This window comes from Helicobacter pylori, assembly GCF_011175115.1.
GTDB classification, from domain to species: domain Bacteria; phylum Campylobacterota; class Campylobacteria; order Campylobacterales; family Helicobacteraceae; genus Helicobacter; species Helicobacter pylori_DF.
Genome location: NZ_SHOW01000002.1, coordinates 27418 through 85088, shown reverse-complemented (window position 1 = coordinate 85088; position 57671 = coordinate 27418). Strand labels below are relative to the sequence as shown.

Genomic DNA, 57671 nt, shown 5'->3' with positions numbered 1-57671 from the left:
ATCTGTAATTCGCCCCTTCAACCAGCCATTCTTTAGTGTTTTTGCTCACTTGCGTTAAAATCTCGCCCAAAGAAACGCCCGCATTCCTATTAGGCTCAGCAAGCACCGTAACGCTGCGTTGGCGGTTATAGCGAGAAATACTGGACGGGCTTTTAGTTTCTGTGATTTCCACTAAAGCGTCTAAAAACATCAATTTATCGTATTTGTTACGCACTTGCAAGCGTTTGATGTCTTCTACAGAAACGCGCTTGTCATCAGGCACTCTAATGATCATGTCGTATTCTTTGCCATCTTCTTTGAACACGCTCGCTTGAGAAGTCCCAGAAAAAGCAGAGCTCACCACCGAGCCAATGGTTTGAGCGCTCACGCCGTATTTGTTAGCGTTTTGTCTTAAAATTTTGAGTTGCAGTTGCGGTTGCGATTCGCTCGTGCTTGTATGGTAGCTTTCAACCTTGCCTTTTAATTCAGGGCTTTCTAATAAGAATTTTCTCAAATTCTCCACGCTTTTATCCACCGCTTCTTGAGAATGGGAAAACACAAAGGTTTGGAAGGGCGAACTATCCCCACCGCCCCCTATAAGAGCAACTTCAGAAAGATTAATAGTATCTAAACCTTTAGCTTCAGGCATGCTTCTCAACTCTTTCCTTAAAGCGCTCATCAACTCAAATTGCCCCAATTCACCCTCTTTTTTGCGCTCTTTTAAAGGCTTGAGCTGCACAAAAATCTTAGCCTTAAAAGGGTTTTGCGATGTGCCATAACCCACTTGCAAGGTGGTAAATTCCACTTCAGCATGTTTTTCAATCGCTTTTTGAAAGATCTTACTCTTTTGTGTCATGTAATCTATGCTCACGCCCGGTTTAGCCTTAAGCCACACTAAAAACCTCCCCCTATCTTCTTTCAGCATGAACTCCATACCCAATTTAGAAGCCACAAAAAGCGAACCCACAAACACCAAAACCACCGCTATAAAGATAATGAGCTTGTGGTTTAATACCCATTGGAGCAATCTGGTATAACGAGACTCTAAAGCCTTAAAAAAAGGCTCACTCCACACGTAAAAACGAGAATGCCTGGGATTGACCACCACTGAGCTTACCATGGGTATAATCGTAACGACCACCACATACGATAGAGCGATCGCTAAAGCCACCGTGATCCCAAAGCTTTGGAAAAAGCGCCCGATAATGCCTTTCATGTTCCCTATAGGCACAAACACAGAGAGCAGCATCGCTGAAATCGCCACTAGAGCAAAGCCAATTTCCCTCACCCCCTCATAGCTCGCTTTGCGTTTGCTCATGCCCATTTCTAGCTTTTTATGGATGTTTTCAATCACCACGATCGCATCGTCAATGATAATCCCTATCGCTAGCGTTAAAGCCACCATGGTGAGCATGTTTAACGAAAAGCCCATCCATTGAATGAGCGCAAAAGTCCCCATGATAGAAATAGGGATAGAGATCGCTGAAACGAGGGTGATCGTGCCGCTACGCAAGAACGCAAACACCACTAAAACCGCTAAAATTGCCCCTAAGATTAGGTCAAATTTCACGTCTTCAATGGAGGTGCGGATATAGCTCGTGGTGTCTAAAAAGGGTCTGATTTCATAGCTGGGGCTAATGGCTTGAATGCGCTTTAAAGCTTCATACACCCTATCCACGATTTCAATTTCATTCGCTCCGGCAATCTTTTGGATTTCTAAAATCACACCGGGTTTGTCTTTAAAGCTCGCAAAAGTGTTGTCTTCTTCCAAACCGATTTCAATCTTTGCAATATCGCCAAGACGCACATGATTACCCACTTGAATCTTTTCCACATCCGCCACGCTATAACTATTCGCATTCACTAAGATAGACAATTCCCTTTGGCTATTGACAATGCGCCCCCCATCAATTTCCACATTCTCCGCTTTAAGCGTGCTGAAAAGATCCGCATAAGTCAGGTTGTATTTATTCATCAAAGTGGGATCGGCATAAATCCTAATCTGACGCTCCCTAAAGCCGTTGAGCTGCACGCCCCCTACCCCATTGATTTTTTGGAGCATGGGCTTAATGGTGTTTTTAGCGTAATCATTAAGGGTTGTAGCCGGCACGCTTGAACTGCTCACAAACAATGAAATAATGGCTTGACTATCGGTATCAAATTTATTGATAGAGGGTTTTTTAATGTTGGAGTCATCAAAACGCACCGAAGAAATTTTATTCACCACATCGTTTAAGGCTTCTTCATTAGGTTTTTCTAACTCAAATTCAATGACGACGATACTCACATTTTTAGAACTCGTAGAAGTAACCTTTTTGATCCCATCAATCCCCATAACCGCTTCTTCAATCTTATCGGTTACCTTACTCTCTATGATTTCAGCGCTAGCCCCAGGATAAGTCGTAGTAACCACCACCGTAGGCAGATCAATTTTAGGGAAAAGCGCCACGCTCAATTTTTTGAAACCCATAGTCCCAAAAAAGACGATCGCCAAAGCGAACATCAAGGTCGTAATAGGACGATTAATCGCTGTTTTATACATCAAAATACCCTATCACTTCGTTTGGATAAACCCATCGCCAAAAAGCCCCACTGCCATAGGCTTAGACAAAAGGGCTTCAGCGCTCACTTTTCGTGTGTTTTCATCAACCGTGGGATAAATCTTAGTGATTTTAACTTCATGTTGATTGGAATCCCCGTCTATAGAATAAGTGTAAGTATCCCCCACTTTGACCGCATTAATGTATTTAGAATCAAATTCAATGACTAATTTCCTGGCATGGCTGACTAATCTTAGTAACACCGTGCTATTCGCGCTCACCCCTTCGCCCACTTGAATGTTTTTGCTCGCTACTACGCCATCAAAAGGGGCTCTTAAAATGGTCTTATTCAATACCGCAATAGAATAAGCGTAATCAGACTCCAAGCGCCTGTAAGTGAACTCATAACCCTCTAGAGTGTTTTTATCCACAGCTCCCCCAATTTTGCTGTATCGTTGGTATTGCTTTTTAGCGAAAATGAGTTGTTGCTCGGTGGAATCGCTTTGAGCCTGTTTGTCTTGATTATACAAAAGCAACAAAACATCGCCCTTTTTGACCACGCTCCCCTCAGTAACCTTAATGCTATCCACAATCCCTGTGCTATCCAAGGTGAGTTTGGAATCTTGCATCGCTTTCACATTGAAAATCGCATACACTTTTTCGCCAGCTTCCATGCTCAAAAAACTCAAAAAAAACCCTATTAAAATTTTTCGTATCATTTCTACTCCCTTAATGCACATAGTCGTCTATTTTATGCCCGCTGTTAAAAATGTAATTGGCTTTTTGCACTTCATAGTTGTTGAGCGCTAAATTGTAAGCCACTTCTGCATCAAAGCGCGTGGTTAAGCCCCTTAAATAAGTGGTGAAATCCACTAAATTAGCGTCGTATTTCCTTTTAATATTGGCAAAAGAAAGATTGGCCGCATCCAAACTAGCCTTTGAAGATTCAATCTTAGCTCTGGCAATATCAAGCGACTTCCTGTAAAGCTGTTCGTCTTTTTCTTGCTCTAATTTTTTATACGCTAAATTCTTTTCATTCGCTAATTGGCCTAGCATGATGGATTGTTTTTGCAAACTCAACCCTATATCATCAAAAATATTCAAAGTCGCAGTAACCCCAGCCGTATTTTGCTGACCGGGGTAGAAATTCCCAAAACGCCCTGTGGCATAAGCGGGTTTTTGGATCCAAAAAAGCCATGAGTCAAACACATCTATCTTGGGGTAATAGTTGAGTTGCTTGTTTTGGTATCTGAGTGCAGAAATCTGCTCCCTTAAAGAAACCAAATCCTGCCTTTCTCTCAATTGCAAATTAGGCGCATCAATCGTAGTCTTTTTCAAATTTTTCACACTGAGGTTAGTGAGGTATTCTAAAGTCAAGCGGTTTTGCTCCAAAGCAAATTGCATGTCTAAAATATCGTATTCGCTCAAATTCCCTTGCGCTTTTAGGCTTTGCAAATCATCAATCGTGGTCAGCCCTTTATCATAGAGTTTGGTAACCCTTTTAATGTCTGTTTGGATTTGCTCTAATTTTTTTTGCAAAGCGATCATGCGAGCGAGATTGTTAAAATACTCGTAGTATTGTTGCACCACTTGCAAATACACGCTTTGGCGGCTATACTCTAAATTAGCCACAGTGGATCGGTAAGTCGCAGACTTTTCTTTGACATTATTCACATTGCTAAAGCCATTAAACACATTCAATGTGACTTGAGCTTGGAGTTGTTGGGTGTTATAATGCTTATATTCTGGAGTATCCCTAGCTTCATTTTTAAAATTATAACTCGCGTTCAAAGTGGGCAAAAACATCGCTTTGGCGATGGTGTGGTTCTTCATCGCTTGCTTGACACTGAGTTCTTGCGCTTGCAAACTAAGATTAGTGGTAGCCCCTTTTAGCAATTCATAAAGCCCCAAAGCGGCTTTATCGCTTTTTTCATGGTATTTAGCAATCTCTTGATTGATCGTGGTCGCTGTTTCTTTAGGCGAGGATAAAAAACTCGGTGTTGCTTCTAAAGAACTTGTCGGCGGATCAATGAGCTTTAAATTCTTGTGGCTGTAATTGTTAAGGATTTGCTTGATTTCATCTGGGGTTTTAGAGGGGGTTTGGGCTAGAGTTAAAGCCGCACACAAGCCCCATAAACTAACATATCTTATAATAGTTTTCATCAATCCCCCCTACCGCCTGGTTTTAGCATGCACTAATTGCACTAAATATTTTGCGTTTTCTCTGGGTAAATCCGGTAGCATCCCATGCCCTAAATTAAAAATATGCCCTTGATTGCCCATGACTTTTAGAATCCTTTCAACCCCTTCTTCTAAAGCGTTTTTATCATAAAGGCGGGTGGGTTCTAAATTCCCTTGCAAAACATACTTATCGCCTAAAATCTTTTTTGCCACCTCTAAAGGCGTGCCCCAATCCACGCCAAACACATCAAATTCCCCATCTATGCTATCCAAATAAGCACCAATCCCTTTAGGGAAAAGGATAACCGGGATATGTGCATAGCGTTTTTTAAGCTCTTTAGAGATTTTTTTCAAATAATCCCAACTGAATTTCAAATACGCTTCTTTTTCTAAAGCGCTAGCCCATGAGTCAAAGATCATCACCGCATTGACCCCTGCTTGGATTTGAAGGCTCAAATACTCTATCAATTCAAGGCTTAATTTTTCTAAAAGCGCTTTTAAAACTTCAGGCTCGCTATAGAGCATTTTCTTGCTTTTAGCATACGATTTGCTCCCTTCGCCTTCTATCATGTAAATCGCTAAAGTCCAAGGCGATCCGCAAAAACCGATTAACGCTTTCTCTTTAGAAAGCTTTTGGCGCGTTTGAGAAATCGTATCATAGACATAGTTTAGTTGTTTGTAAGCCCCTATTTTTAGGCTTTCCACGCTTTTTAAATCCGTAATAGTCTCTAAAAAATACGGCCCCTTTTTAGGGATAAACTCCAAATTCAAGCCCATTTCCAAAGGCACTACTAAAATATCGCTAAACAAAATAGCCGCATCCACGCCTAAAATCTCTACCGGCTGTAAGGTAACTTCTGTGGCTAGATCGCTATTTTGACACAATTCCAAGAAACTCCCCGCTTTTTGGCGACTCTCTTGGTATTCGCTAAGGTAACGCCCCGCTTGCCTCATCATCCAAATGGGCGTGTAAGGCGTTTCTTTTCTAAAACATGCGTCAATGAAAATCATCATAAATCCTTAAAGGTTTGTCTAATTATGGTTTTTATACTCTATAGTTGCTTTTTAAAATGAATATTTTACCCTAAAAATCTCGTAAAGTCATAAAAAGTGAAAGTGATACCAACAGAATAGATGTTCAATCGTGGCGTGCCAAAGGCTTTAGAAAATTTGCTTTGGATAAAATAAAAAGGGATACCACCCCTTGCTTCTATGCTCAAGCCAAAATTTTTAGCCGCATTGAAAAACAAGCCCACACTCCCCACTGCTGATTGGATATTGAATTGATACTTATCAATCTTAGCCCCTAAAATTTGGAGCTGATAGCCTAAGGCGATTTTAGGGATAACCCACCCCTTAAAAAGCCTCACCCCAGCCATAAACCCAGCGCTCATGAAATACGAATCGCCCATTCCTGCATCCAAATACCCCCCTAATAAAGCGTTCTTTTTTAAAACGAACCCTGCCTGAAAGCCTAAAGAAGCGTCATGGTAAATTTTATCCATTAAAATAGGCGGGCGGTTTTTAGGGCGGATGGGGGATCTTTTAGTCGTTTCTGCATGCTGATACAGATAGCCGATCTTAAAAGAGCCAAAATATTTTTTAGTAGGCTCTAAAGGTTTGAAAAAATTTAAATCCTTTTTGGCTAACAAGACCCCTTTAAAAAGGCTTAAGATTAAGAAAAATCTAAAAATCAAAGCTTCAATTCCAATTTTTGTTTGGAAAATTCCACGATCTTTCCATGGAATCTCGCATAAAGTTGCGCTAAAGGAATGGTGTTTTCATAAAGCGCTAAAGCGGCATTTAAATTCTCTTGAACGCCTTTTTCAAAAAAATGTTGCAATTCGTCATAATCTTCTATCTCTATGCCTAATTTTTTTAAAAAAAGATAGCTGTATTTATCCACCACCATCACTTCTTTAGCGCACGCGTAGCATAAAATCGCATCCGCGCTTTCTTTGCCAATACCCTTTTGATCTAAAAGCCACTCTCTGGTTACTTCTTGTTTAAAATTTTCAAAACTTTGAAAGTCTTTTAAAATATTCTTGCTCAAATCAATCAGTCGTTTGGCTTTTTGGTTATAAAACCCGCTAGGGCGGACACACTCTGCAAGCTTTGAAAACTCCGTATCAGCGATTTTTTTAAGATTGATCTCATCATCATTTTCTAAAATGAAAGCATTTTTTAGATTTTCTAAAGATTTCACAACGGCTTCAAATTTAGTGTTTTGCGTTAAAACCGCCCCTAATAAAGCTTCAAATTTCAAAGCGTTAGGCCACCACCAAGCAGGGGCGTTTTTCAATAAATCCAAACTCTTTAAAGCCTTTAAAATCTCAAAACTATCCAACACAATAACCGCCTGTAATAAAAAGAAATAAAAAAGAGTATTTTATTGAAAAAGAAGTAAAAATTAAAACAAAAAGCCAACGCTTAAAGCGTTAGCCCCATACAAACACCTTTCTTAAAACTAAGTTAAAAGCCTTAAGATATTTTGTTGAACGGTATTGGCTTGACTCATCGCATAGCTGCCTGATTGCGCCAAAATGTTGTTTTTATTGAAATTCGCGCTCTCTTCAGCAAAATCCACATCCCTGATTTGAGATTCAGCCGCTTTAACATTCACTTGAGTGATGCTGATGTTATTCACGGTGCTAATCATTTGATTTTGCACAGAACCTAAATCAGAGCGGACTTTATCCAACATTTTCATCGCAGACTCGGCAATATCAATCACCACCATCGCACCCCTTAAGGTTGTAACCCCAGATCCCAAGCTTTGATTACCACTAGCGATGACAGCATTATAGTTCGCACCACTAGCTGATTTGACATTAGCGTTAAAATTCCCAGTAACATCGCGCAAATTCACCGTGGTTTCTGCCACTTGAGATTCCCCAAAACCAATCGCTGTGAAACCTAAATGCTGTGAGTCAGAAGCCGAAACCACATTGATGCTCTTAGCGTCTAAGCGTGTGAGAGAAAGTCTCCCATAGTTAGTAGAGCCTTTTGTTAAATCCTGACCGCCATTGACCATCGTTAAAGCACTAGGCCCATTACTGACGCTATCGGTTTTAATTTCAATCCCACGACCATCTATACTGCGCAAATTCAAGCGCCCTTTTTGATCCGTATAAGCTTCCACACCGGTTTCTGAAGTAACCGCATTGATCGCTGCGACTAACCTTCCGTCTGAGTCATTTTTCTTAATATCTGCGATATTACCCAAATGGATCCCATTTAAGGTTAAATTACTCAAACTTCCTGACTGGACCGCCACATCGCTTGTGGTGATAACGCTCGCATAAGCTTTAACCCCTGTTCGGTTAGAGTTTTTGTTGATCACTTCTGCTAACACGCCAATCCCTGTGCCTGCTGAACTAGAGACTTTCACGCTCTCTAAAGTTACATCATTCACGCCATCCACTTGTTTAAAAGTCAAGCTAATATCCCCAGAAGCCGTGATTAACGCGCCTGTAGCGATACGAACCTGACCGATTTTATCGGAAGTGGTAGAGCCGATAGAAGCCTTAATGCTTTGGTTAGAATAAGCCCCTACTTGGAATTCTTTGTTAGTGAATTGACCAGACAATAACGCTTGCCCGTTATAAGTAGTCGTGTTACCGATATTGTCTAAACCTTGAATCAAACGAACGATGTCAGATTGAATCGCTTTACGAGATTCCGTAGTTTGCCCGTCTTGAGCCGCTTGAGTCGCTTTAACCTTAACGGTGTCTAAGATTTTCAACTGCTCATCCATAGCCTTATCCGCAACCTGGATAATCCCCATGCCGTCATTCGTGTTGGCAATCGCTTGACCCAAACTGCTCGCTTGTGAACGCAAAGAATCCGCCACCGTCATGCCTGATGCGTCATCAGCCGCTTTATTAATCCTTAAACCTGAACTCAATCGCTCCAATGAAGTTTTAAGCGCATTTTGAGTGAGTGCGGATTGCACATGCGCATTCATCGCATTGATATTTGTATTGACCTGAAAAGCCATTGTTGTAACTCCTTGTTATAAAAAACCCAAAGGCATCCTTGCTTTTGGTTGGAACTATAATCGGTTAAAGTTTGAAATTTTAAAGGGCTTTATTTTAAAAAGCGAAATTTAAAGAGGTGCAAAATTGAGATATAATAGAGAAAATTTACACCCAATCTTATTGAATGCAGACACCAATGGATACCATAAAAAACATTCCGTTAAGGACTTTTGTTTTACTCTATAAAAGCTCACCAAAAAGGTATTGAAGTGAAAAAAGCGTTATCTATAACTAGCAAAATAACTCTTTGGTTATTAGCGCTTTTAGGTGTTTATGCTTTAGTGATCTTTGTTGTGCTTAAAGCCTATCGTCAAGATAAAGGCTATAGGATTTTAACATTTGGAGTAACTATAATGACAGAAGAAACCTATGAAGCCTATCTTGATACTGATATTGCAAATAGCTCTAAACAATTGGAAGAGATAAGAAATCAAAAGCTTAAAAAAGCATTAGAATTATGCAAACAATCAGGTCTTGTTCTCAGAAAGTTTGACGGAAAAAATTTTTCGTTTGAATGCGATGAACCAAATCGCTCTAAACCCTAACGAAAAGATAGATCCTTAGAGTTTAATTTTTATGCATTAGTCGGTAGGAATGCTAGCGGAAAAAGCACGCTGATTAATTTATTGTTAGGTTTTTATACCCCAAATTCAGGTCAAATTATCATTAATAATAAATACCCACTACAAGACTTGGAACTAAACAGCTACCACCGACAAATGAGTGCCATATTCCAAGATTTTTCTCTTTATGCTGGGTATAGCATTGATGATAATCTTTTCATGCAAAACAACCCCACAAGAGAGCAATTAAAGCAAAAGAGAGAAATGCTAAAATCTTTTGATGAAAATTTTCAAAATTGTCTTAATGATTATAGCAACGCATTATTTGGAACACAGTATAATGGGATAGATTTTTCTCTGGGTCAAAAGCAACGCATAGCCACTATAAGAGCCTTTTTAAAACCAAGTCATTGTGTTGTTTTAGATGAACCAAGTAGTGCTATTGACCCCATTATGGAAAAAGAGTTTTTAGATTTTATTTTTAAAAAATCGCAATCTAAGATGGCTTTAATTATTACACACCGCATGAATAGTGTCAAGCAAGCTGATGAAATTATCGTGTTAGATCAAGGCAAACTAATAGAACAGGGCAACTTTGAAACCCTTATAAAGAAACAGGGCTTATTTTACGAATTGTTTTTGAAGCAACAATACTAGCGAGCGCTTAAATTGTTTGGTAATTTTGGGTATAATCTCAAAAGATTCAAATTTAAATAAGGAATGCCATAATGTTTGGGAATAAGCAGTTGCAACTTCAAATCAGTCAGAAAGATTCTGAGATTGCGGAGTTAAAAAAAGAAGTCAATCTCTATCAAAGCCTTTTAAATTTGTGCTTGCATGAAGGTTTTGTAGGCATTAAAAACAATAAAGTCGTTTTTAAGAGCGGGAATCTTGCAAGCTTAAACAATTTAGAAGAACAAAGCGTTCATTTTAAAGAAAATGCAGAGAGCGTTGATTTGCAAGGGGTTTCCTATTCTTTAAAAAGCCAAAATATTGATGGCGTGCAGTATTTTTCACTAGCCAAAAAAACAGGGGGTGTGGGGGAATACCATAAAAGCGATTTGTTTAAGACTTTTTGCGCGAGCTTAAAAGAAGGCTTAGAGAACGCACAAGAAAGCATGCAGTATTTCCATCAAGAGACAGGCTTGCTCTTAAATGCGGCTAAAAATGGCGAAGCGCATTCTGCTGAAGGATTAGGGACCGTTAATAAAACGGGTCAAGACATTGAATCGCTTTATGAAAAGATGCAAAACGCCACTTCGTTAGCGGACTCTCTAAACCAACGGAGCAATGAAATCACTCAAGTCATTTCTTTGATTGATGATATTGCAGAACAAACCAATCTCTTAGCCCTAAATGCCGCTATTGAGGCCGCACGAGCGGGCGAGCATGGGAGAGGGTTTGCGGTGGTGGCTGATGAGGTGAGAAAACTCGCTGAAAAAACCCAAAAAGCCACTAAAGAAATCGCTGTCGTGGTTAAAAGCATGCAACAAGAAGCGAACGACATTCAAACCAATACCCACGATATTAATTCTATTGTAAGCTCTATTAAGGGCGATGTGGAAGAGCTTAAATCCACCGTGAAAAACAACATGATTGTCGCGCAAGCGGCAAAATACACCATCTACAATGTCAATAACCGGGTGTTTTGTGGTCTAGCCAAACTCGATCATGTGGTCTTTAAAAACAATCTTTATGGCATGGTTTTTGGTCTCAATTCCTTTGATATTACTAGCCATAAGAGTTGCCGTTTAGGCAAATGGTATTATGAGGGCGCGGGTAAAGAGAATTTTTCCAACACTTCAGGCTATAGAGCTTTAGAAAGCCACCATGCGAGCGTGCATGCTGAAGCTAATGATTTGGTTAAGGCCGTTCAAGAAGATCACATTACCGATTCAAAATACCTAGAACATAAAGTGCATTTAATGGAAGATAGCGCTAAACATGTTAAAGAAAATATTGATAAGATGTTTTACGAAAAACAAGACGAACTCAATAAAATCATTGAAAAAATTCAAAAAGGCGAATGATTTTATTCAATGAAGTGTTTTGATGTTTTCTAAATCTTTAGAAGCCCTACACCATGCCAAACGATACCGCAAAAGAGAATTGTTTGACCCTTTATTAAAGGATTACGCTTCTAATGATTATTTGGGTTTGAGCGTTAAAAAAGACTTGCTTGAAAACGCTTTTAATAAGCTCCAATCCTTTAACGCTCATTCCCCCAAGGCTTCCATGCTAGTGAATGGCTACCACTCTTTGCATGCAGAGTTAGAAGAACGATTAGCGGATTTGTTAGAATTTGAAAGCGCTCTTTTAGTGGGGAGTGGTTTTTTGGGCAATCTGGCTTTAATAGATACCCTTTTAGTCAAAAACGCCCTCTTATTCATGGACGCACACTACCATGCAAGCGGGATTTTTAGCACCAAAACGAAGCCTGATCAAGTGGTTTTTTTCTCGCACAATGACGCTAAAGATTTACAACAAAAACTCTTTAACGCTCCTAAAAATAAACTCAAATTCATAGCCATTGAGGGGGTTTATTCTATGGATGCGAGCATCGCTCCTTATGATTTTTATGCAATCACTCAAGAGATTCCTAACGCTTTTTTAATCGTAGATGAAGCCCATAGTTTTGGAACTATCGGCGAGAATTTATTGGGTTTTTTAGAATATTATCGCATCAAAGAAAAAGACAAAATCATTAAGCTCAGCACTTTTTCTAAAGCGCTTGCGAGCTATGGGGCGTGTATTTTAGCCCCTTTACAAACCATAGAGTTTTTAACCAATCGCGCTAAAAGCGTGATTTACACCACCGCTTTAAGCCTGTTAGACACCGCTTTAACTTTAGCCCATTTAGAATACTTTATCGCGCAAAAACAAGAATTAAAAAATGAGCTTAGCAAACACCAACAGATTATTTTTGAAACCTTAGGTATTAGAACGCTCGCAGGATTTTTTACTTTAGAATTTGAAAGCAATCCCGCTCTTTTAAACGCCCATCATTTTTTGAAAGAAAAGGGGTTTTTAGTGGGAGCTATCCGCCCCCCAACGGTTTCTAAACCCCTTTTACGCATCTCTTTATCCCTCAAAAACAGCTTACAAGACACTAAAGAGCTTGCGAACACCCTTTTAAATTATTCTAAAATACAATCTTCTTTTAAGAGTGATTAAATGCTAAAAAAGATTTTTTATGGTTTTATCGTTTTATTTTTAATTATCGTAGGGTTGTTAGCCATTCTTATCGCTCAAGTTTGGGTAACTACAGATAAGGATATTGCTAAAATTAAAGATTATCGCCCAGGCGTCGCTTCACAGATTTTAGACCGAAAAGGGCGTTTGATTGCTAATATTTATGATAAGGAATTTCGTTTTTATGCGCGTTTTGAAGAAATCCCCCCACGATTTATTGAAAGCCTTTTAGCGGTAGAAGACACCCTCTTTTTTGAACATGGGGGGATCAATTTAGACGCTATCATGCGCGCTATGATTAAAAACGCTAAAAGCGGTCGTTACACTGAAGGGGGTAGCACTCTAACCCAACAACTCGTTAAAAACATGGTGCTCACACGAGAAAAAACCCTGACCAGAAAGCTCAAAGAAGCTATCATCTCCATACGCATTGAAAAAGTCTTAAGCAAAGAAGAAATTTTAGAGCGTTATTTGAACCAAACTTTTTTTGGGCATGGGTATTATGGCGTGAAAACCGCAAGTTTAGGGTATTTTAAAAAACCTCTTGACAAACTCACGCTTAAAGAAATCACCATGTTAGTCGCCTTGCCAAGAGCTCCAAGTTTTTATGACCCTACCAAAAATTTAGAATTTTCACTCTCTAGGGCTAATGATATTTTAAGGCGGTTGTATTCTTTAGGCTGGATTTCTTCTAACGAGCTCAAAGGCGCTCTCAATGAAGTGCCAATCGTTTATAACCAAACTTCCACACAAAATATCGCTCCCTATGTCGTGGATGAAGTGTTGAAACAATTGGATCAATTAGACGGGCTAAAAACTCAAGGCTATACCATAAAGCTCACGATAGATTTGGATTACCAACGCTTAGCGTTAGAGTCTTTGCGTTTTGGGCATCAAAAAATCTTAGAAAAAATCGCTAAAGAGAAGCCAAAAACTAACGCCTCTAATGATGAAGATGAAGACAACTTGAACGCTAGCATGATAGTTACAGAAACGAGTACCGGTAAGATTTTAGCTTTAGTGGGGGGGATTGATTATAAAAAAAGCGCTTTCAATCGCGCCACGCAAGCCAAACGGCAATTTGGGAGCGCGATCAAGCCCTTTGTGTATCAAATCGCCTTTGATAATGGCTATTCCACGACTTCTAAAATCCCTGATACCGCGCGAAACTTTGAAAATGGCAATTATAGTAAAAACAGCGAACAAAACCACGCATGGCACCCTAGCAATTACACTCGCAAATTTTTAGGGCTTGTAACCTTGCAAGAAGCCTTGAGCCATTCGTTAAATCTGGCTACGATTAATTTAAGCGATCAGCTTGGCTTTGAAAAAATTTATCAATCTTTAAGCGATATGGGGTTTAAAAACCTCCCTAAAGACTTGTCTATTGTGTTAGGGAGCTTTGCTATCTCACCGATTGAAGCGGCTGAAAAGTATTCTTTATTTTCTAATTACGGCACCATGCTCAAACCCATGCTCATTGAAAGCATCACTAACCAACAAAACGATGTCAAAACTTTCACGCCTATGGAAACCAAAAAGATCACCTCCAAAGAACAGGCTTTTTTAACCATTTCAGTGCTGATGGATGCGGTAGAAAATGGCACAGGGAGTTTGGCTCGCATTAAAGGTTTAGAAATCGCCGGTAAAACCGGGACTTCTAACAACAATATTGACGCTTGGTTCATTGGCTTTACTCCCACCTTACAAAGCGTGATCTGGTTTGGGAGAGACGATAACACGCCTATTAGCAAAGGAGCGGCAGGGAGCATTGTGAGTGCACCTGTGTATTCGTATTTCATGCGTAACATTTTAGCAATTGAACCTTCTTTAAAAAGAAAGTTTGATGTCCCCAAAGGCTTGCGTAAAGAAATCGTGGATAAAATCCCCTACTATTCAACCCCCAATTCCATCACCCCCACCCCCAAAAGAACAGACGATAGCGAGGAACGCTTGTTGTTCTAAGCCTACATGGCTATAGGGACTTTAATGTCTCCGTAATTGATAGAATCTTTAAAGATTTCTTCCACTTTAGCCACAAGGATACTCACCGTTTGATTGTCTAATGACATTTTATGCAACCCTTCGCTCAAAGCGTCCTTATCAAAACCACGCGCACGCACCAACGCAAACACCTCCTCATTGTTAGGATTGATATAGATCCCTAAACGATCCACATTCATCAAGCTGTCATAAATGGGCTGTGTCATTTGGATAAACATTTCATTAGTGATCTTTTGCTTGATGCGATTGGTTTTAGAAAGGTAAGCCTCTTTGAGTTTATGCACAATATTTTGCGCCACTCTTATTGTCGCTCTTTTGGTAGCGATTTTTTCTATCTCTTCAGTTGTCTTACCATCTACAATGTGCGAGCTATCCACCCCTTGCGTGAGATACTGGCTACGATTTTGCAACATCCAATAAGGCACATCTTGCAAGAAAGAATTTCTTTGTGAAGTGTTTGGGCAAGTGCAAGCCTGCAACATTAAAACACCCAACCCGCACAAAAATAATTGCTTGCTTTTTAAAAAAGATTTTTCTAACACGCTATCCCCTTTGATTTTGATTTTGCAGAGTGTAACACAAATCTTTAAGATTTTAAACAATAATTAGGTAAAAAAATAAAAAAAATAAAATGATTGAAACTTTGTTAAAAAAATCAACACGCAGTTGAGCATTAGAATAAGCCGGGTTCTGTCAATGGATGGCCATTTATCTGGGAAATATTTTGCAATATTCCTCAAGCGAAGCGTGTATCAATTTAGACTTACCATGCGCTTCTTGCTACAAATTGGGTTTGCCCAAACAAGCTAAATCGCTTTAGCTTTGGTGGGCTCTTACCCCACCCTTTCACCCTTACCTTAAAAAGGCGGTTTGCTTTCTGTGGCACTTTCCCTTAGCTTGCGCTAGCCATCCGTTAGATGGAATTTTGTCTAATGTAGCCCGGACTTTCCTCTATTCTAAAATAGCGACCATCTTCTAATGCGTTAATATATTAGAAAAAAACAGCTTTAAAAGAGTTTAAAAATTAAGGGTGTAAAGAATATTTTTATCATTCTCATAGCTCACAAGGACAAGCTCATCGTTTCTAAACCCCCCAGCGCTGATATTTTTAATCTCTTTAGGCAAGCCATAAACTTCAAGGATCTCTTCTTTTGTAGGGTCTATGACTAAAAGCGTGTTAAATTCCTTACTGAACGCATAAAGTTGATTATCCTTTAAAGCTAGCGCACTAATGACTAACTCGCCCAGTTTCCTTTTTTCTTTAAGTTTGGCATTGCCTAGTTCAAGTAAAAACTCCCCATGCACCTGTTTATCGCTATTAAGCATGGAGATGATAATCAAATCCTTATAACGCTTGTTAGGAGAGGTGGTTAAATAAGTGAATTTAGCCCCTCTTCTTGCGGCGCTAACATAGTAGTTTTTCGCCCTAGAAGTCTTTAAGCGGCTGCGTTCCACTTCGTCAAAAGAGTTAGCCCCTTCTAAAAAATAAGGGAAGTTTTTAAGCGCGTTGGCGTTTTTGTTAGGAGTGATTTCTACGCTTGTTTTATTATTGCCCATGATCACAATGTTTTCATCTTCATTGAAATCCGCCCCCACGAACGCCCCCACCGTCGCGCTATAATAGCTATCCAACACCATATGGCTATGAATGGTTTTCAAATCGTTACTTACAAGATAAAGCCCTTGGTTTTCTGTGGTAAGGATCGCCTTGTCTTCATTGAAACTCAAATCCGTGATCGCTCCATTCAATTTTAAGGGAAGCTCTTCTTTTTTCCCAATCTTTAGAGTTTTTGTAATTTCTAAAGGCGAACGCTCATAATCATTATCTTTAGGCAAAGCGCTCAATTTCAAAGGCTCACCCACATCTCTTCTGCCTAAAACGCTTCTTGGGAATTTCAAATGATCCCAATTCTCCATAGACCAGACCGATTCTTTCAAATTCCACGAAAAACGCACCGGATCGCTTTGCCCTATGTAAGGGAAAGGCCCGGTAGAAACAAACGCCTGTATTGCATTAGAACCCACCACCATAAAGAAAACATAAAAAGCGCTTTTTTGGAGCGTGTTTAACAAACGATCTTTAAAAGGTTGGGCATTAGGGGCAAAAAAGAGCAAAACCGCTAAAAGCACCACCACGCTAAAAAAGACAAAAAGCGCCCAAAACTGCGTGTGCAAGCCCAAAATAGCGAGCGCGAATCCCTGCCCCACATCTTCTAAAGCATGGCCACCCGTATGATAAAAGCTCTCATACAGTCCGCTACTAGCCATTAGTAGCAGCAAAGCAATGTATTTAGGCTTAAACCCAAAACGCACCACCAAAAGCGCCACCGCCCCAATTAAAATCATGTTGATGCGTTGCGCCCAGCAAAAAATACAAGGCGAATCCTTCAAAACATAGCCAAAATAAAAATTCGCCAAACCCACAGGAAAGATCAAAATCCCTAAAACCGCCAAAGAAAAAAGATTGTAAAATCGGGTTTCTTTATTCATGCATCCCCCTTATAGATTCATGTTAGGCAAAACGCTAGAGCTATGGGCTATAAAAATAATAAGCTCCACTAACCACACCACAATCAAAATCCCAAACGCCCAATTTTCTTTTTCAGGCTTTTTAAACGCTATCAAAATAGCGACCAGACTTAAAACCAGTCCTAAAAACTCCATGCCGTTCCTTAAAATTTTCGTAGGATTATACTCAAAAACGGATTATTTGATAAATAAAAAATATCTAGTGGACAACTTTTGAGAGAATTATATTAAAGGGAGAAAGCCCTATTTATCCATATTTGATTAAAAACAGAGCCGATTTTATCATTTCTTTTTTAACTTCCCATAGATTTTTTTAATGAGAGATAATATTTTAAACAACCTCTCTTGCTTGTTTGTCCTAAGGCTTCTTTTTAATACGCCATAACTTTGTGAAGGTTTTAAGATACAAGACAATAAAGAAACATCGTTGCAAAACAAGGGCAGAGCGTTTTTATGCGTCGCATCTGGAAGAAAATAAATTTGTTTGAATTGCTCTTGATCTTGAATACTAGGATTGTCAATGAAGAAATTCACCCATTCTATCACATCATGAATGTCTAAAGAAATTTGACTTTCTTTAAAATATGAAGCATATCCAACAGCCCCTTCTACTATTTTTTCATAAGCTTTAGAGCGGTATTTTTCACAAGATGAAACGTCTTTTTGATAAATTGGAACGCCATTTTCTACATTTAAAATAGGGTATTCAGGGCTTGTTAGCAAAAACTCCATAAAATCCCAATTATGAAAATAAACGGATTTAGGGTGTGAAAAAGGTAAGAAACTCACGCAATCATAATTTAAAATTCTTAGGAGATCCACATAGCACCCAAAAACTTCTTTGTTTAAAGCTTTTTGGATTAACCCTTGCGAAGAATAGCCTAAAGTAATCGTATCTACAATAGCGATATTTCCCTCTAAATTTTGTGAATACAAATATCTTCTGTAATTATCCAAACATTTTAACGCTAAATGGCGACAATGTTCAAAATTGCTATAGAGATATACATACGCCTGTTGGTTGGTGGTGATTTGTTTCTTTTTAACTTCTTCTTCGCCTTCTAAAATACGCAAAATTTCCAAACTCTCGCCCTCTACGACTTCTAAAAATACCGCTTTTTTTAAAATTCTGGGAGCATAGACATAAGTAGTTTTATATGAATTTGGATATAAAATATTAAAAATTTTTTGCAATAAATAACCATCTCGCGCAACAAACACTAAAGTATCAATATTTCTTTTATGAATTTCCTTATAGATAAACTGGCAATAAGCAACGGCTGCAATTCCTGCCTGCATCGCTCCCAAAAGAAACCAATAATCAAATTTTTCATGTTTTTGAATATGATTTTTATAAAAAACGCATAAAGATCCTAAAATAAAACTTTGCGCAACACTGGTTGGATTAAATGTTTTGTATTTAGGAAAAACTTCTTCTAATTGTTTCAACACGCTTTTTCTAAATAGCGTTGCTATGCCTAAACTTTTAGGCATAGCACCATCCGCCCAAGAATTATCACCGATATGCAACATTTGCGTGTGAGTAATATTTTCTTGTTTTAAAACATGCTTAAACAAATCCTTTGAATGTTTAGTGAGCATTATATGGTTACTAAGATAGAAATTTGTATAACCACCAAAACCCTTAGAAATTAAAATATCTTCAAGGACTTCTAAAGGTAAATACATATCTGATACAATAATCACTCTCTTATTGTTCTCTTTAGCGAAACGATAGAGTTCCAACATCTCCAAGTTTGGAATAAGCACCTCTTTTTCAGTGGTGATTTCTACTCTCTTATATGAATGAAACTCTTTTGGGATTTGATGATAAATTTCATCTAGAGTGATGTCTTGTTCTTTGCTTAATTTTCTAGATTGCATTTCTGCCAGGATCCTTGCTTGATGAAAACCTTTAATATTGTATTTAGTCTCAATATACCAAAATAAATCTGTGGGTTTAATGAAAGGTCTTAGAAGAAGGGTATCAAAAATATCAAAAGAAATCACATCGTATTTTAAAACCTCACTTTTTGCCCCATCCAAAAATTTGTGCATGCAAGAATCCTTTGTAAAATTCAAGCATTATATCATTTTTTTTTTTTCAAAAACACAAGAAAAAGGGGAAAAAGCTATAGCTAAAGAAAAATAAGATAAGGAGTTACCCCCTTATTTTTTCAAAGCTTCTAAAGCATGTTTTTTGCCAATTTCAAAGGCTTTTTTGTTGGTGTCAGCGACTTTTGCAGGGACTTTTTTAAGCATGGTGTCTAGCACGATATTTTCTTCCACGCATTTAGTCAGCTCCACGGTAATGGCTAGCGCCACCACAGATTGCGTGATAATGTTACCCACTTCATCTTTAGCGATACTAATGATAGGGATTTTATAAAGCTGGTATTTTTCCTCATCTTCTTTAGTAGGGGTTACCAGATTGGGATCAATGACAACGATACCGCCTTGTTTAATGTCGCTTTTAAACTGGTTGTAGCTGATTTGAGCGACTGAAAGCATGAAATCAATCTCGCCCTCTTTAGCATAAGGGAAAATGATTTCATCTTTGTCTAGCAAAATATCCACTTTAGTAGGCCCTCCACGCACTTGCGAAGTGTAAGTGGAAGTCTTAGTGCCATAGCCCCCACTCACAATCTTAGCCTCAGCTAAAATCTCTCCCGCTAACAGCACGCCTTGCCCTCCAACGCCCGTAAATCGTAATTGCGCTTCCATTATTGTTTTCCTTGTGCTTTTTCAATGATTTCTTGATACGCTTCGCAATATTCTTTCCTGTCCGTGTCATGCTTTAAAACGCCTGTAGGGAATTTATCCACCCTTTCTTCAGGGCTCATGGCTTCAAATTGGCGTTTGCTCACCAATCGGCTTTCCATCCATTTTAGCATTTGAGACGCTTCACCCATTTTATTCTTACGCCCTAAATTGATATGGCAATTGCTATGGACATCAAAGAAGCTAAAGCCCTTGTGCGTAAAGCCTTCTTTAAGCACTTTTTCTAATTTTTGAGGGTCTAAAACGCTCTCTCTAGCCACAAAGCTCGCCCCGGCGGCGGTGGTTAAAGCGCATGGGTCAAATTGGTTATCAATATTCCCCCATTGAGCCGTAACCGTCCACATGCCATTAGGCGTGGTGGGCGAAGTTTGGGAGTTGGTCAAACCATAAATGAAATTATTCACTAAAATAAAATTCAAATCAATGTTTCTTCTGCATGCATGCATGGTGTGATTGCCTCCAATCGCAAAGCCATCGCCATCGCCAGAAACCACGATCACATGCTTACTAGGGTTAGCCAATTTAATCCCTGTCGCATACGCTACAGCCCTACCATGCGTGGTATGAACGGTGTTGCAATTCACATACGAACTCATGCGCCCGCTGCAACCAATCCCACTCACCAAACACACATCATCCATTTTCCAACCTAAAGCGTCAATCGTGCGGATAATGGATTTTAAAATCACGCCATCGCCACAACCCCAACACCACAAAGTGGGTATTTTATCCACACGCAAATATTCATCATAATTAAACGCCATTTTAAAGCTCCTTCAACTTTGCGATGATTTGTTTAGGCGAAATCGTACGCCCATTGGCTTGCCCAAAGAAATGCACTTTCCTTTGCATAGCCCTTTCAATTTCTTCTAAATACTGCCCCTTATTCAATTCAATCACAAGGATTTTTTCGTATTTATCCCCTATTTCTTTCAAGCGTTTAGCCGGGCTTGGCCATAAGGTTTTAGGCCTGAAAAAGCCGACTTTTTGTTTGCTTTCTTTATGGTAATCTTTCAAGGCCTCTTTAACCGCTAGAGAAACCGAACCATAAGCGATGATAATAATTTCAGCACTCTCTAAATCCATTTCCTCGTTTTCGTTGATAATGTCTTGCTTGGATTCAATCTTATGGAATAATCTGTCAATCAAATCCCCCCCGATTTTAGCGTCTTCAGTAGGAAAGCCAATAGGCCCATGGTGCAAGCCTGAAATATGGTAGCGATAGCCTTTAAAGAAAGGGTTTAAGACAGCCGGCTCATCTTGCGCGACCCCATAAGGTTTGTAGTCCTTTTTATCGCCCACAAATTCCTTACGATTAATGGTTATCTTTTGCACTTCTTCTAAATCTGGGATTTGCACCTTGCCATACATATGCCCCACGGTTTCATCCATGAGCAAGAATACAGGAGTCATGAGCATTTCAGCCAGGTTAAATGCGCGAACGGTTTCTGTGTAAGCCTCTTCTAAATTTGCAGGAGCGAGCGCGACGGCTTTAAAATCCCCATGTATGGGGTGTCTTAAAAAATTCACATCGCCTTGAGCCACACGAGTGGGCATTCCGGTTGATGGGCCTGAACGCATCACATCAGCGATCACTAAAGGGATTTCCGCCATGAAAGAATAACCGATTTGCTCCACTTTCAATGAAATACCAGGCCCAGAGCTCGCTGTCATAGACTTCGTCCCGCTCATGCTCGCCCCTAAAGACACGCTAATCCCGCTGATTTCATCTTCCATTTGGATAAAATGGCCGCCACATTTGGGCAAAGCCACGCTCATCGCATGCATAATATCCGAGCTTGGCGTGATAGGATAGCCCCCAAAAAACCGACACCCCACTTCAATCGCCGCTTTAGCGACTAATTCATTCCCATCAGAAATAATCTCACGCATTACTTGCCTCTCCCTTCTAAAATAGTCTCTTCTAAGAGCATGTATTTATTGGCCTTAACCTTTTCGCTTCTTTCTTGGGCTTCTTTAGAAACTTTAGCGAATTTGAAATCCTTCCTGTCAGCCACATAAATCGCAAAATCCGGGCAGTGCAACTCGCATTGCACGCAACCGATACAACTCTCTGGGTAGGCTACTTTGGCCACTTTTCCAAGCACCCTTTCTTTTTCAATCCCCATGCCAAGAACCCCAGCAGGGCATACCGATACGCAAATATCACAACCCTTACACCTGTCTTCATTCACCCAAACGGCAACCCCATCTGGAGCGCTCATTTTAGCCATTCATTCTCCTTTGTGCTAAAAGCTGTATTTTAGCCCTAGCAATCAAAATTTGCCTAAAATTGTAGCAAGCCTTTTTTAATAAAATCTAAAATGCTTTAATAGTAAGAACTTAAAATTAAAATGAGAAAATACTAAACACTTTTTACTCAATTTAAAAGAAAAAACGCCCCATTAACCTTAATCTTAAAAATGATTATTAGAAAGATTAATGTTTTTTAAATGCTCTTTATAAGTCGCGCTGAAAGCATGTTTTTTATCCGGCATTTTCACAAAATACAAGAAATCCGTTTTTTTAGGGAAAACCACGGCTCTAATCGCTTCTAGGCTCACGCTCCCTACAGGATTTTTAGGCAAGCCCTTAAATTTATAGGTGTTATAGGGGGTGTTATCGGTTTTAATGCGCTCTTTGGTCACTTTAGCGTGTGAAAATTCCTGATAATTCAAAGCCCCATCCATTTGTAAAGGCATGCCTTTTTTTAGGCGGTTAAAAATCACGCTCGCAATCAAGGGCATTTCTTCAATATTAGCGGCTTCTTTTTGCACAATAGAAGCGAGAATGATTTTTTCAAACCACTCTTCTTTATGGTAGTATCCAAGCCATTGCTTGCTTAAAGCTTCGTGTTTTTTGAGAGATTGACCGATTAAAGCTTGCATGATTTTAAAAGCGTCCTCCCCTAAAGGCAAATGATAAGTGTCTGGCCATATCACCCCATCTTCTATCACAGAGCCGTTTAATCGTGGCGCGATGCTTTTATAAGCTTCATTGAGATCGCCAACTCCTAACTGGTAAGTCTCGCTCAAAATTTGCGTGAAAAAATAGCGGGTTTCTCCAGGGATTAAAGTCGCGCTTTTTTGTGCCGCTTTCGCTTTGATCAAACGGACTAAAAAATCCCCCTTCCTTAAAGCCCCATCGCCCATGTCAATGTAGCCTTTTTTAGGCATGCCCATTAAGCGTAAAAAAAGCAAATCTAAAGCGTTCATATCCACGCCTTGCTCTTTTAAAGAAAAAAACACTTTTTTGAGCGAACCTTGCGGGACAACCACCACTTTGTTAGGATAAATTGGTATACTTAAATAAAAAAGAATACTGATGAATAAAAGAAAACATGTATCCAAGAAAGTATTTAATGTCATTATCTTGTTTGTGGCAGTATTCACTCTTTTAGTTGTCATTCACAAAACCCTTTCAAACGGCATTCACATACAAAATTTAAAAATTGGAAAGCTTGGCATTTCTGAATTATACTTAAAACTTAACAACAAGCTTTCTTTAGAAATTGAACGCATCGATCTCTCTTCTTTCTTCCATCAAAAACCCACTAAAAAGCGTTTAGAAGTTTCTGATCTGATTAAAAATATCCGTTATGGCATTTGGGCGGTGTCTTATTTTGAAAAACTTAAAGTCAAAGAAATCATTTTAGACGATAAAAATAAAGCCAATATCTTTTTTGATGGGAATAAATACGAGTTAGAATTTCCAGGAGTCAAAGGGGAATTTTCCCTAGAAGATGATAAAAATATCAAGCTTAAAATCATCAATTTGCTTTTTAAAGACATTAAAGTCCAAGTGGATGGCAACGCCCACTATTCACCCAAAGCTAGGAAAATGGCGTTCAATTTGATTGTCAAGCCCTTAATCGAACCTAGTGCTGCAATTTATTTGCAAGGGCTAACCGATTTAAAAACCATAGAATTGAGAGCGAACACTTCTCCAATGAAAAGCCTGGCGTTTTTAAAGCCTCTTTTCCAACACCAATCGCAAAAAAATTTAAAAACATGGATTTTTGACAAGATCCAATTTGCCAGCTTTAAGATTGATAACGCTTTAATCAAGGCTAATTTCACTCCTAGCGAGTTTATCCCATCGCTTTTAGAAAATTCTGTAGTTAAAGCCACTTTGATGAAGCCTTCAGTCGTTTTCAATGATGGCTTATCGCCCATTAAAATGGATAAAACCGAATTAATTTTCAAAAACAAACAGCTCCTCATACAGCCCCAAAAAATCACTTATGAAACCATGGAATTGACCGGCTCTTACGCCACTTTTTCCAATTTGTTAGAAGCCCCCAAGTTGGAGGTTTTTTTAAAAACGACCCCTAATTATTATGGCGATAGCATTAAGGATTTATTGAGCGCTTATAAAGTCGTTTTACCTTTGGATAAAATCAGCACGCCATCTAGCGCGGATTTGAAACTCACCTTGCAATTCTTGAAAAACACCGCCCCCTTATTTAGCGTTCAAGGCAGCGTTAATTTGCAAGAAGGCACCCTCTCGCTCTATAATATCCCCCTTTATACGCAAAACGCTAATATAAGCTTAGATATTACCCAAGAATACCAATACATCTACATAGAAACTACCCACACCCGCTATGAAAACATGCTGGATTTAGACGCTAAAATCGCTTTAGACTTGAATAAAAAAACCCTTTCTTTAGATTCTTTAGTCCATAAGATACGATTCAACACTAACAACAATATCAACATGCGTTCTTATGGCTTGAATAACGACCAAGATAACCCACAGCCTACTAAATTTTCTTTAGATTTAAAAAGCTTGCATTCTGTTATTCAAGAGGGTGAAAACTCAGAGGTGTTTAGACGAAAAATCATAGACACCATTAAAGCCCAAAGTGAAGATAAATTCACCAAAGATGTTTTCTACGCTACAGGAGACACTCTTAAAAACCTTTCTTTGAATTTTGATTTTTCTAACCCCAATCACATGCAATGGAGCGTGCCGCAACTTTTATTAGAGGGTGAATTTAAAGATAACGCCTATGTTTTTAGAGTCAAAGATTTGAAAAAAATCAAGCCCTATTCCCCTATTATGAAATATTTCGCCTTAGAAGATGGCTCTTTAGAAGTTTCTACGAGCGATTTTATCAATATTGATTTTTTTGCTAAGGATTTAAAAATCACTTTACCCATCTATCATAGCAACGGCAAGCAATTTAATTCCCTCTCTTTATTTGGATCTATTAATAAAGATGAAATTTCTGTCTATACTCCAAGCAAAAGCATATCTATAAAAGTTAAGGAGGATCAAAAGGATATTACCCTTAATAACATTGATTTGAGTATTGACGATTTTTTAGATAGCAAGATGCCAGCGATTGCGGGATTATTCTCAAAAGAACGAAAAGAAAAGCCTAGCTCTAAAGAAATCCAGGATGAAGATATTTTCATTAGCGCCAAACAACGCTATGAAAAAGCCCACAAAATTATCCCTATCTCTACACGCATCCATGCTAAAGATGTCGTGTTAATCTATAAAAAAATGCCTTTTCCTTTAGAAAATCTTGATATTGTCGCTCAAGATGACAGAGTGAAAATTGATGGCAATTATAAAAACGCCATGATCATGGCGGATTTAGTGCATGGGGCTTTGTATCTTAAGGCCCATAATTTTACCGGGGATTATATCAACACCATTCTCCAAAAAGATTTCGTAGAAGGGGGCTTATTCACGCTTATTGGGGCTCTTGAAGATCAGGTTTTCAATGGCGAATTGAAATTCCAAAACACAAGCTTAAAGAATTTCGCCCTCATGCAAAACATGATCAATCTCATCAACACCATTCCCTCTCTCATTGTCTTTAGGAACCCTCATTTAGGGGCTAATGGCTATCAAATCAAAAAGGGGTCTGTTGTTTTTGGGATCACTAAAGAATATTTAGGGTTAGAAAAAATTGATCTTATTGGCAAAACGCTTGATATTGCTGGCAATGGCATCATTGAATTGGACAAAAACAAATTGGATTTGAATTTAGAAGTTTCCACTATCAAGGCTTTGAGCAATGTCTTAAATAAAATCCCTATCGTGGGCTATCTTGTTTTAGGAAAAGGAGGTAAAATCACCACTAATGTGAATGTCAAAGGCACGCTAGATAAACCTAAAACTCAAGTCACTTTAGCATCAGATATTATCCAAGCGCCTTTTAAAATCTTGCGCCGTATTTTCACACCTATTGACATCATCGTAGATGAAATCAAAAAAAACATTGATTCAAAAAGGAAGTAAAATGACGCTCAATGAAGCCATTAAAGACAAAGTTTATGAAATCGTAGAAATCGCTAACTGCGATGAAGCCCTTAAAAAACGCTTCCTCTCTTTTGGTATCCATGAAGGGGTTCAATGCATTCTTTTGCATTATTCCATGAAAAAAGCCACGCTTTCGGTTAAAATCAACCGCATTCAAGTGGCTTTAAGATCCCATGAAGCGCAATACCTTGTCATCAAAGAAAGCGTGTGAAAATGACCTTAAAACGCACTAAAACTCACCAAAAAGCCCAACAAATCAAAGAACTGCTCTTAAAACATTACCCTAACCAAACCACCGAATTGCACCATAAAAACCCCTATGAATTGCTAGTGGCTACCATTTTAAGTGCTCAATGCACGGACGCTAGAGTGAATCAAATAACGCCCAAGTTATTTGAAAAATACCCAAGCGTGAGTGATTTAGCACTCGCTTCCTTAGAAGAAGTTAAAGAGATCATCAAATCCGTTTCTTATTTTAACAATAAAAGCAAGCATTTAATCAGTATGGCACAAAAAGTGGTTAGGGATTTTAAGGGCGTTATCCCCTCTACGCAAAAAGAATTGATGAGTTTAGATGGCGTGGGGCAAAAAACCGCTAATGTGGTGCTTTCAGTGTGCTTTGATGCAAATTATATAGCGGTAGATACCCATGTGTTCCGCACAACACACCGCTTAGGCTTAAGCAACGCTAAAACGCCTATTAAAACCGAAGAAGAACTCAGCGATCTTTTTAAAGACAACCTGTCCAAACTCCACCATGCCTTAATCTTGTTTGGCCGCTACACCTGCAAGGCTAAAAACCCCTTATGCGGTGCGTGTTTTTTAAAGGAATTTTGCGTTTCTAAAGCCAGCTTTAAAGCGTAGTGGCTTTATTTGTTATAAAATTTATAGTAAAATTAAGATTTTATAATCAAAGTCAAATCATTCTTGAAAGAGTAGAGTTTTATGCCAGAAACAGAAGCTAATAAGTTAAAAATAGCCGAAAAAGAAAAAGAGAAAGCGAATAAAGAAAGAGAACTAGAGCTTTCCACTTATTTAGAAGAACTCATTTGCGATTATAAAAATCTTTTGGACATGGAGATTGTTTTTAGTGCGGAACTTGGCTCTACGCAAATCCCTTTATTGCAAATCTTGCGTTTTGAAAAAGGCTCTGTGATTGATTTGCAAAAACCCGCCGGAGAAAGCGTGGATACTTTTGTGAACGGGCGGGTTATTGGTAAGGGTGAGGTGATGGTTTTTGAAAGGAATTTAGCCATTCGTTTGAATGAAATCCTTGATTCTAACGCCATTGTGTATTATCTCGCTAAAAATTCATGAGAGCGTTGTTTTTATTGTTGATCACTACTTTGATGTTACTGGCTGAAGAAAAAATACCTTTAAATGATGACGCCCCCATTAAATTGGTTCATTGGCAAAATGCGTTAAAAGAAGTCCAACCTGATTCAAACGCTCTAGCAACACCACCCATAAAAGCCGTGCAAACCACGCTCACTTTTGAAACGCCTTTTAACAAAACGCCTAAAATCATGGAGGTTGAAGGGCAAAAAGTGATCGTTTTAAAAAACGCTCAATTGGATTCTAAAAAAACGATGGATTTTAAAGAAGCCTCTTTGAATGCATTAGAAATGTTTTCCTACCAAAATGACATCTACCTCTTGTCTAAAAAAGCTAAAGCGGGATTAGAAATCCAAGCTTCAAACAGCAAGGATAAAAGGCAACTCCGCTTTCTTTTTTTGCCTAAAGGGTTTCATTTAGCCCCACCGCCTGGCCTGAAAGAAAAATCTCAGCATGCCAATCTCGCAAGCCAAGATGAGAAAGAGCAACCCCAAAGCCTCTCAAACACCCTAGAGTTAAAACCCCAACTGGATTTAAGCCATGCTTACAAGGCGCTAGCGGTTATTGCTGCCTTACTTTTAATATTGTATGTAATCAAAAAAAAAATTGTTCCCACACAAAGATCTTTTTCTGCAAAAGATTTTAAGTTAGAAGTTAGTGTTTTGGGTCGTGTTGATGCGAACCATAAAATCATTTCCATAGAAACTAATAAGGAGCGTTACTTGGTCTTACTAAGCGACAAATACGGCCTGCTTTTAGACAAAATAAGCCCAAAAACATCTAAAGAAGAACTGATTAAAGAAGCTGAAAATAATATAAAGAATTCAAAATTAGGAAATTTATATGCCGGAAAATTCTAAACTACAACCTGCTAAGTTAGGGAAAAATTTTGATCCTGTGGATCATTCTAACAGGAATTTTTTCTTTTCTCTCATTCTGTCTGTATTGTTACACTGGTTGATTTATTTTTTATTTGAACACAGAGAAGATTTTTTTCCTTCAAAACCCAAGCTCGTTAAATTAAATCCTGAAAATTTATTGGTTTTAAAAAGAGGCCATTCGCAAGATCCTAGTAAAAACAACCCGGGTGCTCCTAAACCCACGCTAGCTGGCCCTCAAAAACCCCCAACACCCCCCACCCCACCCACACCCCCCACTCCGCCAACCCCACCAAAACCTATAGAAAAGCCTAAGCCTGAGCCTAAACCAAAGCCCAAACCAGAACCCAAAAAGCCCAACCACAAACATAAAGCTCTTAAAAAAGTGGAAAAAGTGGAAGAGAAAAAAGTAGTGGAAGAGAAAAAAGAAGAGAAAAAAGTAGTAGAACAAAAAGTAGAGCAGAAAAAAATAGAAGAGAAAAAACCTGTCAAAAAAGAATTTGACCCTAACCAGCTTTCTTTCTTGCCTAAAGAAGTTGCGCCACCCAGAAAAGAAAATAATAAAGGATTAGATAACCAAACCAGAAGGGATATTGATGAATTGTATGGCGAAGAATTTGGGGATTTAGGCACAGCCGAAAAAGATTTCATCAGGAATAATTTAAGGGATATTGGGCGCATCACGCAAAAATATTTAGAATACCCTCAAGTAGCGGCTTATTTAGGGCAAGACGGGACGAATGCGGTAGAGTTTTACTTGCACCCTAATGGCGATATTACCGATCTTAAAATCATCATTGGCTCTGAATACAAAATGCTTGATGACAACACCTTAAAGACCATTCAAATCGCTTATAAGGATTACCCACGCCCCAAAACTAAAACCCTCATTCGCATTAGAGTGCGTTATTACTTAGGAGGCAATTAAAAAATGGAAATCACGCTTTTTGACCCTATAGACGCCCACTTGCATGTGCGAGAAAACGCGCTTTTAAAAGCGGTATTAAGATACTCTAGCGAGCCTTTTAGCGCCGCGGTGATCATGCCAAACCTCAGTAAGCCCTTGATTGACACTCCAACCACCCTTGAATATGAAGAAGAAATTTTAAACCATTCTTCAAACTTCAAGCCTTTAATGAGTTTGTATTTTAATGATGGCTTGACTTTAGAAGAATTGCAACGCGCCCAAGAAAAAGGCATCAGGTTTTTAAAGCTCTACCCCAAAGGCATGACCACAAACGCGCAAAACGGCACTTCGGATTTGTTGGGTGAAAAAACTTTAGAGATTTTAGAAAACGCCCAAAAATTAGGCTTTATTTTATGCATCCATGCAGAACAAGCCGGGTTTTGTTTGGATAAAGAATTTTTATGCCATAGCGTTTTAGAAACTTTCGCGCTTTCATTCCCTAAACTCAAAATCATTATAGAGCATTTGAGCGATTGGCGCAGTATCGCTTTAATTGAAAAGCATGACAACCTCTATGCGACTTTAACTTTACACCATATCAGCATGACTTTAGATGATTTATTAGGGGGGAGTTTGAACCCGCATTGTTTTTGCAAGCCTTTAATCAAAACCAAAAAAGACCAAGAAAGGCTTTTATCCCTTGCTTTAAAAGCCCACCCTAAAATCTCTTTTGGCTCTGATAGCGCCCCGCATTTTATCTCTAAAAAGCATAGCGCTAACATCCCGGCGGGTATCTTTTCTGCCCCTATTTTGTTGCCTGCATTGTGTGAACTTTTTGAAAAACACAACGCTTTAGAAAACTTGCAAGCCTTTATCAGCGATAACGCTAAAAAAATCTACGCACTAGAAAATTTGCCCAGTAAAAAAGCGCGTTTGTCTAAAAAACCCTTTATAGTCCCTACACACGCGCTTTGTTTGAATGAAAAAATCGCTATCTTAAGAGGGGGCGAAACGCTATCTTGGAACCTTCAAGAAATCGCCTAAAGCATGCCGCCTTTTTTGTGGGGCTTTTTATTGTTTTATTTTTAATTATAATGAAGCGCCAAACCCCCCCCTATGCTTTTATGCGCAATCAAACCCTTGTTACTCAAAACCCCCCCTATTTCACGCAACTCACTATCCATAAACCAAATGACGCTTTAAGCGTGCATGCGAGCTCTTTAATCAATTTGCCTAATGATAATCTTTTGAGCGCTTATTTTAGCGGCACTAAAGAAGGGGCAAGGGATGTGAAAATCAGCGCGAATCTTTTTGATGGCAAGACTAATCGCTGGAGCGAAGCCTTCACTATTTTAACTAAAGAAGATCTTTCTCATCATTCGCATGAATACATCAAAAAACTGGGTAACCCCTTGCTTTTTTTGCATGACGATAAAATCTTGTTGTTTGTCGTAGGGGTGAGCATGGGCGGATGGGCCACTTCTAAAATCTATCAATTTGAAAGCGCTTTAGAGCCGATTCGTTTTAAGTTTGCGCGAAAACTCTCTTTAAGCCCTTTTTTAAACTTAAGCCATTTGATAAAAAATAAGCCTTTAAACACCACTGATGGCGGGTTTATGCTACCACTCTATCACGAATTAGCCACCCAATACCCCCTATTATTGAAATTTGACAAACAAAATAACCCAAGAGAGCTTTTAAGGCCTAATGCCCTAAACCACCAGCTCCAGCCAAGCCTAACCCCCTTTAAAGATTGTGCCATCATGGCGTTTAGAAACCATTCTTTTAAAGATAGCCTCATGCTAGAAACCTGCAAGACCCCCACCGCTTGGCAAAAACCCATTTCTACAAATCTTAAAAACTTAGATGATTCTTTAAATTTACTCAATTTAAATGGAATATTGTATTTGATCCATAACCCTAGCGATTTATCACTGCGTCGTAAAGAACTTTGGCTTTCTAAATTAGAAAACTCCAACTCTTTTAAAACCTTAAAAGTTTTAGATAAAGCGGATGAAGTGAGTTACCCAAGCTATAGTCTTAACTCTCATTTTATAGATATTGTCTATACTTATAACCGCTCTCATATCAAACACATCCGTTTCAATATGGCTTATTTAAAATCCCTTCTCAAGTGATTAACGATGCTTATATCTTCTTCTTACACGCTGAGTTTTATATGGCTTTTTTTAATTTTCTTTTTTTTCAAAAATAAGGCGTTAAGTTTAAGGTTTTCGCTCTCGTTTATAATCGTGATTTTAAGCAATATCGCTTTTAAAAACTCTCTATCGCTCAATGCATTTTTAAGCAGTTTTATGGCCCCCTTAAGCCTCTTTAGCTGTCTTTTGATCCTTGCTTATGCACTCTTTTCTTGCCGTCTCCTCCAAAAACCCCCTTTAGAAACCTTGCAATCTTATAGCGTCATGCTGTTTTTCAATCTGTTGCTTTTGACAGATATTTTAGGGTTTTTGCCTTTTTCAATCTATCATCATTTCATGGCTTCTCTTATTTTTAGCGCGCTTTTTTGCAGCAGTTTGTTTTTGACTAGCCCCTTACTGGGCGTGATCGCTTTAGTAGCGTTATCCAGTTCGCTTTTAATGCGTTCTAATTTTCAAATCTTAGATTCTTTATTGGATTTCCCCTTGTTTCTTTTTGTCTTTTTTAAGACTTTATATCTCGCTAAAAAAAGGTTGTATTAACGCTTATGAAACCCTTATCTAATGCCCTATTTTCGCTCTTTTTAAAAGGTTTTTATTTCACTTTTTTTATGAGTTTGTTGTTTGTGTTCAGTCGTATCGGCTTTATCCTTTATACTGGCTATTATAAGCACGCTTTAAAAAACCCTATTTTTGATGAAATCATTAAAACCCTATTCAATGGGGCAAGATACGATAATCGTGTGGTTTCAAGCCTGGCGATTCTTTTTATCCTCATCGGGTTATTAGGGTTATTGGCCTCCAAACACCAAACCAGAATGCTTAATATTATGGCGTGTTTTTCTATCGCTATTATCCTGTTTTTAAATATTGCGAACATTGTTTATTATGGCATTTATGGGAATGTGTTTGATGAAAATTTATTGGAATTTTTGCATGAAGACACGCTCACGATTTTAAAAATGAGTGGGGAATACCCTATTCTTTCTAGTTTTTCACTCTTTGTAATCCTTAGCGTTTTAATTTCTTTTATCTATTTCAAACTCCAAAACGCCCTTTTTAAACCCAAAAATGTGTATCAAGCCGCCCGCACCAAACCCCTTAAAACTTTCATTTTATTCATTCTTTTTTCGCTCACGCAAATGTTTTACATTAACGCGCAATTGAGTTTTGTTGGCGCGTCTTTAGATCTCAGCATAGAGCCAGCCAAAGATCCTTTTTTAATGAAAATTACCCCCGGGGCGTTTCGCAACCTTTATCTTTTGGTGCGCAATTACAGACAAAGCCATAACCTTAAATTCAGCGATTTTGCTAAAGAAACGCCTTTAGAAGTGGCGAAAAATTATTTCAATCTTAAAGAAAACCCCCAAAACAACCTCTATGAGTTGCTTTCTCAGACAAGCCATAACAATTCCAATCAAACCATTCAACATGTTTTTTATATCGTTTCAGAGTCCCTAAGCTCATGGCATTTTGATCCAAAATTTGACGCTATAGGGCTAACGAGCGCTTTACAAGATTTGGTCAAAAAAGAGCATGCCCACATGCTTTCTGCTTTTATTGAAAGCGCCCCACGGACCGTTAAAAGCCTAGATGTCCAAATCACAGGCTTGCCTTATATCAATGATAATAACTTAGTCAATTCAGGGGTGATCCTCCCTAGCTTTCCTATGGCGATTGGCAATATCACAAAAACTCTAGGGTATAGAAACAACTTTTATTATGGAGGCAGTGGGATTTGGAACAAACTCACTAGTTTCACCAAAAAACAAGGTTTTCACGCCCTTTATTTCAATAACCATCTCTTAGAATTTGCCAAAAACAAGCCCTACCCCAAACCCATAGAGAGCAACTGGGGAGTGCATGATAATATTTTATTTGACTATATTTTAGAAAACACCAACCCCAATGAAAAAACTTTCAGCATGGTCATGACTTTAAGCAACCACGCGATCAAAAACGTGAATCTCAAAGCCTTTGGCGTGCCTTTAGAAAAAATCCAAAAATTTGTGGAAAAAACCCCTAAATCAGAAAATCTACCGGACGCTAATTCTTTAGGGCATATTTACTGGTATGACAAAGTAATCGTCAATTTCATCAAAAAAGCCAGCCAAAAATTCCCTAACTCGCTTTTTATCATCACAGGGGATCATTTTGACAGGAGCTATGAATACGCTAAAAACGATTTATATACCATTAAATCCGTGCCGCTTATTTTGTTCGCCCCTACTTTAAAGCCTAAAAAAATCAGTCAGGTCGGCTCGCATTTAGACATCGCTCCTACGATTATTGAATTAGTCGCTCCTAAAGGTTTTCAATTTGTGAGTTTTGGAAAGCCTTTATTTTCTAACAATACAACAAACCCTCCAAGCCACCCCAATTACGCGCTAGGTTATGAAGCGATCGCTACCAAAGATTATTTTTATAACCCAAGTTTGGGGTTAAGGTATTTGAATGAAAGCCCTAAAGAGCCAGAGGATAAACAAAACGACAAGAAACAAAACGACAAAATAGAAGCTTCTAAGTTTTATCAGCAATTAGAATCTTTGAAAGCCCTTAGTTTCTACTTGCTCTATCATGGGGCTAATCTTAAAGATTGACAAACTGAGTTTTTAATTCCATTAAACGCATGATTTTTGCTACAATAATAGGATTTTAATTATATAAAGGATAAATGGGCATGCCAAATAGGGGCGTTGTTTTATTAGACGGGCAAGCGTTAGCTTATGATATAGAAAAAGATTTGAAAAATAAAATCCAAACAATAACCGCGCAAACGCATAAAAGCCCCAAACTGGCCGTGATTTTAGTGGGGAAAGATCCTGCGAGTATCACTTATGTCAATATGAAGATCAAAGCATGCCAAAGGGTGGGCATGGATTTTGATTTAAAAACTCTCCAAGAAAATGTTACTGAAGCCAAATTGCTGTCCTTGATTAAAGATTACAATACCGATCAAAACATTTCAGGCGTTTTAGTCCAGCTCCCTTTGCCCAGACACATTGATACTAAAATGGTTTTAGAAGCCATTGACCCAAACAAAGATGTGGATGGTTTCCACCCCCTTAATATCGGCAAGCTCTGCACTCAAAAAGAATCGTTTCTGCCAGCCACCCCTATGGGCGTGATGCGTCTTTTAGAGCATTATCATATTGGAATCAAGGGCAAGGATGTGGCGATTATTGGGGCGAGCAATATCATTGGAAAACCTTTAAGCATGCTCATGTTAAACGCTGGGGCTAGCGTGAGCGTGTGTCATATTTTGACTAAAGACATTAGTTTTTACACCCAAAGCGCTGATATTGTCTGCGTGGGCGTGGGTAAGCCTGATTTGATTAAAGCGAGCATGTTAAAAAAAGGGGCTGTAGTGGTGGATATTGGGATCAATCATTTAAATGATGGGCGTATCGTGGGCGATGTGGATTTCACCAATGCGCAAAAAGTCGCCGGTTTTATCACCCCTGTGCCTAAAGGCGTGGGGCCTATGACGATCGTTTCGCTTTTAGAAAACACTCTAATCGCTTTTGAAAAACAACAAAGGAAGGGATTTTAAATGAAATTTTTACGCTCTGTTTATGCATTTTGCTCCAGTTGGGTAGGGACGATTATTATCGTGCTGTTGGTTATCTTTTTTATCGCGCAAGCCTTTATCATTCCCTCTCGCTCTATGGTAGGCACGCTCTATGAGGGCGACATGCTCTTTGTCAAAAAGTTTTCTTACGGCATACCCATTCCTAAAATCCCATGGATTGAGCTCCCTGTTATGCCTGATTTTAAAAATAACGGGCATTTGATAGAGGGGGATCGCCCCAAGCGCGGCGAAGTGGTGGTATTTATCCCTCCCCATGAAAAAAAATCTTACTATGTCAAAAGGAATTTTGCCATTGGGGGCGATGAGGTGTTATTCACTAATGAGGGGTTTTATTTGCACCCTTTTGAGAGCGGCACGGACAAAACTTACATTGCTAAACATTACCCTAACGCCATGACTAAAGAATTTATGGGTAAAATTTTTGTTTTAAACCCTTATAAAAGTGAGCATCCGGGTATCCATTACCAAAAAGACAATGAAACCTTCCATTTAATGGAGCAGTTAGCCACTCAAGGTGCAGAAGCTAATATCAGCATGCAACTCATTCAAATGGAGGGCGAAAAGGTGTTTTATAAAAAAATCAATGACGATGAATTTTTCATGATCGGTGATAACAGAGACAATTCTAGCGACTCGCGCTTTTGGGGGAGTGTGGCTTATAAAAATATCGTGGGTTCGCCATGGTTTGTTTATTTCAGTTTGAGTTTAAAAAATAGCCTGGAAATGGATGCAGAAAATAACCCCAAAAAACGCTATCTGGTGCGTTGGGAACGCATGTTTAAAAGCGTTGAAGGCTTAGAAAAAATCATTAAAAAAGAAAAGACAACGCATTAAGGTTTTTTGTGCAATTTTTTGATTTCTCTTTAGAAAGTTTTATTACCACCTTAATGAAAATCCTAGCCCTTTTGATCGCTATCATAGGGCATGAGATCATGCATGGCTTGAGCGCGTTTTTATTCGGGGATAGGAGTGCGAAAGACGCCAAGCGTTTGAGTTTAAACCCTATCAGGCATTTAGACATGATGGGTTCGGTGCTTTTACCGGCTCTGTTACTCATTTTTCAAGCCCCTTTTTTGTTTGGGTGGGCCAAACCCGTGCCTGTGGATATGCGCTACATTGTCTCTCAAAAAGGCTCTCTGGCATGCGTAGTGGTGAGTTTAGCCGGGGTGATTTATAATTTCACTCTGGCCGTTCTGCTCGCTTCCATCACGCATTGGAGCTTCCAAAGACTAGGGATCAACGCTTTAAGCATCAATGAATTGAATCTTTATCAGCTCGCTTTAGTAACCTTTCTCATTCAAGGCATTCTTTATAATCTTGTCTTGGGCGTTTTCAATAGTCTCCCTATCCCGCCTTTAGACGGCTCCAAAGCGTTAGGCTTTTTAGCGTTGCATTTTAAAAGCGCGTTTTTATTGGAATGGTTTTCTAAAATGGAACGCTACGGCTTGTTGATTGTGTTAGTATTCTTATTTATCCCCCCTTTATCGGAGTTTTTTATCCATGCACCCACAAGATTTTTATTTTCCTTACTCCTTTCTTAATCTTTTATCAAGGAGAGCTTATGAATAAGCCCTTAAATACCGCTCAAGTTTTTATAGGAAGCGATCATGCAGGGTTGCATCTTGCAGAATTTGTTAAACATTTTTTAGAAGACAAGCGTTTTAAGATCCAAGCTTTTTTACCCACTACAAGGGTGGATTACCCTGATTACGCCAAATTAGTGTGCCAAAAAGTCTTAGAAAACGCGCAAAGCTATGGTATTTTAGTGTGTGCTACAGGGATAGGCATGAGCATGGGTGCTAATCGCTTTAAAGGTATTAGAGCCGCTTTGTGCCTTGATGCTTACATGGCTAAAATGACTCGCTTGCACAATAACGCCAATGTCTTGTGCTTGGGCGAAAAGATTAGCGGTATCGGCGTAGCAGAAAGCATTTTAGAAGCGTTTTTCTCTACAGAATTTGAACAAGGCCGCCATGTGTTGCGCATCCAAAAGCTAGATGAATCGCTGAAATCATCAACCTAATGTAGTATAATTGCATCGTTTCGCTAAAAGGATATTTTAATAGAATGTTTACCCAATGGTTTATTCTCACTATCGCTATTGTTTTTATCCTTTATATGGGTGTGCGTACTTTCTTTTTTAAAACCGTGGCTAAACGGCAAGAACGCACCAACGCATCCATGAAGCTCACCTTACAAGAAGCTGAAATTTTGATCCAAAAACACCAGTTGCAACTCCAAAGGGCTTTAGGTAATATTGATATTCTTACCCAAGAAATGAGCTCGTTAAAAACAGAACTAAAAGCCCTTAAACAACGCAACTCTGAATACAAAGGCGAATCGGATAAATATAAAAATCGTATTAAAGAATTGGAGCAAAAAATAGAAGCTCTCCTTTAAAAACGCTATAATAAACCAAAATTCTACAACCAATCCGTTATATTAAAGGAAATCAAAATGAATGAAACGCTCAAAGAAGAACTTTTACAAAGCATCAGAGAAGTGAAAGACTACCCTAAAAAAGGGATTTTATTCAAAGATATTACCACGCTACTCAACTACCCTAAACTCTTTAACAAACTCATTGACGCGCTCAAAAAACGCTATCTCGCTCTCAATATAGACTTTATCGTGGGCATTGAAGCGAGGGGGTTTATTTTAGGCTCTGCTCTCGCTTATGCGCTTGGGGTGGGTTTTGTGCCTGTGAGGAAAAAAGGCAAACTCCCCGCACACACCTTATCTCAAAGCTATAGTTTAGAATACGGGAGCGATAGCATAGAAATCCACTCTGACGCTTTTAGGGGAATTAAGGGGGTAAGAGTGGTGTTGATTGATGATTTATTAGCCACTGGAGGCACAGCTTTAGCGAGCCTTGAGCTTATCAAAGCCCTACAAGCCGAATGCATAGAAGCATGCTTTTTGATAGGGTTAAAAGAATTACCGGGTATCCAACTTTTAGAAGAACGCGTGAAAACCTTTTGTTTGTTAGAGTGCTAGAATAAGGGTGAATTTTGGAAGAATACATCATTGACTTATGGAATCAGCATGCAGCGACTTGGGGGTATCTCATTTTATTTGGGTGGAGTATTTTAGAAGGCGAAATCGGGTTAATTTTAGCAGGGATTGCTAGCTATACCGGTCATATGCATTTAGGGTTAGCCATTTTAGTCGCAGGGATTGGGGGTTTTGTGGGGGATCAGATCTATTTTTACATCGGCCGCACCAATAAAGCTTACATCCAAAAAAAGCTAGAAAAACAACGCCGAAAACTAGCCCTAGCCCATTTATTGTTGCAAAAACACGGCTGGTTTATCATTTTTATCCAACGCTACATGTATGGCATGCGCACCATCATTCCCATTAGCATAGGCCTCACGCGTTATAGCGCTTTAAAATTCGCTATCATCAATCTCATTAGCGCGATGGTGTGGGCGAGCATTACCATTATTCTAGCGTGGTATTTAGGAGAAGAATTATTGCATGCGTTAGAGTGGCTTAAAAAACACCCTTATGCGCTAATATTACTATTAGTATCTTTCTTGGCGTTGGTTCTATGGTATTTCCAATACTATAGCAAGAAAAACCGCTAGAGTGCAATACAATTCTTGAAAGATATGAAATTAAAAAAGGAGACTTTATGTTAAAAATCAAATTAGAAAAAACCACTTTTGAAAACGCAAAAGCTGAATGCAGTTTAGTTTTTATTATCAATAAGGATTTTAGCCATGCTTGGGTCAAAAATAAAGAATTGCTAGAAACCTTTAAATACGAAGGCGAAGGCGTATTTTTAGACCAAGAAAATAAAATCCTGTATGTGGGCGTTAAAGAAGACGATGTGCATTTATTGAGAGAGAGCGCGTGTTTGGCCGTTCGCACCCTTAAGAAACTCGCTTTTAAAAGCGTTAAAGTGGGCGTTTATACTTGTGGAACGCATTCTAAAGATAACGTGCTTTTAGAAAATTTGAAAGCGTTGTTCTTGGGCTTAAAATTAGGCTTGTATGAATACGACACTTTTAAATCCAACAAAAAAGAAAGCGTTTTAAAAGAAGCCATTGTCGCTTTAGAATTGCACAAACCTTGCGAAAAAACTTGCACGAATTCTTTAGAAAAGAGCGCTAAAGAAGCTTTAAAATACGCTGAAATCATGACAGAAAGCTTGAATATCGTTAGGGATCTAGTCAATACCCCCCCTATGATTGGCACCCCGGTTTATATGGCTGAAGTGGCGCAAAAAGTGGCTAAAGAAAACCATTTAGAAATCCATGTCCATGATGAAAAATTTTTAGAAGAAAAGAAAATGAACGCCTTTTTAGCGGTCAATAAAGCCTCTCTTGGAGTCAATCCTCCTCGCTTGATCCATTTAGTCTATAAACCCAAAAAAGCGAAGAAAAAAATCGCTTTAGTGGGTAAGGGCTTGACTTATGATTGTGGGGGTTTGAGCTTGAAACCGGCCGATTACATGGTTACCATGAAAGCGGATAAAGGCGGTGGCTCTGCGGTGATCGGGCTTTTAAACGCGTTAGCTAAATTGGGCGTGGAAGCTGAAGTGCATGGTATTATTGGGGCTACAGAAAACATGATAGGCCCAGCTGCTTATAAACCAGATGATATTTTAATCTCTAAAGAAGGCAAGAGCATAGAGATTCGTAATACCGACGCTGAAGGGCGTTTGGTTTTAGCGGATTGTTTGAGCTACGCTCAAGACTTAAGCCCTGATGTGATCGTGGATTTTGCGACCCTTACAGGGGCATGCGTTGTAGGCTTAGGCGAATTCACTTCAGCGATCATGGGGCATAATGAAGAATTGAAAAACCTCTTTGAAACTTCAGGGTTGGAATCCGGTGAATTGTTAGCCAAACTCCCCTTTAACCGCCATTTAAAGAAATTGATTGAATCTAAAATCGCTGATGTGTGCAATATTTCTTCTTCACGCTATGGCGGTGCGATCACTGCGGGCTTGTTTTTAAATGAATTTATTAGAGATGAATTTAAGGATAAGTGGCTACACATTGACATTGCAGGCCCTGCTTATGTGGAAAAAGAATGGGATGTGAATAGCTTTGGAGCGAGTGGGGCTGGCGTGAGAGCTTGCACAGCTTTTGTGGAAGAGCTTTTGAAAAAGGCTTGAAATGGGCTTGTCTGTAGGCATTGTGGGTTTGCCTAATGTGGGCAAATCCAGCACCTTTAACGCACTCACTAAAACCCAGAATGCAGAGAGCGCGAACTACCCTTTTTGCACCATTGAACCCAATAAAGCCATTGTGAATGTGCCTGATAGGCGGCTTGATGCGTTGGCTCAAATCGTAAAGCCTGAACGCATTTTGCATTCTGTGGTGGAATTTGTGGATATTGCTGGGTTGATTAAGGGAGCGAGCAAAGGGGAGGGTTTAGGCAATCAATTTTTAGCCAATATCAAGGAATGCGAAGTGATCTTGCAAGTGGTGCGCTGTTTTGAAGATGATAATATCACGCATGTGAACGACAAAATTGACCCTTTGAATGATATAGAAACCATTGAATTGGAGTTGATTTTGGCGGATATTGCCACTTTAGACAAAAGGATCGATCGCTTGCAAAAAGCCCTAAAAAGCTCAAAAGACGCTAAAAATCTTTTAGAATGCGCTTTGAGTTTAAAAACGCATTTAGAAGAATTAAAACCGGCGAAAACTTTCCCCTTGAATACAAGCGAGGCTTTTTTGGAGTTGGACAAGGAATTGCGTTTTTTATCTCATAAAAAAATGATCTATGTCGCTAATGTGGGCGAAGAAGATTTAAACGCGCTCAATGAGCATGCCAAAAAAGTCAAAAACCATGCGAAAGAGCAAAATAGCGAGTTTGTCGCCTTGTGCGCTAAATTGGAAGAAGAAATGGTTTCTATGAGTGGAGATGAAGTCAAAGAATTTTTGCAAAGTTTAGGTGTAGAAGAAAGCGGGCTAGAAAAGACCATTCGTTTGAGTTTTAAGGAATTAGGTTTGATCAATTATTTTACCGCTGGGGTCAAGGAAGTGCGATCATGGACGATTAAAAAAGGCTCTAGTGCACCCGTGGCTGCTGGGGTGATCCATAAGGATTTTGAAAAAGGCTTTATCAGAGCTGAAACCATCAGTTATGATGATTTTATCGCTTATAAGGGCGAAGCCGGAGCGAAAGAAAAGGGAGCGTTACGCATTGAAGGTAAGGATTATATCGTTCAAGATGGCGATGTGTTGCATTTTCGCTTCAATGTCTAGTCTGTTTCGTTACTATTTTCTCATAAGAATTGACACCCAACAAGAAACTTTTTAAAAAAATCTATATAGAATTAAGCGATATTTGCGGGTTGCAATGCAGTTTTTGCCCTAACCCCAAAAATATCAGAGGCGTGATGCCTTTGGAATTGTTTGAAAAAATTTGTAGAGAAGCGGCCCCCTTAACCCCAATTATCACCTTGCATGTTTTAGGCGATCCTTGCAAACTCAAAAATTTAAACCGCTATTTAAGCACCGCTAAACGCTTTTCTTTGAAAGTGGATTTGGTAACTAGCGGGGCGTATTTGCACGACTTTGAGACGCTTTTACAAGATGTGATCTATCAAATCTCTATTTCTTTAGACGCAGGGCTAGACGCTCATAATAAAATCAACCAACACCGCTATATCCAAAAGATTTTAGAATTTTGCCGCTATAAATTTGAAAAAAATAGCGAAGTGTTTTTGAATTTACGCATTCAAGATAGCACCCTTGAAAAACACCAGAATTTGATCAAGCCTTTTTTAGAAAGCTTTGAATGCGTTTCTTTAGAGACTCTAAAATCGCAAGGCCGCGTTCGTTTGTTTAAAAAAAGTTTTTTGAATATCCAAAAAACCTTTAAATGGCCGAATTTGAACGCCCAAAATCCTTTAAACCAAGAATCAAAAATCCCCTATTGTTACGGCTTGATCAAGCAAATCGCTATTTTATCTAATGGCGTTGTCGTGCCGTGTTGCATGGACACGCAAGCTCATATCAGCCTTGGCGATTTAAACCATACGCCCCTAAAAGATATTTTAAACAGCCAAAAAGCTATGGCTATCAAAACCCATTTTTTAAAGGGCGAAGCGCTAGAACTTTTATGCAAAAACTGCTCCTACCCTCTCATTCGTTATAAAAAATAAAATTTGTATCTATAAAATATGGGTTTAAATTTGCGTTCGCATTAAATGAGGTGTTTGAAAATTCTTCATAAGAATGGTTATTTCTCACTCTTATATATCATTTTTAAAAATTTCGTTGTGAGCCATAGGGCTTATTCGCATGCTTTTTGATCGTTTTGGATAAAGTAATTTTCATACAATCGCAGTAACGCAATAAAAAACGCCGTGATAGTAGGCCCTACAATGATCCCCCAAAAACCAAATTGTGAAATCCCAGCAATCATAGAAAAGAAAATCAACATTTCATTGATTTTAAGGGTGGTTTTAAAAATTCTTTTTTTGATGAAGACGATTAAAATTGGCTTGATCACGCTATCAATCAACACGCTAATCAATAAAATGGAATATAGAGCGATAAAAATAGCCTCATTCACATGCCCATGATAAAGCTCATAAATCGCTATAGGGATCCAAATCAAAGCCCCCCCAACAGCCGGCACCAAAGACGCTAGGCCGTATAAAATCCCCAAAGACCAGCCGTCATGCCCAAACCATACGATCATCACCCCAAACGCCACACCCTCTAAAATAACCGTGATGAGAGAAGTTAAAAGCACGATTCGTAAAATCCCAGCCACTTCTTCAAAAATCTTTTTGCTTTGATTCATTCCAAGAGGCAAGACCCCCAAAAAATAACGATAAAATCTCTCCCCATAATAAAAAAAGAAAAACAACAGCCCCAAGATAAACAAAGCGTCTGTAATGAGTTTCAAGCTGTATCTTCCCACATAGCTGCTTATTTTCAACAAATAACCCGTGATGGAAGCGGCACTAAAATTTTCTAAAAACTTGCTCACTCCATCATGAATGGCAGGAAAATGCGACAAATTTTCGGTGATTGTCCCCTTAAGCCATTTGATTAGGGCTGAAAATTTTTCAAAATTGATTTCAAAAATGATATTAGAACTTTTATAAACAATAAAATACAACGGCACGATCAAAACGCTCGCTAAAATTAAAACGCATAAAAACGAACTGACAACATTGAAAAAACGCTTATCTAAAAAAACTTTCACTTGAAAAAACCCCACGCACAAAAGCCCAGCGATCAATGCATCCATTAAAAAATCTTGATACAGATAGATCATCCAATAAAAACCAATCAAAAAAAGAATCCAAAAGAAATACTGAGCTTTCATGAAATTATCCCCATTAAACTGAACCAAAAATTATCAAATGTTAGCTAAAAAACGCTCTTTTAAGGATAAAAAACCTCTTTTAACTTATAATTAAAATCAAAAAGGCTTGTATTAATGGTGTTTTACAAATATTCAGGGAGTGGGAATGATTTTTTAATCACGCAAAGTTTCAAAAAAAAAGATTTTTCCAATTTAGCCCAACAGGTGTGCCATAGGCATGAGGGTTTTGGGGCTGATGGGCTTGTGGTCGTCTTACCGAGTAAAGATTATGACTACGAATGGGATTTTTACAATTCAGACGGCTCTAAAGCTGGCATGTGCGGGAATGCGAGCCGTTGCGTGGGGTTATTTGCCTACCAACATGCTATAGCCCCTAAAGAGCATGTTTTTTTAGCCGGGAAAAGAGAGATTTCTATTCGCATAGAAGAGCCCAATATTATTGAGAGTAATCTCGGTAACTACGAAATCCTAGACACCATACCCAATTTAAGATGCAAAAAATTTTTTACTAATAACAGCGTTTTAGAAAATATCCCTATGTTCTATCTCATCAACACAGGAGTGCCGCATTTAGTGGGGTTTGTGAAAAATAAAGAGTGGTTAAATTCCCTTAACACACTGGAATTAAGGGCTTTAAGGCATGAATTTAACGCTAATATTAACATCGCTTTTATAGAAAATAAAGAGACGATTTTTTTACAAACTTATGAAAGAGGGGTTGAAGATTTCACGCTGGCTTGCGGGACAGGCATGGCAGCGGTTTTTATCGCCGCACGCATTTTTTATAACACGCCTAAAAAAGCCACTCTCATCCCTAAAAGCAACGAATCTTTAGAGCTTTCTTTAAAAAATGATGAAATTTTTTATAAAGGAATCGTGCGTTATATTGGCATGAGCGTTTTGGGCAGTGTTTTTGAAAATGGGTGTTTTTGATCATTATTTCTTGTAATGGTAATGATTTTGTCGTAATTAAACATAATGCGCTATCATTTGCGAGCTGTTTTTAGCAATATAAAAAATATCCTAAAGGAATAAAACCATGCAAGCGTTAAAATCATTGCTTGAAGTGATTACAAAACTCCAGAATCTAGGCGGCTATTTGATGCATATAGCTATTTTCATCATTTTTATTTGGATTGGAGGGCTTAAGTTTGTGCCGTATGAAGCCGAAGGGATCGCTCCTTTTGTGGCTAATTCCCCTTTCTTTTCTTTCATGTATAAATTTGAAAAGCCCGCATACAAACAACACAAAATGTCTGAATCCCAATCCATGCAAGAAGAAATGCAAGATGACCCTAAAATCGCTGAAAACAAAGAATGGCATAAAGAAAACCGCACTTATTTAGTGGCTGAAGGTTTAGGGATTACGATCATGATCCTAGGCATTTTGGTGCTTTTAGGGCTTTGGATGCCTTTAATGGGCGTAGTTGGGGGCTTGCTTGTCGCTGGGATGACGATCACGACTCTATCCTTTTTATTCACAACGCCAGAAGTGTTTGTCAATCAGCATTTCCCATGGCTTTCTGGAGCTGGAAGGCTAGTGGTTAAAGACTTGGCGTTATTTGCTGGAGGCTTGTTTGTGGCCGGATTTGATGCGAAACGCTATTTAGAGGGGAAAGGGTTTTGCTTGATGGATCGCTCATCGGTAGGGATTAAAACTAAATGCTCTAGTGGGTGTTGCTCTTAAAGAGCCAATACCTTAAAGTAGGCTTAAAGCCTACTAGAAGAATCACAATTGTATAGAAGAATCTTGGTTAGTGCCTTTTTTGTAAATGATCGTTTTTAAAATGTGGCGTTTGACAAAAGAATTGACGCTTTCTACCTCTTCGTCAGCCAAGCGTCTCAAAACATCATGCTCTTCTTTAGAGAGATAAAAAGTCACTGAAAAATTGCGTTTCAACTCATCTACAGCGACACGCTTACGACCGGGTTTTATATTTTTATTTCCTAATTCCATTAAAATTTCCTTTTTTAGTTAGTATGTTGTAACATCATAACGGCTATTCTAACATGAAATAAACGCCATTTTATATTAAATCTAAAGAAAAATATTTTTAGATGTGCTAGAATACCCATTTGTTACAAGATAAGCTTTTTTATCAAAAAAATGATGACATAGGGGTAACAAGTGGCAATAAACACCTTTTTAAAACATTCTTCTCTAGTCTGTTTGCTAGCCGTTAATTCGCATGCTTTTGATTGGAATATTTTTAAATACAATCTGGGTTTCAATATGTTCATCATGGACCATGAAGGCTCAACGCCTTATTGGGTCAATACTAACACCAATCTTAAAACCCGTTTGACTCCAAATTTTGGGATCCAATTTTATACAAGAGGTGTGGAGCAAAGCCTGACTGTGGGGGCGTATTTCTTTCAAAACTTCCATAATTACAGCACCAATTTTCCCTATCGTTGGGGGCCTACGATGTATTATAAGGCTAGGGGAAAGCGTTTTACTTTTTATGGTGGCATCTTTCCTAGAAAAAACCTCTTAGGGAGGTATGGTTTGAATATTTTTGCCCCCTATTATTGGTTTATAGATCCCAACGCTAGGGGGTTTTTATTGCAGTTTCAAAACCATTATTCGCCTTCAAAACCCTATTATGGGCATGCGGAATTCATGCTAGATTGGTTTGGAGGCAATTGTTATAACACTTGTAAATTCGGGAGAAACCCTTATGGGAATGCGATGGACAGGTTTCAAATGAACGGCTCTGTCGCTTATAATTTCTTTAAGGATTTATTGGGTATTGGAGGGTATTTTGTCTTATTCCATAACGAAGACAAATACCTTTTGAATGGGGCTGATGGCATGCAGTTTAATGAAAAAAAAGCGATTGAAAATAATAATATTTATCTTATGGATCGCCTCTATTTTAACGCTTACATAGGGACAAGCCTTTTAGACATCGCTCCCTTTATGGAAAAGCTCAACGCTAGTTTTGGCATGGTTTCTGAATTAAGCCGATTAAGGCAAATCCACAAAAATGTGCCTTTTATGAACAGCGTGGGCGGGCAATTGGATGTGGAGATCCAATACAAAGGCTTTGGCATCCACAATTTATTTTTCTTCGCCAAGACCCCAGAAATGCCTTTTTATAACCAATACCAATATGTTGAAATGTATTGCACGCCTTCTTACTGCCCCACGCCTATTTATCGTGGCGTGCCATTCTTTCAAGCCAACATGTATAACCGTTTTGATTTTTATTACAATTGGAAAAACGACTTCGCATCCGTTCGAATCAACTTCGTGCTTAATGCGATGCGTGGGGGCTTTGATAGGAGTTTGCCTTGGTCAGAATCTTACCAAGTGTATATGACGGTTGCCTTTGATCCTTATAACCTTATTAACAAAATCGCTAGAAAAAAGTGAAAATTCTTGACAACCAGTTAATTCGTCTTATATAATGCTATTTCATTTGTAGCCATTGTTAAGCAATGATTTTAAGCTATGGAAAAGAGGTGATAGCAGTATGCCAGGGATTAAGGTTAGAGAAGGCGATGCATTTGATGAAGCTTACAGGAGATTCAAAAAGCAAACCGATCGCAATTTGGTAGTAACAGAATGCCGTGCAAGGAGATTCTTTGAGTCTAAAACCGAAAAGCGCAAAAAGCAAAAAATCAGCGCTAAAAAGAAGATTTTAAAGCGTCTTTATATGTTAAGGCGTTATGAGTCAAGACTATAATAAGCTTTGAGAAAAATTTAAAATTTAAGGATAATCATGCGATTCACAGGGAAAAATGTTCTCATTACTGGAGCTTCTAAAGGCATTGGGGCCGAAATCGCCAAAACTCTCGCTTCTATGGGGCTGAAAGTTTGGATCAACTACCGCAGTAATGCTGAAGTGGCTGACGCTTTGAAAAATGAGCTTGAAGAAAAAGGCTATAAAGTGGCCGTCATTAAATTTGATGCGACTTCTGAAAGCGATTTCGTTGAAGCGATACAAACCATTGTTCAAAGCGATGGAGGTTTGTCTTATTTGGTGAATAACGCTGGTGTGGTGCGCGATAAATTAGCCATCAAAATGAAGACAGAAGACTTTCACCATGTCATAGACAATAATCTCACTTCAGCTTTTATAGGTTGCCGAGAGGCTTTAAAGGTGATGAGTAAGAGTCGTTTTGGGAGCGTGGTTAATGTCGCTTCTATCATTGGTGAAAGAGGTAATATGGGGCAGACAAACTACTCAGCGAGTAAGGGGGGGATGATTGCGATGAGCAAGTCCTTTGCTTATGAGGGAGCTTTAAGGAATATTCGTTTCAACTCTGTAACGCCAGGCTTTATAGAAACCGACATGAACGCTAATTTGAAAGACGAACTCAAAGCGGATTATGTTAAAAACATTCCTTTAAACAGGCTAGGGTCTGCTAAGGAAGTGGCAGAAGCGGTAGCGTTTCTTTTGAGCGATCACTCTAGTTACATCACTGGGGAGACTCTCAAAGTCAATGGCGGGCTTTATATGTAGTCCTAAACATTCTTTTAGCGATAAAAGTTTGTAAGTAGCAAAAATCATGCTAACATTATGAGGTTATTCTAAAACAAAGAGGTTATTATCAAATGGGGATTATTTACTTAATATTGTTTCTCATTGTAATTTATTTGTTGTATAGGATTTTAGATGTTTTGGAGCAAAAATAAACGCTTCAATGAATGGTTGATTTAATTTTTACAAAACAAGGGAGTTTTAATTATGGCTTTATTTGAAGATATTCAGGCAGTTATTGCTGAGCAGTTGAATGTGGATGCGGCGCAAGTTACGCCAGAGGCGGAATTTGTGAAGGATTTGGGTGCGGACTCTTTAGATGTCGTGGAATTGATCATGGCGTTAGAAGAAAAGTTTAACATTGAAATTCCTGATGAGCAAGCGGAAAAAATCGTCAATGTGGGCGATGTGGTGAAGTATATTGAGGACAATAAACTAGCTTAATCTTTTTTTAACTTGGAGCGTTTGTCTCCAGGTTTTACTTAAAAATTTAGCTTTAGCTAAAATCTAGTTTTATTGAATGAAAGTTTTAAAATGAGGAGCTATTGGTGCGTCGGATTGTAGTAACTGGAATGGGAATGATCAATTCGCTAGGTTTAAATAAAGAAGATTCTTTTTTAGCGATCGCTAAGGGAGAATGCGGTATCAAACACATAGAAAGTTTTGATGCGAGCGCGTTTCCTGTGCGTATTGCTGGAGAAATCACTGACTTTGACCCTACAGAGGTGATGAATCCCAAAGATGTTAAAAAGGCGGGTCGTTTCATTCAATTAGCCTTGAAAGCCACAAGAGAGGCGATGAAGGATAGTGGGATTTTAGACGCTCACAATAGATGCCCTGAAGAATTGGCAAATCGCATGGGCGTAAGCTCTGGATCTGGGATTGGTGGGTTAGGCAATATTGAAGCGAATTCCATTTTTTGTTTTGAAAAAGGCCCTAGAAAAGTCAATCCCTTTTTCATCACTTCTGCATTAGTGAATATGATTGGTGGTTTCACTTCCATTGAGTTTGGCATTAAAGGGCCTAATCTCTCTAGCGTAACGGCTTGTGCAGCAGGCACTCATGCCATTATTGAAGCGGTTAAAACCATTTTACTTGGTGGGGCTGATAAAATGCTAGTCGTGGGAGCGGAATCCACCATTTGTCCTGTAGGGATTGGAGGGTTTGCGAGCATTAAAGCCCTTTCTACAAGGAATGATGAGCCTAAAAAAGCTTCAAGACCTTTTGATAAGGATCGCAATGGTTTTGTGATGGGCGAAGGCGCTGGGGCTTTGGTGCTTGAAGAATACGAGAGCGCGAAAAAAAGAGGGGCGAAAATTTATGCAGAATTTGCCGGGTATGGCGAGAGCGGCGATGCTAACCATATCACAGCCCCAGCCCCTGAGGGCGAAGGGGCTTTTAGAGCCATGAAAATGGCTTTGGAAATGGCGAAAGTGGAAGTAGGCTATGTGAACGCTCATGGGACAAGCACGCATTATAACGATTTATATGAGAGCATCGCTCTAAAAAATGTGTTTGGCTCTAAAGAAAAAGTCCCCCCTGTTAGCTCTACTAAAGGGCAGATTGGGCATTGTTTAGGCGCTGCGGGTGCGTTAGAAGCCGTTATTTCTATCATGGCCATGAATCAAGGGATCTTACCTCCTACCATCAATCAAGAAACGCCTGACCCAGAATGCGATCTAGATTATATCCCTAATGTGGCTAGAGAAAAACAAGTGGATGCAGTGATGAGTAACTCATTTGGTTTTGGTGGCACTAATGGTGTTGTGATTTTCAAAAAAGCCTAGTTTTATAAAGTTAGGATTTTGAATGGCCGTTTATTTAGATTTTGAAAATCATATTAAAGAGATTCAAAATGAAATTGAATTAGCCCTTATTAGAGGCGATGAGGACGCTAAAGAAATCTTAGAAAAAAGATTGGATAAAGAAGTTAAAACCATTTACTCCAATCTCACAGACTTTCAAAAACTCCAATTAGCAAGACACCCTGACAGACCCTACGCTATGGATTACATTGATCTCATCTTAAAAGATAAATATGAAGTCTTTGGCGATAGGCACTATAACGATGATAAAGCGATCGTGTGCTTTATAGGGAAAATTGATAATGTCCCGGTTGTGGTGATCGGAGAAGAAAAAGGCAGAGGGACTAAAAACAAGCTTTTAAGAAATTTCGGCATGCCTAACCCTTGTGGCTATCGTAAAGCTTTGAAAATGGCAAAGTTTGCTGAAAAATTTAATTTGCCTATTTTAATGCTTGTGGATACAGCCGGGGCATATCCGGGAATTGGTGCAGAGAAAAGAGGCCAGAGTGAAGCGATCGCTAAAAACCTCCAAGAGTTCGCTTCCTTAAAAGTCCCTACTATCTCTGTAATTATCGGTGAAGGGGGCAGTGGTGGCGCATTAGCGATTGCGGTGGCTGACAAATTGGCCATGATGGAATATTCCATTTTTAGCGTTATATCCCCAGAAGGTTGCGCGGCGATTCTTTGGGATGACCCTAGCAAGACTGAAGTGGCCATTAAAGCGATGAAAATCACGCCCAGAGACTTAAAGGAGGCGGGGCTTATTGATGATATTATCTTAGAGCCTAGCAAAGGGGCTCATAGAGACAAATTTTCAGCCGCCAACACGATCAAAGAGTATTTTTTAGACGCTCTAAGGACTATCCAACAAGACCCTCATTTCCTTGACAACCGCTACCAAAAATTAATGTCGCTTGGTTCGTTTGTAGAGAGCATGAATTAGATCTATAAAAAAACTTTGCGTTAATGAAAACTTGATAATTGGTTCTTTAACTTTTAAAATTGTGTGTTTAAACTTTATTTTAAACCCATTTTCTTAAAGAAATAAGGGGTGTTTTGAAATCATTCTCCCCCTACAACTAAAATCTCCCCTAAATCCCTAAAGACCGCTTTAAAAAATACCGCTTGAATAAAATCAAACCCTCTACTATCCAATCTTAAAAAATGCAATATTTTTTTATAACCAACGCTCAATAAAAGCAAAGCCAAATTTTTCACCACTTGCTATCATTTTAGAAAAAAGCGAATATTTTACATAGTTTGTAAAATAATATAAAAAATATCATTGTGTTACCAATCTGCTATCTCTACCCTTTTGTTTGAATATAAAAAGACAATCATCATGCTCGGCGTGTTGAATGAAAGCATTCTTATTTTACAATACAAAAGTTAGGTCTAATGGTATTTTAAAAAAAGAAAGAAATCCCATGGTTATATATGAAAAAATCAAAAGCCGCTTTTCTAGGAATTGGTCTTTAAGGAATAGGGGCAGGCATTTTGCATCTTCAAGCGTGTATTTTTTCTCACTTTTTGTCATTACAGCGGTTAATAGAAATAGCGGAGTGGATTGGTTATTGATGCCTGAACATTTGATTGGGTGGTTTTTGATTTCTTTTAGTGGGGAATTTGTAGCAGACATGGCGTTTGGCAAAAAAAGTAAAATCTTTAAAACCCGCTTTGGAATTTCTATTGTGAGCGGCGTTTCACTATTGCTTGGCGCTTTACCAGTGCATTTGTTTTTTGTATGGTTTGGCTTTATTAATTGGTGGGCTGTCCTTTTTATAGAAGCGGGAGCTGGGCTATTGGTGGGCTGTGTGATACAAAAGATTTTTTTTGGTAAATATTGGGTGGATCGCTATTATTAAGGCTCTTTTTTTAAGCCTGAAAGCGGATTTTCTTATATTCCAATCAATTGGATAAGGGTTACCCCTACTTAAGGCATCGCATCAAAAACCACGCTAATCCCATTTTTTAAAATGATAGGGTTTTTCGCGTCAGTGATATGGATAAAACGCACGCCATCAAGCAAGTTAAGAGCGATTTCTTGTTGTCTGTTTTCTTTAGCAATGATTTGAATGATCTTTAAGTTTTCATCATAAAAAATGATTTTGGGTTGCCACAAAGGGTTATTAGAGCTTATTTTTAAATATGCGTTTTGATTCACGCTCAGCCAGTATTTCCCGCTCGCTTCCTTAAACTCCACAGGATCGCTACTCAAAACTAAGGCTCTCGCATTAGGGAGCTTGACTTCTTGTAAAGAAAAATCGTATTCCCACTCTTTCAAGGATATGCGCCTAATATCCACAAAATCAAAACCATGCCTTTTCATCGTTTCTATCAAAATGTTAGGGTCTAAAACATATTCCGTTTTAAGCTCGTATGAAAAAACATTCTCGCCCGAAGAGCTTTGCATCTTAATGGGCAAAACATACGAATACCCCATCATGCTCAAAGAATTATTGATGCTTTTGGCAAACGCTAGGGGATTGCTTGAAGCCTTGAAAGTGATTTTTAACATGCTTGGCTTGTCAAAATTAAAAGACAAAAGCCCGTTTTCTTTGAGAGTGTTGAGCAGTTTCAAGGAATCCAAACGCCCCATTGCATAGAAATCCTTGCGATTTTTAAACAAACGCTCTAAAAAAAGCTTGTTCATATGATAAGCCCGCTCCCCCATTAAATTCTCAATCCTATCGTTTAAAGCATCAGCATTTAATAGCGTTCCCCCAACAATAAAAGCTAAAAAAAGGTTTTTCATTGCTGGAGTTCTTTGTATTGGGCCTCGTTGATGAGCGTTAAGCCTTTATTTGGCTCGTATAAAAACCGCCTAGTTTTGCTGTCGTTATAATCTTGTTCTTGATGGTTGTTTTTAAGGCTAAGATGCCCATGCCCAAAGCGTAACAACAAGCGGTGGTTTTTAGCCTCTAAAGGATAACTTTTTTTAAAAACCTTCTGAAAAGAGTTTTTTTTCTCATCTAAATCAATCACTTCTACCCAAATATCTCGTTTAGGGATAATATAAATGGTATTAGGATTTTCTTTGATTGCTTCTTTGCCTTGCTTGTCTTGTTCTCTTGGCTTGTCTTGTTTCTCTTTTGGTTTAGGCGTTGGCTCTGGCTTATTTTCTTCTGTAGGACTAACTTCATTGAAAGAACTATTTTTAGTGTCGGGCTTAATAGCACTTTCTTGCTCTCTCTCTTCTTTTAAAGAAGAGCTGTTTTGAATGATAACGACCACTAAAATAATGACAACCACCCCTAAAACGATAACAAAGGGTTTCCATTTGGAAGACTTTTTGGATAATGAAGTATTGGCTTGATTGATGTTGTAATCCAATTCAACCTTAAGGGGTTTTTTTGCTGTTTCTTCAGGGCTTGTTTCTTGTTTTTGCTCTTCTCCCACGCCCTCTTTAAAAACACACACTTTGTCAAATTCTTTCACCCATGCACTCAAATCAATTTTATACTCGCGCTCTAAAATTTGTATAAAGCCCCTAGCACGCACCCTTGATAAAGACTCATAGCGTTTTTCCAAGATAGAATGGATATTTTTAGAAGCGATTTTAGTCGCCTTGCAAATTTCTGCTACTCCAACTTCTTTTAAAATCTGCAAATTTTTATCTAAATTTTTAAGCGATAATTCTTCTAATGCCGCACCAGAAATATCTTTAGAAATGTTTTGAACATCAGAAATATCTAAATTTTCTAAACTTTTTTTATGCTGTTCCATTCAATTGACCACCTAGTTGATTTTATCCATTAAGATCCCTGCTGCCACGCTCACATTGAGCGAATCAAAATCTCTTCGCATTTTTACGCTCAATATAGTGTCCATTTTAGCAAGGATTTTTTTAGACAACCCCTCATGCTCGCTCCCCAAAAAAAGAGCGCATTTTTTTAAGCATAGATTTTCTACTTGACTAGAGCCTTGCATGCTTGCGCCCAAACATAAAAACCCGCTCGTTTTCAATTCATTGATTAAATCCAGCGTGTTAGGCGCAACGCTAAAAGGCAAATCATACATAAGCCCCAAGCTGGATCGCACAATCCCCTCATAAGCCAATTCTTTAGCAAAATCTAAAATAACGCCATCCATTCCTAAACAATACGCACTCCTAAAAATACCCCCAATATTCCCCACATCCGTAATCCCACAAAGCACCAAAAGTTTTTGAGCTTTTTTAATCTCTTTTAAGGGAATGGCTAACGGCAGTTCCACCTTAGCTAAAACCCCTTGATGGTTCCCCCCCTTAGCCAAGCTTTGCGCTTTTTTATTATCCACTTTGATGATATTAGGGCATGCTTTTTTGAGCGCGAAAAAAAGCTTTTTGTCTATTTCTTTAGAAAGATAGATTTCTTGCAATTTTTCTTGATGAGAGTTTAGAATGTGCATAATCACCTGCTTGCCATAAATTACTGCTTGCATGCTAAACCCCTTTTATTGATTTTTTTCTTCTAACAAACGCTGGAAATAAAGCTCTTTAGCGTTTTTTTGTGTCATAGTGGCTTCAATTTTAGCCTTAATTTTAGGAGGTAAATCCAACTCCAATAACGCCGATAGCCCCATGCAAGGCTCTATTTTTTTCTCATTCAAAAGCACTAAAACCCACTCCCCTTGGATATTATTTTGTTGCAACCGCTCTATGATTTGAGAAACCTCTCCTAAATAATATTGCTGGTGGAGTTTGGTAAGCTCTTTAGCCGCAAACAAATGCATGCCTTTAGCCAGATCGTTTAAATCTTTTAAAGTCTCTAGCAATCGGTGCGGGCTTTCATAAAAAACCACAGGGGTTTTTTCTTCTAAATACGCTAAAGCGTTTAAAATTTTAGCGATTTTTAAGCGCCTTTCCTTACTCTTATGAGGTAAAAAGCCGGCGTAAAAAAACCGCCCTTCTAAAAACCCGCTCGCGCAAAACGCCGTAGTGAGCGCGTTAGCCCCAGGCAAAACATCGTAGGGAATGTTATGTTTTAAAGCGTGAGCGACTAAACTCATGCATGGATCGCTCAAACTTGGCATGCCCGCATCGCTCATCACAGCGATTTCTTTGTCAAAAAAAGAAAGCTCTACTTTGTTTAAAAATTCCCGGTCATTGTGCGAATGGAATGCGATAAATTCCCTTTTTTGAGTAGCGATGTTGGGGAAAGAATGGCTAATAATAGGGTTTTGCGCAAGCAAGTGTAACAACCTCTTACTCACCCTTGTATCCTCGCATAAAAAAACCTCGCAACGCTCTAAAACTTCTAAAGCGCGTAGCGTAATGTCAGCGAGATTACCTATAGGAGTGGGCAAAAAATACAGCACAAAAAGCCACGCTTTTTAAAAGAGTTACTTCAAGTTGTAGCGTTGCTTGAATTTCTCTACTCTCCCTGCAGTGTCAGCGATTTTATCGCTACCGGTATAGAAAGGGTGGCAAAAGCTAGAAATATCAATACGCATTTCAGGTTTAGTGCTTAAAACTTCAATTTCTTTCCCGCTAGTTACGCAAGTAACTTTGCATGGGATATATTCGGGGTGAATGCCTTTTTTCATCAAGTATCCTTTATTTTTAAATTTAAACTTAAAATTATAGCATAAGTAACAATAAATTAAAACCACTCTAAAGTTAAAATAAAATTTGACTTTGTTAAAAAAATTATGATAACATAGCGAAGCATTACGAAATTCAACACTTGTGGCATGCACCACTTATTAGCATCTTTTGGTTACACTAATTTTTTAAGAATGCTTTAGCTTTTTGTATTTTTTATCTTAATTGCAACAAACTAGAAATCTCTTCTTGTTAAAAGGAAATTTAATGAACGAAAACGTGCCTACGCATAAAAGTTCGCACAAAGTCAAAACACACACGCCAGTGAGCGGTTATCACATTGAAGATTTACGCGCCTACCCTACTGAAAAGCTTTTAGAAATCGCTAACAAGCTCAAAGTGGAAAACCCCCAAGAATTCAAACGACAAGACTTGATGTTTGAAATTTTAAAAACCCAAGTTACGCAAGGCGGATACATTCTTTTTACCGGGATTTTAGAAATCATGCCTGATGGCTATGGCTTTTTAAGGGGGTTTGATGGGAGTTTTTCAGACGGGCATAACGACACTTATGTCAGCCCTTCTCAAATCAGGCGTTTTGCTTTAAGGAATGGCGATATTGTTACCGGTCAAGTGCGATCCCCCAAAGACCAGGAAAAATACTACGCCCTTTTAAAAGTGGAGGCTATCAATTACTCGCCTTCAGATGAGATTAGAAACCGCCCTTTGTTTGACAATCTAACCCCCCTATTCCCCGATGAACAGATCAAATTAGAATACGAATCCACTAAAGTTACCGGTAGGATGCTGGATTTATTCAGCCCTGTGGGGAAAGGGCAAAGGGCTTTGATCGTCGCACCGCCAAGGACCGGGAAAACGGAGCTGATGAAAGAGCTCGCCCAAGGCATCACTTCTAACCACCCTGAAGTGGAATTGATTATCCTTTTAGTGGATGAGCGCCCTGAAGAAGTTACGGATATGCAACGAAGCGTTAAAGGTCAAGTTTTTAGCTCCACTTTTGATTTGCCCGCCAATAACCACATAAGGATCGCTGAATTAGTCTTAGAAAGGGCTAAAAGGCGAGTGGAAATGGGCAAAGATGTGGTGGTTTTATTGGATTCTATCACCCGTTTAGCCAGAGCGTATAACGCCGTAACGCCTTCAAGCGGTAAGGTTTTAAGTGGGGGCGTGGATGCGAACGCCTTGCACAGGCCAAAGCGCTTTTTTGGGGCCGCAAGGAATATTGAAGAAGGCGGGAGCTTGACGATTATCGCTACGGCGTTGATTGAAACGGGATCTAGAATGGATGAGGTGATTTTTGAAGAATTTAAAGGTACCGGGAATAGCGAAATCGTTTTAGCGAGGAATATTGCGGACAGGCGCATTTACCCAGCCTTTGATATTTTAAAATCCGGCACACGAAAAGATAATATCTTGCTTGGCAAAGACCGCTTGACTAAAGTGTGGGTTTTAAGGAATGTGATGCAACAAATGGATGACATAGAAGCCTTAAGCTTTGTGTATTCTAAAATGCAACAAACTAAGGACAATGAAGAATTTTTAAATTTGATGAATGAAAAATAAAATCCCTAATTAATCCCATTAAATTAAAAAAAGTGTCATGAAAATAGGCGTTTTTGATAGCGGTGTGGGAGGGTTTAGCGTTTTAAAAAGCCTTTTAAAAGCGCAATTGTTTGATGAAATCATCTATTATGGCGATAGCGCTAGAGTGCCTTATGGCACTAAAGACCCCACCACGATCAAGCAATTTGGCTTAGAGGCTTTGGATTTTTTCAAACCGCACCAGATTGGGTTATTGATTGTGGCATGCAACACAGCGAGCGCTCTGGCTTTAGAAGAGATGCAAAAGCATTCCAAAATCCCTATTGTGGGCGTGATTGAGCCAAGCATTTTAGCGATCAAGCAACAAGTAAAAGATAAAAACGCCCCTATTTTAGTGCTAGGGACAAAAGCGACGATCCAATCCAACGCTTATGACAACGCCCTGAAACAACAAGGCTATTTGAATGTTTCGCATTTAGCCACTTCTCTTTTTGTGCCTTTGATTGAAGAAAGTATTTTAGAGGGCGAATTGTTAGAAACTTGCATGCGTTATTATTTCACTCTCTTAGAGATTTTACCTGAAGTGATCATTTTAGGTTGCACGCATTTTCCCTTAATCGCTCAAAAAATTGAGGGCTATTTTATGGAGCATTTTGCCCTTTCAACGCCCCCCCTACTCATCCATTCTGGCGATGCTATTGTAGAATATTTGCAGCAAAAATACGCCCTTAAGAAAAATGCACACGCATTCCCTAAAGTGGAATTTCATGCGAGCGGCGATGTGATCTGGCTAGAAAAACAGGCTAAAGAATGGCTCAGATTGTAACGCTAATAAAATAACTCAATTCCAAAAAGTGGCTATAGCTCACATTATAAAGGGTATTGTGTAGATTATAAAAAGCACTTTAGAGAGATTTACGAAAGTGTTTTGAAGCGAAGAATGTCTGATGATTATCTTTGGAAAAGATTACCTATCTACAGACTTGCAAAATAGCGCTAAAGATATTCTTCTCATCGCTTCGC

General features: G+C 38.8%; 58 protein-coding genes, 1 other RNA gene and 3 pseudogenes (1 of these 62 running past the window's edge). 37 read left to right on the top strand and 25 right to left on the bottom strand.

Annotated elements, in window-relative coordinates; translation table 11 throughout:
- From hefC to EXS92_RS03555, 7 genes are all read right to left on the bottom strand, one after another.
- Window positions 1-2521 carry the 5' portion of an efflux RND transporter permease subunit HefC gene (gene hefC / locus EXS92_RS03585; protein WP_165515592.1) on the bottom strand. 566 nt of this gene lie to the left of the window's left edge, so the window shows 2521 of its 3087 coding nt (coding positions 1-2521); its start codon is at window positions 2519-2521; its stop codon lies off the left edge, out of view.
- 12 nt (window positions 2522-2533) lie between these two features.
- Window positions 2534-3238 carry an efflux RND transporter periplasmic adaptor subunit HefB gene (gene hefB / locus EXS92_RS03580; RefSeq protein ID WP_165512167.1) on the bottom strand — a complete coding sequence of 235 codons (705 nt, stop codon included), beginning with the start codon at window positions 3236-3238 and terminating at the stop codon, window positions 2534-2536.
- A 10-nt stretch (window positions 3239-3248) separates the two neighbouring features.
- The gene (gene hefA / locus EXS92_RS03575) at window positions 3249-4682 is read right to left on the bottom strand and encodes an efflux RND transporter outer membrane subunit HefA (protein WP_165515591.1); all 1434 of its coding nucleotides are present in this window, start codon (window positions 4680-4682) and stop codon (window positions 3249-3251) included.
- Window positions 4683-4691: 9 nt separating this feature from the next.
- On the bottom strand, window positions 4692-5711 hold the full coding sequence (gene hemE / locus EXS92_RS03570) for a uroporphyrinogen decarboxylase (protein ID WP_165515590.1): 1020 nt from the start codon (window positions 5709-5711) through the stop codon (window positions 4692-4694).
- Window positions 5712-5779: 68 nt separating this feature from the next.
- On the bottom strand, window positions 5780-6397 hold the full coding sequence (locus EXS92_RS03565; RefSeq protein WP_165515589.1) for a hypothetical protein: 618 nt from the start codon (window positions 6395-6397) through the stop codon (window positions 5780-5782).
- On the bottom strand, window positions 6394-7050 hold the full coding sequence (locus EXS92_RS03560; protein WP_165515588.1) for a 3-methyladenine DNA glycosylase: 657 nt from the start codon (window positions 7048-7050) through the stop codon (window positions 6394-6396). The genes EXS92_RS03565 and EXS92_RS03560 overlap by 4 nt, the downstream gene beginning before the upstream one ends.
- Window positions 7051-7167: 117 nt before the next feature.
- Window positions 7168-8700 carry a flagellin A gene (locus EXS92_RS03555; RefSeq protein ID WP_000885496.1) on the bottom strand — a complete coding sequence of 511 codons (1533 nt, stop codon included), beginning with the start codon at window positions 8698-8700 and terminating at the stop codon, window positions 7168-7170.
- Window positions 8701-8864: 164 nt separating this feature from the next.
- Here EXS92_RS03555 and EXS92_RS07985 point away from each other — a divergent pair.
- From EXS92_RS07985 to pbp1a, 6 genes and pseudogenes are all read left to right on the top strand, one after another.
- A pseudogene (locus EXS92_RS07985) lies at window positions 8865-8939 on the top strand (ABC transporter ATP-binding protein); the annotation flags it as partial.
- On the top strand, window positions 8911-9285 hold the full coding sequence (locus EXS92_RS03550; protein ID WP_165510475.1) for a hypothetical protein: 375 nt from the start codon (window positions 8911-8913) through the stop codon (window positions 9283-9285). The pseudogene EXS92_RS07985 and the gene EXS92_RS03550, both read left to right, overlap by 29 nt.
- Before the next feature lie 30 nt (window positions 9286-9315).
- Window positions 9316-9960 (top strand): annotated as a pseudogene (locus EXS92_RS03545) (ATP-binding cassette domain-containing protein); the annotation flags it as partial.
- A gap of 71 nt (window positions 9961-10031) precedes the next feature.
- Complete coding sequence (gene tlpD, locus EXS92_RS03540; protein WP_165515587.1) at window positions 10032-11333, top strand: chemotaxis chemoreceptor TlpD; 1302 nt, start codon at window positions 10032-10034, stop codon at window positions 11331-11333.
- 22 nt (window positions 11334-11355) lie between these two features.
- Window positions 11356-12477 carry an aminotransferase class I/II-fold pyridoxal phosphate-dependent enzyme gene (locus EXS92_RS03535; RefSeq protein ID WP_165515586.1) on the top strand — a complete coding sequence of 374 codons (1122 nt, stop codon included), beginning with the start codon at window positions 11356-11358 and terminating at the stop codon, window positions 12475-12477.
- Entirely contained in the window at window positions 12478-14460 is a 1983-nt protein-coding gene (pbp1a, locus tag EXS92_RS03530; RefSeq protein ID WP_165515585.1) for a penicillin-binding protein 1A, read from the top strand.
- A gap of 2 nt (window positions 14461-14462) precedes the next feature.
- Here the strand turns inward: pbp1a and EXS92_RS03525 are convergent, their stop codons facing one another.
- The 10 genes from EXS92_RS03525 to mltG all read right to left on the bottom strand — a co-directional run bounded on the left by EXS92_RS03525 (window position 14463) and on the right by mltG (window position 23216).
- Window positions 14463-15041, bottom strand: coding sequence for a tumor necrosis factor alpha-inducing protein (locus EXS92_RS03525; RefSeq protein ID WP_165509171.1), 579 nt, complete (start codon window positions 15039-15041; stop codon window positions 14463-14465).
- Between the two features lie 124 nt (window positions 15042-15165).
- Window positions 15166-15481: RNase P RNA component class A (gene rnpB / locus EXS92_RS03520), an RNA gene on the bottom strand.
- A gap of 35 nt (window positions 15482-15516) precedes the next feature.
- On the bottom strand, window positions 15517-16989 hold the full coding sequence (locus EXS92_RS03515) for a disulfide bond formation protein B (protein WP_165515584.1): 1473 nt from the start codon (window positions 16987-16989) through the stop codon (window positions 15517-15519).
- Between the two features lie 9 nt (window positions 16990-16998).
- On the bottom strand, window positions 16999-17163 hold the full coding sequence (locus EXS92_RS03510) for a hypothetical protein (RefSeq protein WP_097700043.1): 165 nt from the start codon (window positions 17161-17163) through the stop codon (window positions 16999-17001).
- Window positions 17164-17310: 147 nt separating this feature from the next.
- Window positions 17311-19086, bottom strand: a complete 1776-nt coding sequence (locus EXS92_RS03505) for an HAD-IA family hydrolase (RefSeq protein WP_165515583.1) — start codon at window positions 19084-19086, stop codon at window positions 17311-17313.
- Between the two features lie 111 nt (window positions 19087-19197).
- On the bottom strand, window positions 19198-19752 hold the full coding sequence (locus EXS92_RS03500) for a 2-oxoglutarate:acceptor oxidoreductase subunit OorC (RefSeq protein WP_000388038.1): 555 nt from the start codon (window positions 19750-19752) through the stop codon (window positions 19198-19200).
- The gene (locus EXS92_RS03495; protein WP_000885307.1) at window positions 19752-20573 is read right to left on the bottom strand and encodes a 2-oxoglutarate ferredoxin oxidoreductase subunit beta; all 822 of its coding nucleotides are present in this window, start codon (window positions 20571-20573) and stop codon (window positions 19752-19754) included. The genes EXS92_RS03500 and EXS92_RS03495 overlap by 1 nt, the downstream gene beginning before the upstream one ends.
- Window position 20574: 1 nt before the next feature.
- Window positions 20575-21702: a 2-oxoglutarate synthase subunit alpha gene (locus EXS92_RS03490; RefSeq protein ID WP_165515582.1), complete on the bottom strand. Its 1128-nt coding sequence runs from the start codon at window positions 21700-21702 to the stop codon at window positions 20575-20577.
- Window positions 21702-22043, bottom strand: a complete 342-nt coding sequence (locus tag EXS92_RS03485) for a 4Fe-4S dicluster domain-containing protein (RefSeq protein ID WP_001096895.1) — start codon at window positions 22041-22043, stop codon at window positions 21702-21704. Before EXS92_RS03485 ends, EXS92_RS03490 begins: the two co-directional genes overlap by 1 nt.
- Before the next feature lie 183 nt (window positions 22044-22226).
- Complete coding sequence (gene mltG, locus EXS92_RS03480; protein WP_079363180.1) at window positions 22227-23216, bottom strand: endolytic transglycosylase MltG; 990 nt, start codon at window positions 23214-23216, stop codon at window positions 22227-22229.
- On the opposite strand from mltG, the gene EXS92_RS03475 reads away from it, so the two are divergent.
- The 20 genes from EXS92_RS03475 (at window position 23134) to EXS92_RS03380 (ending at window position 42088) form a co-directional block, all read left to right on the top strand.
- Entirely contained in the window at window positions 23134-26067 is a 2934-nt protein-coding gene (locus EXS92_RS03475) for a DUF3971 domain-containing protein (protein ID WP_165515581.1), read from the top strand. The genes mltG and EXS92_RS03475 overlap by 83 nt on opposite strands.
- Before the next feature lies 1 nt (window position 26068).
- Window positions 26069-26299, top strand: coding sequence for a FeoA family protein (locus EXS92_RS03470; protein WP_000174130.1), 231 nt, complete (start codon window positions 26069-26071; stop codon window positions 26297-26299).
- Between the two features lie 2 nt (window positions 26300-26301).
- Window positions 26302-26952, top strand: a complete 651-nt coding sequence (gene nth / locus EXS92_RS03465) for an endonuclease III (protein WP_165515580.1) — start codon at window positions 26302-26304, stop codon at window positions 26950-26952.
- Between the two features lie 81 nt (window positions 26953-27033).
- The gene (gene fliN / locus EXS92_RS03460; RefSeq protein ID WP_001115284.1) at window positions 27034-27405 is read left to right on the top strand and encodes a flagellar motor switch protein FliN; all 372 of its coding nucleotides are present in this window, start codon (window positions 27034-27036) and stop codon (window positions 27403-27405) included.
- Complete coding sequence (locus tag EXS92_RS03455) at window positions 27402-28283, top strand: hypothetical protein (protein WP_165515579.1); 882 nt, start codon at window positions 27402-27404, stop codon at window positions 28281-28283. The genes fliN and EXS92_RS03455 overlap by 4 nt, the downstream gene beginning before the upstream one ends.
- Window positions 28267-29229, top strand: coding sequence for an energy transducer TonB (locus tag EXS92_RS03450; RefSeq protein WP_001947644.1), 963 nt, complete (start codon window positions 28267-28269; stop codon window positions 29227-29229). Before EXS92_RS03455 ends, EXS92_RS03450 begins: the two co-directional genes overlap by 17 nt.
- Window positions 29230-29232: 3 nt before the next feature.
- Window positions 29233-30252, top strand: coding sequence for a dihydroorotase (pyrC, locus tag EXS92_RS03445; protein ID WP_165515578.1), 1020 nt, complete (start codon window positions 29233-29235; stop codon window positions 30250-30252).
- Window positions 30228-31346: a 3-deoxy-d-manno-octulosonic acid hydrolase subunit 2 gene (locus tag EXS92_RS03440; protein WP_165515577.1), complete on the top strand. Its 1119-nt coding sequence runs from the start codon at window positions 30228-30230 to the stop codon at window positions 31344-31346. Before pyrC ends, EXS92_RS03440 begins: the two co-directional genes overlap by 25 nt.
- 6 nt (window positions 31347-31352) lie before the next feature.
- Window positions 31353-31907 (top strand): 3-deoxy-d-manno-octulosonic acid hydrolase subunit 1, encoded by a 555-nt coding sequence (locus EXS92_RS03435; RefSeq protein ID WP_165515576.1) that lies wholly within the window; start codon window positions 31353-31355, stop codon window positions 31905-31907.
- A 5-nt stretch (window positions 31908-31912) separates the two neighbouring features.
- Window positions 31913-33964, top strand: a complete 2052-nt coding sequence (locus tag EXS92_RS03430) for an LTA synthase family protein (protein ID WP_165515575.1) — start codon at window positions 31913-31915, stop codon at window positions 33962-33964.
- Window positions 33965-34044: 80 nt separating this feature from the next.
- Window positions 34045-34917 (top strand): bifunctional methylenetetrahydrofolate dehydrogenase/methenyltetrahydrofolate cyclohydrolase FolD, encoded by an 873-nt coding sequence (folD, locus tag EXS92_RS03425; RefSeq protein WP_198935903.1) that lies wholly within the window; start codon window positions 34045-34047, stop codon window positions 34915-34917.
- Window positions 34918-35790: a signal peptidase I gene (gene lepB, locus EXS92_RS03420; protein WP_165515574.1), complete on the top strand. Its 873-nt coding sequence runs from the start codon at window positions 34918-34920 to the stop codon at window positions 35788-35790.
- 8 nt (window positions 35791-35798) lie between these two features.
- Entirely contained in the window at window positions 35799-36497 is a 699-nt protein-coding gene (locus EXS92_RS03415) for a zinc metalloprotease (protein WP_165515573.1), read from the top strand.
- 20 nt (window positions 36498-36517) lie between these two features.
- Window positions 36518-36979 (top strand): ribose 5-phosphate isomerase B, encoded by a 462-nt coding sequence (gene rpiB / locus EXS92_RS03410; protein WP_001039837.1) that lies wholly within the window; start codon window positions 36518-36520, stop codon window positions 36977-36979.
- 44 nt (window positions 36980-37023) lie between these two features.
- Window positions 37024-37356, top strand: coding sequence for a hypothetical protein (locus EXS92_RS03405; protein WP_000495094.1), 333 nt, complete (start codon window positions 37024-37026; stop codon window positions 37354-37356).
- A 57-nt stretch (window positions 37357-37413) separates the two neighbouring features.
- Complete coding sequence (gene apt, locus EXS92_RS03400) at window positions 37414-37953, top strand: adenine phosphoribosyltransferase (protein WP_001006106.1); 540 nt, start codon at window positions 37414-37416, stop codon at window positions 37951-37953.
- A 14-nt stretch (window positions 37954-37967) separates the two neighbouring features.
- Window positions 37968-38546, top strand: a complete 579-nt coding sequence (locus tag EXS92_RS03395) for a DedA family protein (RefSeq protein ID WP_000393402.1) — start codon at window positions 37968-37970, stop codon at window positions 38544-38546.
- Window positions 38547-38593: 47 nt separating this feature from the next.
- Complete coding sequence (locus EXS92_RS03390; protein ID WP_165515572.1) at window positions 38594-40084, top strand: leucyl aminopeptidase; 1491 nt, start codon at window positions 38594-38596, stop codon at window positions 40082-40084.
- Window position 40085: 1 nt separating this feature from the next.
- Window positions 40086-41186, top strand: coding sequence for a redox-regulated ATPase YchF (ychF, locus tag EXS92_RS03385; protein WP_165515571.1), 1101 nt, complete (start codon window positions 40086-40088; stop codon window positions 41184-41186).
- 29 nt (window positions 41187-41215) lie between these two features.
- Window positions 41216-42088, top strand: coding sequence for a radical SAM/SPASM domain-containing protein (locus tag EXS92_RS03380; protein WP_165515570.1), 873 nt, complete (start codon window positions 41216-41218; stop codon window positions 42086-42088).
- Between the two features lie 131 nt (window positions 42089-42219).
- Here the strand turns inward: EXS92_RS03380 and EXS92_RS03375 are convergent, their stop codons facing one another.
- Complete coding sequence (locus EXS92_RS03375; protein WP_000647340.1) at window positions 42220-43266, bottom strand: AI-2E family transporter; 1047 nt, start codon at window positions 43264-43266, stop codon at window positions 42220-42222.
- 114 nt (window positions 43267-43380) lie between these two features.
- Between EXS92_RS03375 and dapF the strand changes: the two genes are divergently transcribed.
- Together dapF and EXS92_RS03365 are read left to right on the top strand one after the other, a co-directional pair.
- Window positions 43381-44199, top strand: coding sequence for a diaminopimelate epimerase (gene dapF / locus EXS92_RS03370; RefSeq protein ID WP_165515569.1), 819 nt, complete (start codon window positions 43381-43383; stop codon window positions 44197-44199).
- Window positions 44200-44305: 106 nt separating this feature from the next.
- A complete protein-coding gene (locus tag EXS92_RS03365) occupies window positions 44306-44953 on the top strand; it encodes a YkgB family protein (RefSeq protein ID WP_024369379.1) in 648 nt (215 codons plus the stop codon).
- Between the two features lie 23 nt (window positions 44954-44976).
- Here the strand turns inward: EXS92_RS03365 and EXS92_RS03360 are convergent.
- Window positions 44977-45223, bottom strand: a pseudogene (locus tag EXS92_RS03360) (ribbon-helix-helix domain-containing protein).
- Window positions 45224-45394: 171 nt separating this feature from the next.
- On the opposite strand from EXS92_RS03360, the gene EXS92_RS03355 reads away from it, so the two are divergent.
- From EXS92_RS03355 to accA, 6 genes are all read left to right on the top strand, one after another.
- A complete protein-coding gene (locus EXS92_RS03355; protein WP_165515567.1) occupies window positions 45395-46645 on the top strand; it encodes a hypothetical protein in 1251 nt (416 codons plus the stop codon).
- A gap of 100 nt (window positions 46646-46745) precedes the next feature.
- Complete coding sequence (gene rpsU, locus EXS92_RS03350; protein WP_001117775.1) at window positions 46746-46958, top strand: 30S ribosomal protein S21; 213 nt, start codon at window positions 46746-46748, stop codon at window positions 46956-46958.
- Window positions 46959-46994: 36 nt separating this feature from the next.
- Complete coding sequence (fabG, locus tag EXS92_RS03345) at window positions 46995-47738, top strand: 3-oxoacyl-ACP reductase FabG (protein ID WP_165515566.1); 744 nt, start codon at window positions 46995-46997, stop codon at window positions 47736-47738.
- 225 nt (window positions 47739-47963) lie between these two features.
- Window positions 47964-48200: an acyl carrier protein gene (acpP, locus tag EXS92_RS03340; RefSeq protein ID WP_001163095.1), complete on the top strand. Its 237-nt coding sequence runs from the start codon at window positions 47964-47966 to the stop codon at window positions 48198-48200.
- 104 nt (window positions 48201-48304) lie between these two features.
- Window positions 48305-49543 (top strand): beta-ketoacyl-ACP synthase II, encoded by a 1239-nt coding sequence (locus EXS92_RS03335; RefSeq protein WP_079362515.1) that lies wholly within the window; start codon window positions 48305-48307, stop codon window positions 49541-49543.
- A gap of 22 nt (window positions 49544-49565) precedes the next feature.
- Window positions 49566-50504, top strand: coding sequence for an acetyl-CoA carboxylase carboxyl transferase subunit alpha (gene accA, locus EXS92_RS03330; RefSeq protein WP_165515565.1), 939 nt, complete (start codon window positions 49566-49568; stop codon window positions 50502-50504).
- A gap of 119 nt (window positions 50505-50623) precedes the next feature.
- Here accA and EXS92_RS03325 read toward each other — a convergent pair whose 3' ends face one another.
- Entirely contained in the window at window positions 50624-50782 is a 159-nt protein-coding gene (locus EXS92_RS03325; protein WP_165515548.1) for a hypothetical protein, read from the bottom strand.
- 206 nt (window positions 50783-50988) lie between these two features.
- On the opposite strand from EXS92_RS03325, the gene EXS92_RS03320 reads away from it, so the two are divergent.
- Complete coding sequence (locus tag EXS92_RS03320; protein ID WP_165515564.1) at window positions 50989-51426, top strand: hypothetical protein; 438 nt, start codon at window positions 50989-50991, stop codon at window positions 51424-51426.
- 68 nt (window positions 51427-51494) lie between these two features.
- On the opposite strand, the gene EXS92_RS03315 is transcribed toward EXS92_RS03320, so the two are convergent.
- Genes EXS92_RS03315 through rpmE form a run of 5 tightly spaced genes read right to left on the bottom strand, consistent with a single transcriptional unit; the run spans window position 51495 to window position 55087 of the window.
- Complete coding sequence (locus EXS92_RS03315) at window positions 51495-52316, bottom strand: hypothetical protein (RefSeq protein ID WP_165515563.1); 822 nt, start codon at window positions 52314-52316, stop codon at window positions 51495-51497.
- Entirely contained in the window at window positions 52313-53287 is a 975-nt protein-coding gene (locus EXS92_RS03310; RefSeq protein ID WP_165515562.1) for a sialidase, read from the bottom strand. The genes EXS92_RS03315 and EXS92_RS03310 overlap by 4 nt, the downstream gene beginning before the upstream one ends.
- Window positions 53288-53299: 12 nt before the next feature.
- Window positions 53300-53983, bottom strand: coding sequence for a 23S rRNA (guanosine(2251)-2'-O)-methyltransferase RlmB (gene rlmB, locus EXS92_RS03305; protein WP_165515561.1), 684 nt, complete (start codon window positions 53981-53983; stop codon window positions 53300-53302).
- A gap of 12 nt (window positions 53984-53995) precedes the next feature.
- The gene (gene rsmI / locus EXS92_RS03300; RefSeq protein WP_165515560.1) at window positions 53996-54859 is read right to left on the bottom strand and encodes a 16S rRNA (cytidine(1402)-2'-O)-methyltransferase; all 864 of its coding nucleotides are present in this window, start codon (window positions 54857-54859) and stop codon (window positions 53996-53998) included.
- A gap of 24 nt (window positions 54860-54883) precedes the next feature.
- On the bottom strand, window positions 54884-55087 hold the full coding sequence (gene rpmE / locus EXS92_RS03295; protein ID WP_000715278.1) for a 50S ribosomal protein L31: 204 nt from the start codon (window positions 55085-55087) through the stop codon (window positions 54884-54886).
- A 265-nt stretch (window positions 55088-55352) separates the two neighbouring features.
- Between rpmE and rho the strand changes: the two genes are divergently transcribed.
- Window positions 55353-56669: a transcription termination factor Rho gene (gene rho / locus EXS92_RS03290; RefSeq protein ID WP_165515559.1), complete on the top strand. Its 1317-nt coding sequence runs from the start codon at window positions 55353-55355 to the stop codon at window positions 56667-56669.
- 37 nt (window positions 56670-56706) lie between these two features.
- Complete coding sequence (gene murI, locus EXS92_RS03285; RefSeq protein WP_165515558.1) at window positions 56707-57474, top strand: glutamate racemase; 768 nt, start codon at window positions 56707-56709, stop codon at window positions 57472-57474.
- The last annotated feature ends 197 nt before the right edge of the window (window positions 57475-57671 follow it).

Excerpts from the sequence above, each read along its gene's own strand:
- rpmE (WP_000715278.1), bottom strand. The coding sequence starts at position 55,087 with ATGAAAAAAGGCATTCACCCCGAATATATCCCATGCAAAGTTACTTGC.
- rpiB (WP_001039837.1), top strand. The coding sequence starts at position 36,518 with ATGAATAAGCCCTTAAATACCGCTCAAGTTTTTATAGGAAGCGATCAT.
- pbp1a (WP_165515585.1), top strand. The coding sequence starts at position 12,478 with ATGCTAAAAAAGATTTTTTATGGTTTTATCGTTTTATTTTTAATTATC.
- EXS92_RS03390 (WP_165515572.1), top strand. The coding sequence starts at position 38,594 with ATGTTAAAAATCAAATTAGAAAAAACCACTTTTGAAAACGCAAAAGCT.
- EXS92_RS03450 (WP_001947644.1), top strand. The coding sequence starts at position 28,267 with ATGCCGGAAAATTCTAAACTACAACCTGCTAAGTTAGGGAAAAATTTT.
- EXS92_RS03505 (WP_165515583.1), bottom strand. The coding sequence starts at position 19,086 with ATGCACAAATTTTTGGATGGGGCAAAAAGTGAGGTTTTAAAATACGAT.
- EXS92_RS03365 (WP_024369379.1), top strand. The coding sequence starts at position 44,306 with ATGCAAGCGTTAAAATCATTGCTTGAAGTGATTACAAAACTCCAGAAT.
- acpP (WP_001163095.1), top strand. The coding sequence starts at position 47,964 with ATGGCTTTATTTGAAGATATTCAGGCAGTTATTGCTGAGCAGTTGAAT.
- EXS92_RS03310 (WP_165515562.1), bottom strand. The coding sequence starts at position 53,287 with ATGGAACAGCATAAAAAAAGTTTAGAAAATTTAGATATTTCTGATGTT.
- tlpD (WP_165515587.1), top strand. The coding sequence starts at position 10,032 with ATGTTTGGGAATAAGCAGTTGCAACTTCAAATCAGTCAGAAAGATTCT.
- rpsU (WP_001117775.1), top strand. The coding sequence starts at position 46,746 with ATGCCAGGGATTAAGGTTAGAGAAGGCGATGCATTTGATGAAGCTTAC.
- EXS92_RS03470 (WP_000174130.1), top strand. The coding sequence starts at position 26,069 with ATGACGCTCAATGAAGCCATTAAAGACAAAGTTTATGAAATCGTAGAA.
- EXS92_RS03535 (WP_165515586.1), top strand. The coding sequence starts at position 11,356 with ATGTTTTCTAAATCTTTAGAAGCCCTACACCATGCCAAACGATACCGC.
- pyrC (WP_165515578.1), top strand. The coding sequence starts at position 29,233 with ATGGAAATCACGCTTTTTGACCCTATAGACGCCCACTTGCATGTGCGA.
- EXS92_RS03315 (WP_165515563.1), bottom strand. The coding sequence starts at position 52,316 with ATGAAAAACCTTTTTTTAGCTTTTATTGTTGGGGGAACGCTATTAAAT.
- rlmB (WP_165515561.1), bottom strand. The coding sequence starts at position 53,983 with ATGCAAGCAGTAATTTATGGCAAGCAGGTGATTATGCACATTCTAAAC.
- lepB (WP_165515574.1), top strand. The coding sequence starts at position 34,918 with ATGAAATTTTTACGCTCTGTTTATGCATTTTGCTCCAGTTGGGTAGGG.
- rho (WP_165515559.1), top strand. The coding sequence starts at position 55,353 with ATGAACGAAAACGTGCCTACGCATAAAAGTTCGCACAAAGTCAAAACA.
- EXS92_RS03500 (WP_000388038.1), bottom strand. The coding sequence starts at position 19,752 with ATGGAAGCGCAATTACGATTTACGGGCGTTGGAGGGCAAGGCGTGCTG.
- EXS92_RS03485 (WP_001096895.1), bottom strand. The coding sequence starts at position 22,043 with ATGGCTAAAATGAGCGCTCCAGATGGGGTTGCCGTTTGGGTGAATGAA.
- folD (WP_198935903.1), top strand. The coding sequence starts at position 34,045 with ATGCCAAATAGGGGCGTTGTTTTATTAGACGGGCAAGCGTTAGCTTAT.
- EXS92_RS03495 (WP_000885307.1), bottom strand. The coding sequence starts at position 20,573 with ATGGCGTTTAATTATGATGAATATTTGCGTGTGGATAAAATACCCACT.
- EXS92_RS03375 (WP_000647340.1), bottom strand. The coding sequence starts at position 43,266 with ATGAAAGCTCAGTATTTCTTTTGGATTCTTTTTTTGATTGGTTTTTAT.
- fliN (WP_001115284.1), top strand. The coding sequence starts at position 27,034 with ATGCCAGAAACAGAAGCTAATAAGTTAAAAATAGCCGAAAAAGAAAAA.
- EXS92_RS03455 (WP_165515579.1), top strand. The coding sequence starts at position 27,402 with ATGAGAGCGTTGTTTTTATTGTTGATCACTACTTTGATGTTACTGGCT.
- EXS92_RS03555 (WP_000885496.1), bottom strand. The coding sequence starts at position 8,700 with ATGGCTTTTCAGGTCAATACAAATATCAATGCGATGAATGCGCATGTG.
- EXS92_RS03320 (WP_165515564.1), top strand. The coding sequence starts at position 50,989 with ATGGTTATATATGAAAAAATCAAAAGCCGCTTTTCTAGGAATTGGTCT.
- apt (WP_001006106.1), top strand. The coding sequence starts at position 37,414 with ATGAATGAAACGCTCAAAGAAGAACTTTTACAAAGCATCAGAGAAGTG.
- hemE (WP_165515590.1), bottom strand. The coding sequence starts at position 5,711 with ATGATTTTCATTGACGCATGTTTTAGAAAAGAAACGCCTTACACGCCC.
- nth (WP_165515580.1), top strand. The coding sequence starts at position 26,302 with ATGACCTTAAAACGCACTAAAACTCACCAAAAAGCCCAACAAATCAAA.
- EXS92_RS03405 (WP_000495094.1), top strand. The coding sequence starts at position 37,024 with ATGTTTACCCAATGGTTTATTCTCACTATCGCTATTGTTTTTATCCTT.
- mltG (WP_079363180.1), bottom strand. The coding sequence starts at position 23,216 with ATGACAACTAAAAGAGTGAATACTGCCACAAACAAGATAATGACATTA.
- EXS92_RS03490 (WP_165515582.1), bottom strand. The coding sequence starts at position 21,702 with ATGCGTGAGATTATTTCTGATGGGAATGAATTAGTCGCTAAAGCGGCG.
- hefB (WP_165512167.1), bottom strand. The coding sequence starts at position 3,238 with ATGATACGAAAAATTTTAATAGGGTTTTTTTTGAGTTTTTTGAGCATG.
- murI (WP_165515558.1), top strand. The coding sequence starts at position 56,707 with ATGAAAATAGGCGTTTTTGATAGCGGTGTGGGAGGGTTTAGCGTTTTA.
- EXS92_RS03435 (WP_165515576.1), top strand. The coding sequence starts at position 31,353 with ATGCTTATATCTTCTTCTTACACGCTGAGTTTTATATGGCTTTTTTTA.
- dapF (WP_165515569.1), top strand. The coding sequence starts at position 43,381 with ATGGTGTTTTACAAATATTCAGGGAGTGGGAATGATTTTTTAATCACG.
- EXS92_RS03510 (WP_097700043.1), bottom strand. The coding sequence starts at position 17,163 with ATGGAGTTTTTAGGACTGGTTTTAAGTCTGGTCGCTATTTTGATAGCG.
- ychF (WP_165515571.1), top strand. The coding sequence starts at position 40,086 with ATGGGCTTGTCTGTAGGCATTGTGGGTTTGCCTAATGTGGGCAAATCC.
- hefA (WP_165515591.1), bottom strand. The coding sequence starts at position 4,682 with ATGAAAACTATTATAAGATATGTTAGTTTATGGGGCTTGTGTGCGGCT.
- EXS92_RS03430 (WP_165515575.1), top strand. The coding sequence starts at position 31,913 with ATGAAACCCTTATCTAATGCCCTATTTTCGCTCTTTTTAAAAGGTTTT.
- fabG (WP_165515566.1), top strand. The coding sequence starts at position 46,995 with ATGCGATTCACAGGGAAAAATGTTCTCATTACTGGAGCTTCTAAAGGC.
- EXS92_RS03475 (WP_165515581.1), top strand. The coding sequence starts at position 23,134 with ATGAATAAAAGAAAACATGTATCCAAGAAAGTATTTAATGTCATTATC.
- EXS92_RS03515 (WP_165515584.1), bottom strand. The coding sequence starts at position 16,989 with ATGAATAAAGAAACCCGATTTTACAATCTTTTTTCTTTGGCGGTTTTA.
- accA (WP_165515565.1), top strand. The coding sequence starts at position 49,566 with ATGGCCGTTTATTTAGATTTTGAAAATCATATTAAAGAGATTCAAAAT.